This is a genomic window from Photobacterium angustum, assembly GCF_003026365.1.
GTDB lineage: Bacteria > Pseudomonadota > Gammaproteobacteria > Enterobacterales > Vibrionaceae > Photobacterium > Photobacterium angustum.
Genome location: NZ_PYOM01000004.1, coordinates 230,686 through 288,356, shown reverse-complemented (window position 1 = coordinate 288,356; position 57,671 = coordinate 230,686). Strand labels below are relative to the sequence as shown.

At 37.9% G+C, this 57,671-nt stretch carries 39 protein-coding genes, 15 tRNA genes and 1 pseudogene (1 of these 55 running past the window's edge); 18 read left to right on the top strand and 37 right to left on the bottom strand.

Annotated elements, in window-relative coordinates:
• A protein-coding gene (locus tag CTN01_RS06285) for an adhesion domain-containing protein (RefSeq protein ID WP_107342118.1) crosses the window boundary here: on the bottom strand, positions 1-942 show its 5' end (the start). Its footprint begins 1,689 nt before the window's first position; 942 of the gene's 2,631 nt are visible here — the first part of the coding sequence; its start codon is at positions 940-942; its stop codon lies beyond the left edge, outside the window.
• Between the two features lie 824 nt (positions 943-1,766).
• Between CTN01_RS06285 and CTN01_RS06280 the strand changes: the two genes are divergently transcribed.
• Together CTN01_RS06280 and CTN01_RS06275 are read left to right on the top strand one after the other, a co-directional pair.
• Positions 1,767-3,263 carry a BspA family leucine-rich repeat surface protein gene (locus CTN01_RS06280; RefSeq protein WP_052957952.1) on the top strand — a complete coding sequence of 499 codons (1,497 nt, stop codon included), beginning with the start codon at positions 1,767-1,769 and terminating at the stop codon, positions 3,261-3,263.
• Between the two features lie 971 nt (positions 3,264-4,234).
• Complete coding sequence (locus CTN01_RS06275; RefSeq protein WP_045085016.1) at positions 4,235-5,146, top strand: helix-turn-helix transcriptional regulator; 912 nt, start codon at positions 4,235-4,237, stop codon at positions 5,144-5,146.
• 254 nt (positions 5,147-5,400) lie between these two features.
• Here CTN01_RS06275 and CTN01_RS06270 read toward each other — a convergent pair whose 3' ends face one another.
• From CTN01_RS06270 to CTN01_RS06260, 3 genes are read right to left on the bottom strand one after another with little or no spacing between them, the layout of a single operon-like run.
• The gene (locus CTN01_RS06270; protein ID WP_107188442.1) at positions 5,401-5,724 is read right to left on the bottom strand and encodes a hypothetical protein; all 324 of its coding nucleotides are present in this window, start codon (positions 5,722-5,724) and stop codon (positions 5,401-5,403) included.
• Position 5,725: 1 nt separating this feature from the next.
• Positions 5,726-6,901 (bottom strand): Arm DNA-binding domain-containing protein, encoded by a 1,176-nt coding sequence (locus tag CTN01_RS06265; protein ID WP_045085014.1) that lies wholly within the window; start codon positions 6,899-6,901, stop codon positions 5,726-5,728.
• Between the two features lie 9 nt (positions 6,902-6,910).
• Positions 6,911-7,123, bottom strand: coding sequence for a hypothetical protein (locus CTN01_RS06260; protein WP_045085013.1), 213 nt, complete (start codon positions 7,121-7,123; stop codon positions 6,911-6,913).
• 195 nt (positions 7,124-7,318) lie between these two features.
• Here CTN01_RS06260 and CTN01_RS06255 point away from each other — a divergent pair, with 195 nt between their 5' ends.
• Complete coding sequence (locus CTN01_RS06255; RefSeq protein ID WP_045085012.1) at positions 7,319-7,543, top strand: helix-turn-helix domain-containing protein; 225 nt, start codon at positions 7,319-7,321, stop codon at positions 7,541-7,543.
• Between the two features lie 202 nt (positions 7,544-7,745).
• Here the strand turns inward: CTN01_RS06255 and CTN01_RS06250 are convergent.
• The 5 genes from CTN01_RS06250 to CTN01_RS06230 all read right to left on the bottom strand — a co-directional run bounded on the left by CTN01_RS06250 (position 7,746) and on the right by CTN01_RS06230 (position 8,227).
• A tRNA-Asn gene (locus CTN01_RS06250) sits at positions 7,746-7,821 on the bottom strand.
• Between the two features lie 6 nt (positions 7,822-7,827).
• Positions 7,828-7,902: transfer RNA gene (locus CTN01_RS06245), tRNA-Gly, on the bottom strand.
• Positions 7,903-7,921: 19 nt separating this feature from the next.
• A tRNA-Tyr gene (locus CTN01_RS06240) sits at positions 7,922-8,006 on the bottom strand.
• A gap of 9 nt (positions 8,007-8,015) precedes the next feature.
• Positions 8,016-8,091 (bottom strand) — tRNA-Thr (locus tag CTN01_RS06235).
• Positions 8,092-8,136: 45 nt separating this feature from the next.
• Positions 8,137-8,227, bottom strand: a tRNA-Ser gene (locus CTN01_RS06230).
• A 384-nt stretch (positions 8,228-8,611) separates the two neighbouring features.
• Here CTN01_RS06230 and CTN01_RS06225 point away from each other — a divergent pair.
• Both CTN01_RS06225 and CTN01_RS06220 read left to right on the top strand, forming a co-directional pair.
• A complete protein-coding gene (locus CTN01_RS06225) occupies positions 8,612-10,690 on the top strand; it encodes an LruC domain-containing protein (RefSeq protein ID WP_244156129.1) in 2,079 nt (692 codons plus the stop codon).
• Positions 10,691-10,695: 5 nt separating this feature from the next.
• Positions 10,696-11,250: a hypothetical protein gene (locus tag CTN01_RS06220; RefSeq protein WP_045150498.1), complete on the top strand. Its 555-nt coding sequence runs from the start codon at positions 10,696-10,698 to the stop codon at positions 11,248-11,250.
• Positions 11,251-11,308: 58 nt separating this feature from the next.
• On the opposite strand, the gene CTN01_RS06215 is transcribed toward CTN01_RS06220, so the two are convergent.
• Positions 11,309-13,006, bottom strand: coding sequence for a chitinase (locus tag CTN01_RS06215; RefSeq protein WP_045150499.1), 1,698 nt, complete (start codon positions 13,004-13,006; stop codon positions 11,309-11,311).
• Positions 13,007-13,921: 915 nt separating this feature from the next.
• Between CTN01_RS06215 and CTN01_RS06210 the strand changes: the two genes are divergently transcribed.
• Positions 13,922-14,164: a Rho-binding antiterminator gene (locus CTN01_RS06210; RefSeq protein WP_045150500.1), complete on the top strand. Its 243-nt coding sequence runs from the start codon at positions 13,922-13,924 to the stop codon at positions 14,162-14,164.
• A 127-nt stretch (positions 14,165-14,291) separates the two neighbouring features.
• Here CTN01_RS06210 and CTN01_RS06205 read toward each other — a convergent pair whose 3' ends face one another.
• The 4 genes from CTN01_RS06205 to CTN01_RS06190 all read right to left on the bottom strand — a co-directional run bounded on the left by CTN01_RS06205 (position 14,292) and on the right by CTN01_RS06190 (position 19,340).
• The gene (locus CTN01_RS06205; protein ID WP_045150501.1) at positions 14,292-14,477 is read right to left on the bottom strand and encodes a hypothetical protein; all 186 of its coding nucleotides are present in this window, start codon (positions 14,475-14,477) and stop codon (positions 14,292-14,294) included.
• Positions 14,478-14,928: 451 nt separating this feature from the next.
• A complete protein-coding gene (locus tag CTN01_RS06200; RefSeq protein ID WP_045150502.1) occupies positions 14,929-16,014 on the bottom strand; it encodes a linear amide C-N hydrolase in 1,086 nt (361 codons plus the stop codon).
• 142 nt (positions 16,015-16,156) lie between these two features.
• On the bottom strand, positions 16,157-17,524 hold the full coding sequence (locus tag CTN01_RS06195; RefSeq protein WP_107188441.1) for an NCS2 family permease: 1,368 nt from the start codon (positions 17,522-17,524) through the stop codon (positions 16,157-16,159).
• A 361-nt stretch (positions 17,525-17,885) separates the two neighbouring features.
• Positions 17,886-19,340 carry a peptide MFS transporter gene (locus CTN01_RS06190; protein WP_045150503.1) on the bottom strand — a complete coding sequence of 485 codons (1,455 nt, stop codon included), beginning with the start codon at positions 19,338-19,340 and terminating at the stop codon, positions 17,886-17,888.
• A 1,073-nt stretch (positions 19,341-20,413) separates the two neighbouring features.
• On the opposite strand from CTN01_RS06190, the gene CTN01_RS06185 reads away from it, so the two are divergent.
• Positions 20,414-21,673, top strand: coding sequence for an SLC5/6 family protein (locus tag CTN01_RS06185; protein WP_107342119.1), 1,260 nt, complete (start codon positions 20,414-20,416; stop codon positions 21,671-21,673).
• A gap of 107 nt (positions 21,674-21,780) precedes the next feature.
• Here CTN01_RS06185 and CTN01_RS06180 read toward each other — a convergent pair whose 3' ends face one another.
• From CTN01_RS06180 to CTN01_RS06160, 5 genes and pseudogenes are all read right to left on the bottom strand, one after another.
• On the bottom strand, positions 21,781-22,674 hold the full coding sequence (locus CTN01_RS06180) for a DMT family transporter (protein ID WP_045150505.1): 894 nt from the start codon (positions 22,672-22,674) through the stop codon (positions 21,781-21,783).
• Between the two features lie 267 nt (positions 22,675-22,941).
• The gene (locus tag CTN01_RS06175) at positions 22,942-23,271 is read right to left on the bottom strand and encodes an SMR family transporter (RefSeq protein ID WP_045129308.1); all 330 of its coding nucleotides are present in this window, start codon (positions 23,269-23,271) and stop codon (positions 22,942-22,944) included.
• A gap of 11 nt (positions 23,272-23,282) precedes the next feature.
• Positions 23,283-23,639: an SMR family transporter gene (locus tag CTN01_RS06170; protein ID WP_045150507.1), complete on the bottom strand. Its 357-nt coding sequence runs from the start codon at positions 23,637-23,639 to the stop codon at positions 23,283-23,285.
• 189 nt (positions 23,640-23,828) lie between these two features.
• Positions 23,829-24,743 carry a LysR family transcriptional regulator gene (locus tag CTN01_RS06165; protein WP_045186800.1) on the bottom strand — a complete coding sequence of 305 codons (915 nt, stop codon included), beginning with the start codon at positions 24,741-24,743 and terminating at the stop codon, positions 23,829-23,831.
• A 71-nt stretch (positions 24,744-24,814) separates the two neighbouring features.
• A pseudogene (locus CTN01_RS06160) lies at positions 24,815-25,054 on the bottom strand (hypothetical protein); the annotation flags it as partial.
• Between the two features lie 202 nt (positions 25,055-25,256).
• Between CTN01_RS06160 and CTN01_RS06155 the strand changes: the two are divergent.
• Positions 25,257-26,345 (top strand): DUF4056 domain-containing protein, encoded by a 1,089-nt coding sequence (locus CTN01_RS06155; RefSeq protein WP_052666733.1) that lies wholly within the window; start codon positions 25,257-25,259, stop codon positions 26,343-26,345.
• 106 nt (positions 26,346-26,451) lie between these two features.
• On the opposite strand, the gene CTN01_RS06150 is transcribed toward CTN01_RS06155, so the two are convergent.
• The 3 genes from CTN01_RS06150 to CTN01_RS06140 form a co-directional block, all read right to left on the bottom strand.
• Positions 26,452-27,891 (bottom strand): EAL domain-containing protein, encoded by a 1,440-nt coding sequence (locus tag CTN01_RS06150; RefSeq protein ID WP_107342117.1) that lies wholly within the window; start codon positions 27,889-27,891, stop codon positions 26,452-26,454.
• Positions 27,892-28,507: 616 nt separating this feature from the next.
• The gene (uvrB, locus tag CTN01_RS06145) at positions 28,508-30,478 is read right to left on the bottom strand and encodes an excinuclease ABC subunit UvrB (protein ID WP_045150508.1); all 1,971 of its coding nucleotides are present in this window, start codon (positions 30,476-30,478) and stop codon (positions 28,508-28,510) included.
• A 245-nt stretch (positions 30,479-30,723) separates the two neighbouring features.
• Entirely contained in the window at positions 30,724-31,284 is a 561-nt protein-coding gene (locus tag CTN01_RS06140) for a 3'-5' exonuclease (RefSeq protein WP_005366750.1), read from the bottom strand.
• A 196-nt stretch (positions 31,285-31,480) separates the two neighbouring features.
• On the opposite strand from CTN01_RS06140, the gene CTN01_RS22985 reads away from it, so the two are divergent.
• The 4 genes from CTN01_RS22985 (at position 31,481) to CTN01_RS06130 (ending at position 36,185) form a co-directional block, all read left to right on the top strand.
• Positions 31,481-31,948 carry a hypothetical protein gene (locus CTN01_RS22985; RefSeq protein WP_045150509.1) on the top strand — a complete coding sequence of 156 codons (468 nt, stop codon included), beginning with the start codon at positions 31,481-31,483 and terminating at the stop codon, positions 31,946-31,948.
• Entirely contained in the window at positions 31,918-32,307 is a 390-nt protein-coding gene (locus CTN01_RS23175; RefSeq protein WP_244156134.1) for a GNAT family N-acetyltransferase, read from the top strand. Before CTN01_RS22985 ends, CTN01_RS23175 begins: the two co-directional genes overlap by 31 nt.
• An 88-nt stretch (positions 32,308-32,395) precedes the next feature.
• Positions 32,396-34,246, top strand: coding sequence for a methyltransferase domain-containing protein (locus CTN01_RS06135; protein ID WP_244156133.1), 1,851 nt, complete (start codon positions 32,396-32,398; stop codon positions 34,244-34,246).
• 160 nt (positions 34,247-34,406) lie between these two features.
• A complete protein-coding gene (locus CTN01_RS06130; protein ID WP_045150510.1) occupies positions 34,407-36,185 on the top strand; it encodes a LamG-like jellyroll fold domain-containing protein in 1,779 nt (592 codons plus the stop codon).
• A 46-nt stretch (positions 36,186-36,231) separates the two neighbouring features.
• Here the strand turns inward: CTN01_RS06130 and CTN01_RS06125 are convergent.
• The 6 genes from CTN01_RS06125 to CTN01_RS06100 all read right to left on the bottom strand — a co-directional run bounded on the left by CTN01_RS06125 (position 36,232) and on the right by CTN01_RS06100 (position 38,360).
• Positions 36,232-36,307: transfer RNA gene (locus CTN01_RS06125), tRNA-Asn, on the bottom strand.
• Positions 36,308-36,314: 7 nt separating this feature from the next.
• Positions 36,315-36,399, bottom strand: a tRNA-Tyr gene (locus CTN01_RS06120).
• 9 nt (positions 36,400-36,408) lie between these two features.
• Positions 36,409-36,484, bottom strand: a tRNA-Thr gene (locus CTN01_RS06115).
• Between the two features lie 43 nt (positions 36,485-36,527).
• A tRNA-Asp gene (locus tag CTN01_RS06110) sits at positions 36,528-36,604 on the bottom strand.
• Between the two features lie 40 nt (positions 36,605-36,644).
• Positions 36,645-36,735, bottom strand: a tRNA-Ser gene (locus CTN01_RS06105).
• A gap of 152 nt (positions 36,736-36,887) precedes the next feature.
• Positions 36,888-38,360 carry an aminotransferase-like domain-containing protein gene (locus CTN01_RS06100; RefSeq protein WP_045129386.1) on the bottom strand — a complete coding sequence of 491 codons (1,473 nt, stop codon included), beginning with the start codon at positions 38,358-38,360 and terminating at the stop codon, positions 36,888-36,890.
• 92 nt (positions 38,361-38,452) lie between these two features.
• Here CTN01_RS06100 and CTN01_RS06095 point away from each other — a divergent pair, with 92 nt between their 5' ends.
• Positions 38,453-39,346: a DMT family transporter gene (locus tag CTN01_RS06095; RefSeq protein WP_107188439.1), complete on the top strand. Its 894-nt coding sequence runs from the start codon at positions 38,453-38,455 to the stop codon at positions 39,344-39,346.
• Between the two features lie 76 nt (positions 39,347-39,422).
• Here CTN01_RS06095 and CTN01_RS06090 read toward each other — a convergent pair.
• From CTN01_RS06090 to CTN01_RS06070, 5 genes are all read right to left on the bottom strand, one after another.
• A tRNA-Asn gene (locus CTN01_RS06090) sits at positions 39,423-39,498 on the bottom strand.
• 7 nt (positions 39,499-39,505) lie between these two features.
• Positions 39,506-39,590 (bottom strand) — tRNA-Tyr (locus CTN01_RS06085).
• Positions 39,591-39,599: 9 nt separating this feature from the next.
• Positions 39,600-39,675: transfer RNA gene (locus CTN01_RS06080), tRNA-Thr, on the bottom strand.
• Between the two features lie 43 nt (positions 39,676-39,718).
• Positions 39,719-39,795 (bottom strand) — tRNA-Asp (locus tag CTN01_RS06075).
• A gap of 40 nt (positions 39,796-39,835) precedes the next feature.
• Positions 39,836-39,926 (bottom strand) — tRNA-Ser (locus CTN01_RS06070).
• 269 nt (positions 39,927-40,195) lie between these two features.
• On the opposite strand from CTN01_RS06070, the gene CTN01_RS06065 reads away from it, so the two are divergent.
• Positions 40,196-40,819 (top strand): hypothetical protein, encoded by a 624-nt coding sequence (locus CTN01_RS06065; RefSeq protein WP_045150591.1) that lies wholly within the window; start codon positions 40,196-40,198, stop codon positions 40,817-40,819.
• A gap of 73 nt (positions 40,820-40,892) precedes the next feature.
• Positions 40,893-41,696 (top strand): AraC family transcriptional regulator, encoded by an 804-nt coding sequence (locus CTN01_RS06060; protein WP_045150589.1) that lies wholly within the window; start codon positions 40,893-40,895, stop codon positions 41,694-41,696.
• Between the two features lie 44 nt (positions 41,697-41,740).
• Here the strand turns inward: CTN01_RS06060 and CTN01_RS06055 are convergent, their stop codons facing one another.
• The 4 genes from CTN01_RS06055 to CTN01_RS06040 form a co-directional block, all read right to left on the bottom strand.
• A complete protein-coding gene (locus CTN01_RS06055) occupies positions 41,741-42,025 on the bottom strand; it encodes a hypothetical protein (protein ID WP_045150588.1) in 285 nt (94 codons plus the stop codon).
• A 244-nt stretch (positions 42,026-42,269) separates the two neighbouring features.
• Entirely contained in the window at positions 42,270-46,667 is a 4,398-nt protein-coding gene (locus CTN01_RS06050; RefSeq protein WP_045150587.1) for a M36 family metallopeptidase, read from the bottom strand.
• Between the two features lie 403 nt (positions 46,668-47,070).
• Positions 47,071-49,371: a patatin-like phospholipase family protein gene (locus CTN01_RS06045; RefSeq protein ID WP_045150586.1), complete on the bottom strand. Its 2,301-nt coding sequence runs from the start codon at positions 49,369-49,371 to the stop codon at positions 47,071-47,073.
• 168 nt (positions 49,372-49,539) lie between these two features.
• Positions 49,540-51,540, bottom strand: a complete 2,001-nt coding sequence (locus tag CTN01_RS06040) for a replication initiator protein RctB domain-containing protein (RefSeq protein ID WP_045150585.1) — start codon at positions 51,538-51,540, stop codon at positions 49,540-49,542.
• Between the two features lie 1,359 nt (positions 51,541-52,899).
• Here CTN01_RS06040 and CTN01_RS06035 point away from each other — a divergent pair.
• From CTN01_RS06035 to CTN01_RS06025, 3 genes are all read left to right on the top strand, one after another.
• The gene (locus tag CTN01_RS06035; RefSeq protein ID WP_045085008.1) at positions 52,900-54,114 is read left to right on the top strand and encodes an AAA family ATPase; all 1,215 of its coding nucleotides are present in this window, start codon (positions 52,900-52,902) and stop codon (positions 54,112-54,114) included.
• A 7-nt stretch (positions 54,115-54,121) separates the two neighbouring features.
• A complete protein-coding gene (locus CTN01_RS06030; protein WP_045085007.1) occupies positions 54,122-55,096 on the top strand; it encodes a ParB/RepB/Spo0J family partition protein in 975 nt (324 codons plus the stop codon).
• A gap of 100 nt (positions 55,097-55,196) precedes the next feature.
• Complete coding sequence (locus tag CTN01_RS06025) at positions 55,197-57,290, top strand: tRNA(Met) cytidine acetyltransferase TmcA (RefSeq protein WP_045150584.1); 2,094 nt, start codon at positions 55,197-55,199, stop codon at positions 57,288-57,290.
• Positions 57,291-57,671 lie beyond the last annotated feature (381 nt).

The following is a 57,671-nucleotide window of genomic DNA, read 5'->3' as shown; positions in this document are numbered from 1 at the left end:
ACCTGGCATGACGGCAGTAAACTCAAGAACTTTGTTAGTAATGTTATCTGGTTCTTTTGGAGTCACGCTAGCATTGTAACTTTGCACATCTACTAACTGCCAATTATCATCATCAGCGTCGACAAGTTGAGACAAATCAATATCAATACTATCTCGAGTATTCACAATTGCATTATTATTTGCGATGTTGTAATCGTATTTTTTATTTTTAATAGTTATCGAAGGTCGAACGGTATCTGATATTGTTATATAAATATCACCAACCTTTACTCTGGTTTTGTCTTCATTATTAATCAGTTTATAGTTAATGTGATTCCACCCAGTAGCTGAAGGTAAAGTATACTCAATAGTATTACCATCAGCATTTACCTGACCAATATTATTGTCATCCGGGCTCTGAACAACTAGCCCTTCAGAATCTAACGAATAACCATCTTCCCACTCGCCGAGCTCTTTTAGCATAGCCTCAACATTTAATTCCGCAGGAGAAGTTGTCGGCTCTAAGAGCAATGGCTGTGAAAGAGGTGGTAAAACAGGATTGATGTCTGTCGTTGTTAATACTGTCATTCGTGCAGAATCTGTCACCTGTGCATTACTTACCGTGAATTGATAATCACAAACTTCACCATTCTGGGGTGTAATGGTAAAGCCTATTCCATTAGGTATTGCTGGACTACATTTATGACTATTTTCACCCAAAAGATGAATAGACGTTAGCACTGCTTTCCCTCCGAGAACATGACCTGACAAATCAATAAAGCTTTTCATTCCAGGCGTAGCAACACTCAGTCCGTCGAGTGCAGTAATAGGAAGAACCTCAGTCGGTTTAGACGTGTTTACATCGTTTCTGTCGTCATTTTCATCGCCAGAACCACATCCAAACAATAAAATCAATGCAGTACCTACAGCGAGTCGAGTAAGAAAAATCGAGTTTTCAAGCATATTTAAATCCTAGCCTTAAAAACTTAGTTCAAATGTCCCTGATAATTTTCATTATTAAATACCACTGATTTTTATACTAAGCATTGAAATAGCATCACTTTATATTGTGACTGCATATAAAAACGTTTAAATAAAAAATGAGTTAGATTTTATATTTAGGGACCATCTAAGCTAAGAGTTCAATTAAAAATATTTATCAAACATTAAAATTAATAATGACTTTTATTATTTTCACAAGAGCCATTAAAAATTAGAATAATTTCAACATCGAAAACTATTATACAATTTCAACTCTCAATAGAAATGGGCAAAAAAAAAAAAAAAAAAAATAGAATGCCAAAAATTTATATTTTATTAAACAAAATGAAGCACCATAAAAACATTTCGTAAAAGTTTACACTACCACAATATAATTTATAATTTTATTGGGGAACTTTTCAGCATTCTTTTAAAATAAAAATCTTCTATAAACCCTACCAATATTCCGAATTATTCTTATTAAACTTAATTGACTAACAAGGGAGGCTTTAACTTTAAAACTTTAGGACAAACACCATTGATTAATGAAATTAAAACTTCACCGAACAACACCTGTCATTTCAGCAACTTTTTTTCGGTAACACTTAGATTAAAAAATATATAAAGAGAGATATTGCATATTAAAATTAATAGAAGTCAAAATTAGTACAATAAAATAGAACCCCTTACTCAATCACTCAGCACTTTAAAGCATTTTCTTGAGACACTTTACTATTATGCCAAGTTCTTTTTATTTCGCTTTCATATATGCTCCTTCGCACATTACTAACCAAGAGGTAATAAAAATGATCGCTAAAAAAGCAAATATTTATTTAATTACATTAATTCCAATTTTGATTTCTGTCATTGGAAGCAAATCTGTAGAATCAGGAGAATTATCCCCAGAAGTTGCAAAGGACTTAGCTAAATTAGAATTAATATCTTGTATTGAAGAACAAGATACCGCATGTATTGAGACCTTTGATTTAACCCGGTTTGATGACTTTTCGAACCTTTTTAAAAGTCAGATCGTGCCGGATGGCGTAAACCTTGAAGACTGGGACGTAAGCCACGTTACTAACATGAGCAACATGTTCAAAAACGCTACCTTGTTTAATCAGAACATCTCATACTGGAATACGTCAAACGTTACAGATATGAGTAATATGTTCGAAGGTGCTATTTCTTTTAATCAGAACATCTCAGGATGGAATGTAAAGAAGGTAACAAATATTAGAGGGATGTTTGCCAATGCCGTTGCATTTTCACAAGATTTAAGTAGTTGGGTGTTTGACGAATCTGTAGACGATAGCGGCTATCTATTTGGCTCCGCTATAAACGCCCCCCAACTAGCTGATACAAAACACAAGGAGTTGTACAAGATTCTTCTGGCCAAAGACTACGACCAGATTACCCCTGAAAATACAGCAGGACTAACATCAACTGCTTACATGTTTAAGGGAAAAAGAAGGTTTAACGCAGTTCTAAATATTGACACGTCAAACGTTACAGACATGAAAAACATGTTCGAAAATGCGGTTTCCTTTAATCAGGACATCTCAAGCTGGGACACGTCAAACGTTACAAATATGCATTCAATGTTCTACGGTGCTACTTATTTCGATGGCGACATATCAAACTGGAACGTAAGTAACGTTACAGATATGAGTTACATGTTCTACGAAGCTGAGGCGTTCAATCAGCCTCTCTCAGACTGGGACGTAGGCAACGTTACTAATATGCATTCCATGTTCAACGATGCTAAATCGTTTGATAAGCCTCTCTCAGGCTGGGACGTAAGCAACGTTACTGATATGCGTTACATGTTCAGCTATGCTGATGCGTTCAATCAGCCTCTCTCAGACTGGGACGTAAGCAACGTTATAGATATGCATTCCATGTTCGACAATGCTATTAATTTTAATGGAGACATCTCAAGTTGGGACGTAAGTAACGTTACAAGTATGGCTTCCATGTTCAACTTTGCAGATATGTTCAATCAGCCTCTTTCAGATTGGAACGTAAGCAACGTTACTGATATGCGTTACATGTTCCACGGTGCTTACTCGTTCGATAAGGATCTTTCAAGCTGGTGCGTCTCACATATCCGAAGAGAACCTTCTGGTTTTAAGTCCGGCGCTGGCTTTAGTTACAAAGTAAACTTTCAGCCAAAATGGGGGACTTGTCCTCCAAACGATAAAATATATGAATATGATAATTCATATAATCACGACACCGAATATTTTATACCATCAAATTTAGGTAGGGATGACCTCAATTATGGTGATTTTCCCTACAGATAAGTTCGATAATTATTATTAGAAATTCGTTAAAGAGATTAATTATTTATAGAGATAATCAATCTCTTTTCATCTGGACTTTTTGGGCTCGCAGGCGAATTATCATTTGCAAGCCTTTTCTAGGCTCTTTAAACTATAATCCCTAGAACACTCAGGAATCGATACTGTCTCCCGCACTCCTTTAGCATAGCTTTAGTATCCAGCATAACAGGAAAAGTTTTATCCTTTGAGCTCTATAATGTCGAAAGAGGCGATAAAATGGGAGCAGTGTCTTTAATTATTAATACTGTCATTCGAGCAGAATCCTTCATCATCTATACTTTACAAACCGTGAATTGATAATTATAGGAAGGTATACCCATCTGAGGTTTAGCAATAAAGTCTATTTCATGAGGTTTTATCGAACTACAATCACCACCATTTGCAATAAATGTATGAATGGGTGTTAACTCAGCTTGACTACTCTGAATAGAACATGACAAATCAATATAGCTAAAATTAGAGTTTTTATCTTATTAAAATAACACCTGAAAAACAAGCTCAAATAACCCATTAAATATCGTTCTTAATCTCTGATAATTTATTATCTTTTAAAGATAAAAGTAATCTCAATAAACGTTAAGTAATTACCACATAGATATCATGATATGTATTGGTAACTATTCCATACCTTCATATAGACACAGCAGCCCAATAAAAATAGGCACACAAACAAAATTTAAAAAAACAATGCCCATCAACTCAAGTTTTTATCTGCTTTCTAATTACTCCACATATAAATCCAATAAGCTTATTACTGGTAACTTATTATTGATATATAACACACAACCAAATTTAATTTATTAATTTTTTTAGACTAAAAATAATTAAAAAAATTTGCAGCTAATGTCGTTAAACATTATATTCCCATGAGGGATTTATATCATATCAAATATCACTTTATTAAATAAAATTAAAATAGATAAAGGTTTTTTATGGAAAAAAAATTTTCAGCCTTTTTAAAAGGTGCAAGAAAGAAGCGTCAAATAACACAACAGGAAATTATTAAAATACTTACTCGTTCAGATGATAAACTTTCGAAACTCGATTTAACAACCTATAGCCGCTGGGAACGTGGAACTACCAAACCAAAATTATCAAAGCAGCTGCTTGTTGCTCGGGCTTTAGGAGAAGATGTAGCATCCTTGATAGCTCTAGAAACAAAAGTATCATTAAAACAATTAAAAGATTTTGAATTATCTATTCAAAGAAACCATAACCCCTATAATTACCAAACAACTGAATTTACAACAAAGCACTATAATTCGCTGGCTAACCAACCAGATATTTGTCAAAACTTGATGGCATTCCATAATGGTTATTTAGGACTTGATACATGTTTATCTGATTTTCATAAAGCTAATCTAAAGCTGGATATTTTTCTTGATAATCATGGCGAAATAATTGGTCACCTTCTTTACGGTTTTTTAGATACGTCAACACTCACTTCAGGACATGCATCCAAAAAATTATCTAATTGTGAATTCATTCAACCTCAAACACATAATGATAAAAGTTTAACTTTATATGTTATCTCAGGGTTTAGTCTTTTATCTGCACCAAGGATGACTATTGTCTTAACGGTTTTAGACATTTTAAGACAAAGTAGAAATATAAAATTTCTAGAAACTAACTGCCACAATCAAGAAGCATTTTCTATTCATGAACGAAATCCAGACTGCGAATTCATATTTAAGGGTCCACCGATAGCTTTAGGTGGTATCAAAGTATTTGGAAAAAACTATCGCTATATCCGACTAAAAATAAGTGCAGAAAGTGTTTTAGCATATAAAATTGTTTCTGCTTATATTCCATTTACCCATAAAGATATAACATCTTTGCCTTGAACTTAAGAATTGGTGATCACACTGAGCTAGCCATAATAGCTGGCTCAGTGTTAGACACTCAGTATTTAGGGTAGTAGAAATTAAGAAAAGAAAGGATAAGGGTCAGCGTTTTTAGTCACTCTTAGGTGTCTTATTCTTGTGCACTCCTCACCCCTCTCTAAGTATCCCGTATTTTAATAACTCTATGCCATGATATAGATAAAAAGACTGTGCGCACACTGCAACTAACGTTATTACGCACTATATAAGGAAGATCAAAGAGCGTTGTTATTAATATAAAGATGAGTACTTAATGCTATTTTCCTCTGCATCTTTTCAAGAATCCAATGCGGCTCTCTTGCAAATAGATTTTCTTTGCTTAACATTAAAATAATTAACACTTCATCTCTTACAGAAGTAATAAACAAACGTTGCTTATCATCACTACACTTGACAATTTCCACTCGATTTTCAATGTACGAATATAGCTCGTCTTGCCAGCTCTGAATCTCCGCCATAGTGAGTTTTTCAAAACTCTCTCCATTGACAACATCTAAACATAAACTCGCACAATGAACGGTTAAAGATGAGATTTGCATATCAATGTCCCCCATTATTTAAGAAATGTTCAAAAGCACTACCATCACGTCGTGTAAGATTGGGAACAAAGCGAGAATAAACACGAAATAACATGGTGGTTGTACTGTGCCCCATCTGCTTTGCTATCCACTCTGGAGATTCACCTGATGCAAGCAATAGCGTCGCATAGGTGTGCCTGGTTTGATAAGGATTACGGTGACGGAGACCTGCAGCATCAAGCGTGGGATACCAAATAGTTCGAGACACGACAGGATAACAAAATGGTCTACCTTTGCTGTTTACAAACACAAAAGTAGAAGTTGTGTATTTACTCCCCTTATGCTCTTGTAGAACACTTACAACACGATCAATTAAATCAATATCTCGGTATGAACTTTCCGTTTTCAGTTCTTTTAGTTCATTACGAGAAAGTGCTTGTTTTACCTTGATCGTTTTATTTACGAAATCGATATCTTTCCACTGTAGTCCGTCAATTTCCCCTGTTCTCATCCCCGTAAAAAAACGGGTGATATAGTAAGCTTTATAAGCATCTGGAACGGCATTTAAAAAGCTCTCAACTTCATCAAGGTGAAAGGGATCAATGACTGTTCGACCAACTTTTAACGCCTTAATATTTTTCCATGGTGAATTAAAGTCATACCGATCTGCGGCTTCATTCAATAACTGACGCAATGGAGTCATAATGTGATTGATTCTTGAAGAGCTTAGATATTCCCCCTTTCGTCCTGGAACTTGAGATAAAATAGAGCGAAACTGCAGAATCTTCTGTTTGGTGATAGAGCTAATCTTCTGATTACCAAAGGCGGGTGTTAAGTATTTTTCAATAACCCCAGAGACATCAATATAATGCCCCTTTGACCATTCAATCTTTTTTTCCGCTAACCAGATATCCGCGAAAACACTGAGTAATGGTGAATTATGCGTATCTATTGCAGCAATAGATTGTCTCTTCCTCTCATCAATCAAGCTGAAGTGTGCTGCTTTTTTACTTTTAGGAAAATACTTCCCATAATCAAAAAGATCTAAGACAATTTCAGCTTCAATTTTTTCAAGTAGTTGATTTAAACGCCGACGATTAATCGTATTATCAGCCAAGAGAGTATATTCTCGACAACGTTCTCCTCGATATCGAAAATCTAAATAAAGTTTATTTTTACGTACATTGACACTTCCCATTTATTCCTCCTACTTCCCAGTAAGTAAAGAAAATGAAGTCACTCCATTTAGCATCTCTTCTTCAACTCTTTCCCAGATAAAGAGAATTTTTCTACCACCAAATGGACGTATGTAATGCACACCTTCAAAAAGCACCTGATCTTTCAACTGCTCTCTAATAAAGCGTGCATCATATTTGATTAATAAAGACAACTCTTCTGCTGTTAAATAAGTAAACCCCATATAACCTCCACAGTTACTTTATGCACCTCTTGAGACTCATTATTAACCTCAAAGGAAACCCTGTCAATACCAAAATGAACCTTTAGAGGTACATTTAAGGTCTTTTAAGAGATTAATTACTTCTTTTTAGGAGCTAGAATAAAGTCACCATTATGAGTTAGACTTTACACATCAGAGAGTTGTGGAATTAAGAAAATGATTAAGTGCCATTTATCAGCAATAATGGGTGCGAAAAGATTAAAAATTGCTGATGTTGTAAGAGATGCTGAAATAAATAGAAACACAGTGACGCGTCTCTACCATGAAACGAACAATAGAATTGATTTCGATACACTTGAAAAGCTATGCCGCTACCTAAACTGTGAGGTGGGCGATTTGCTAGAAATTACTGATGATGAAGATAACCATACATCCCTATAGGGAGAAGGATTTTTTTTTTAATCAGAATAGGATTAGAAAAATTAATATGTAGGAAAGTGATTCCTCAATATAGATGAGCACTTTCCCTAAATTTTCAGGGCGACATATGGTCCCCATTTGGTCTCAACCTATATTTTGACTTTTTTTGCATGACAAATTTCAGATGTAAAAAAGCCCGCAATTGCTTGCGGGCTTTTCTATTTGGCTCCTCCTGCTGGACTTGAACCAGCGACATACGGATTAACAGTCCGCCGTTCTACCAACTGAACTAAGGAGGAATTATTTGGAGCAGGCAGCGGGAATCGAACCCGCATCATCAGCTTGGAAGGCTGAGGTAATAGCCATTATACGATGCCTGCTAAGCATCTCTGCAAATTATGGTGGTGGGGGAAGGATTCGAACCTTCGAAGGCAGTGCCGGCAGATTTACAATCTGCTCCCTTTGGCCACTCGGGAACCCCACCGAAATTTAATGGTGCCGACTACCGGAGTCGAACTGGTGACCTACTGATTACAAGTCAGTTGCTCTACCTACTGAGCTAAGTCGGCACTAAAATTTCGTTTATCATCAAGCCAAAGCTTAACAATTAAATATGGCGGAGAGATAGGGATTTGAACCCTAGATACGCTATAAACGTATGCCGGTTTTCAAGACCGGTGCTTTCAACCACTCAGCCATCTCTCCGTAAGTGGGGTGAATAATATCGAGCTAACTTGCTGCTGTAAAGGGAAAATTTTGAAAAAAAATTCAATTAGTCAATTATCAATCAAATATGAGGTAGTAATTCAAAAAAACATCACTTGCCCTGCGATTTACTGCTTTTCAGTTTTATAAAAAGCTCATATCAAAAATAAGCACTTTCTTAAAATTCATAGCGTTTTGCAAAAATGAGAATAACAAAGATGTAAAGCGCCATAACCTATTGTTATGCGGACGCGTTTAACTGGCATTAAAGTTGATTACTTACTGAAGGTGTTTCAAACACTAACTGGGAGTGAGGTAATTATGGAACTTTATCGGTACATATTTTTTTCATTATTTTTGTTTGCCTCTTTCATCAGTAATAGTATGGCAAACCCCTTTGCATGTAGCCAAACAGGCTACTTTTTTCATGATACTGCGAATGTCTCATTCATTAATATTGATCGACAAACAAATAACTTAGGCTTGATACCTAACAGTTATGATGCTGTGGGTTTTAATACTCTCGATGGCTACCTATACGGAGTAATAGATAAAAAAGTAGTGCGCATTGATAATGGTTTCAACGCTGATGAGTTAGATATAGTTGATTTACCCGAACATGATTACACTGCAGGAGATGTTCATAACGATAACTTGTACCTCTATGCTAAACAGGAAGGCCTATGGCGCATTAATTTATCAACTAAACAAGCAACCCAAGTATTAAAAAAAGAACAAGCTTTTTATACGTTAGCAGATCTTGCTATTCATCCTGAAGGCGTCGTTTATGCGATTGATAACAGTCGAAATATTCACCGATTTGACCTTTCACAATCGTTAGAAAATAACAAAGCGGAACTATCACAATCGACAGGGCTTCAAGGGCTACGTAATTTTAGTGGTCAATTTTTCGATGCAAGTGGTTTGTTATACGTTATAGATTCTAAAACAGGAGAGTTATACCTTTTTGACGATATCACTCCCCTCAATGAGCAAGAAAGTTTCCGTTACATTTCCCTACCTTCTCTAACAAATGTGAGTAATACGATTGATATAGCTCGCTGTCGTGATATGACACTCGCCGTAAAAGGTTATGATTTTGGTGATGCGCCAAATTCTTATGGTACTTCCGTTTCTGTTAATGGTGCTCACCATCAAGTGTCTTCTCACCTCTACTTAGGAAATAAACCTGATGAAGATCTGATCGCGCAACTTTATCCTGCATTTGATGACAATAATAACAGTGATGATGAACAAGGAATAACTTTCGCTACTATGAGTTTAAACCAAGGCTCAACCTCTTTCTTCACTGCAAAAGTCGGCGGCTTTTTAACTGGGTATCTATCAGCGTGGGTTGACTGGAATAACAATGGTAACTTTAATGATCCGAATGAGAATGTGATCCAAAATGTCTCACTAATCGGTGGTACTCATCACCTTGCTATCGACGTTCCGAGCGATGCAAGTTTAACAGATCAAACATGGGCTCGCTTCAGGCTAAATGAAGAGCCAACCATCTCACATCTAGGACTTGGTGGACGAGGAGAGGTCGAAGATTATCCACTTTCAATTACTAGCTATGATAAGCAAGAAAGTTATTATTGGTTTCCTTCTCAAGGTAGTTATGCCACTCTCGCGTTTGAAGACCGCTGGCCTAATGAAGATGATTTTGATTTTAATGATGTCGTACTGAGATACCGTGTTAGACATGTACAAGAAGCCACTACGGGTAAGCTTTCACAACTGAGCATTGATATTGAATTACAGGCCTATGGTGGTAGTTATAATAACGGTTTCGCTATTAAATTAGATGGCGTTACCTCTTCAAGTATTGACACCGAAAATAGCTATGTTGTCATAAATAATGAATACAAAGCTGCCATTTTGGAAGAAACTGACAGCCCAGATGATGACGCAGTTTTGATTTTTACTGACTCATTAAAACAATACTTTTCTTCTGAATGTGACAATGGTTTTTTACGCGTAGATCCTAATTGTGAATTAGATAAAGATGTAACAGTAAAAGCTTCAATGAAAATAAAATTCAACGAACCTATTACTTTTCCTAAAGACTTGTCTCCATATTTAAATCCATTTATTTTTGCGGCACCTAATGATAATCATGGTTTTCCAGCCCCGCCTTCTCGAAGTCTAGAAATTCATTTGAAGGACTTTTCGCCAACAATCAAAGCTAATCCAAATTTATTCAAAAGTGGTAATGATGATTCAGGCGATGCCAGCATCAATTGTGGCATTCAAAAAAGCTGCGACAGTTATAAAAATAAAACAGGGCTCCCATTTGCGATTTTAATACCGTCTGATTGGATGAACCCAGTAGAAGGGAAAAGTATTTTATCTGCCTACCCTAATATAAAAAGCTATCTCAGCAATAATGAAAGTGAACATGATACATGGTTTATGCATCCAGCCCCTTCAAACGTTTATTCTCAGACTGCGGAGTAATACCGATGAAAAATTCTAAACTCCTATTAGTACTCATCACGTTTACCTTTTCTGGTTGTTTAAGCGAAAGTCCATCAGATCAAACCAATCAATCTATAGAAACACAAAGTGATACAAGTGATCAGGTGCAGCCCCCTATCTTTTTTCCAGTTAAAGATAGCGATGACGATAATATAGATAACGGTGAAAGTGACGATATTGATAATATTAGTAATGAGGATTTAGATGAACAAGATGAAGACAGTTTTTCAGAATTAGAGGCGAGTAATGTTAATTTTTCGGGAAATATCACAACGATCCCCTTAAAGATAACTAATCCAATACTTGAAGATGTCTATGTTAATATTTATCGAAATCATAGCATTGATGATGACGGTAATTTTGTTGTTAGTCATGATGATAGAGTCATGGCAACGGCTATTACTGAAGCTAATTATGAGGGTAACTTATTTTTAACGCCTGATATTAACAAGCTGCTCATTGAAATAATCTCGTTGAATGATAATCAAATTATTACACAACAAGAGATCACATTTCCTATTGAAAGTATTAATTTATAAAAAGCCCGAAAGACATTTTATGGTTATCTTTCGGGCTCTATCTAATCGCTAGTTTTTATTACAATTTTTGCCAAGGGCTTCCAGCATCAGGTTTATTACCTTGCGTCCACCACTTCGCTTTATATTCACTTCCTTGATAACTGACTTTGTCACCACCAACATATACAGCTCCTATATTCCACACAGGTGTATCTGTTGCTGGAGGATCAACAGGTTCTACGGGAATCACTGGCTCGACTGGCGTAACAGGATCTACCGGATCAACGGGTGGTTCGACTGGATCAACAGGCTCTGGTGTAACTGGTGTGCCGCTTTCTAGCGCCCAAGGCCCCCCACTTGTAGGGTTATCACCTTGTGTCCACCACTTCGCTTTATATACTGCGCCTTGGTAACTGACTTTATCGCCGCCAGTATAAACTTTATTGCTTTCCCATGCAGCCACACCATCTACTGGCGGGTCGACAGGATCTACAGGCTTACCTGTATCAGGTAATTTATCGACAACGCGAACATCAGGCCAGTTAGCATGTGAGCCATATGCATTAGCGACACATTTTTCGTAATCACCTTCAACTAGAGCTGAATACGCCGTTTGGAAACCTACCAATTCACATTCAAAAGAAACACCACCTGGACGATCAGAATAATATTTCCAATTTGCATCCCAGTTGGTGTAAAGCACATCAGTTGCGCCATTAAGATTTAAACTACCATAGGGTGTTTGCTGCCAGCAGGTGTTTTTCTCATCTTCTGCAATAGCAATTTCGTAATGCTCTGCAAGGCCTTCCCAATAACGAATACGGTTAACAGGTTGTCCTTTCTCTTTGTTTTGCTCACCACATTCGATACCGCCATTAATCACATTAATGGTGGTACCAAAGCCATAAGTAATCCCCGCATCAATTTCACGTTGTGATGGTTTCCATGTTCGATCAATTACATGAAGCATCGCAGGCTTAGGTGCTTGTGGAGTTAAGAAAAACCAGATCGCAGAAGCAAGGTTCAACCAAGAATCAGCAACACGCCCCGGATCATTTAATAATACCGTTGCGTCACCATCAAACATCACTTCAGAGAAAGCACCATAGTTAAAATGGTAAGAAAGCTGTTTAGCGCCTCGCCCAAAATAACCTTCACCGTCAGCACACGGCCAACGTTTATTTTGCCAATCATCTTGCCCACAGCCTGTGGTATAGCCCGCTTGACCTTCAGACCAGCCCATTTCACGCACGTGAACAAGGGCTTGTTGCCATTCTTCTAATGCCAATGGATTATCCGAATAATTATCGATACTGATATGGCCGCCCGTTTCTTGCGAGAAGTGAGCAAATGCCGTCACGATAGACGTTTTACAGATCTCATCAGCATTACGCCCATCGGTATAGTCGCCACAGAATGCAGGAAACTTACCAATTGCGCGAAGAAAACGGGTATAGGTGTATTCAGGAGCCGCCATTTGTGTCAAGAAATTCCATTCTGTTTCAGGAAAAACTCGCTCAACACGTTTTACGTTATCAGGATTGGTTGCTGCATCAGGGTAGATCGCTTCAACCTCTGTATTTGGCCGTGTTTCGAGTGCTTTAGCCCAGACGTCATACATAAGATCTAACGTCTTTGCATCTTCTGCAGCTGTTATTTCTGCTCGCTCAATTATGTAGCCACCTGGATTTTCGGGATCAGGCTGTGGATTCATCGCATAACTGCTTGTCGCGGATAAACCAGCAATCAGTAATGCTAATTGACTTATTTTCGCCATTATAAATTCCTTTTCAGTACGAATTATCTATCTTTCAGAGCTAAAATAAGTCGGCATACTCACCAAACAGTGCTATTTAATGTGATCCTAATAATTTTTAAAACTCATCTTAGCTATCATTATATTTACAAATAAATAATTAATAACGGCAACGTCCTAATGTTAGAACCGTGTTACATAACTTATTTTTATGTACGCTGTAATAAACTGAGTCAATTAATATCTTTAGCTGTCACACTGTACACAAATTTTGAAAACATAATAATGAAGGCTATCAAAGCCTATTCATGATTCTCTTTTTATTAAAAAGCTTACAATCACCATAAAAACATAAACCCTTGAAAAAATTCATTTTTTATATTTTTCAATTAATACGTAGATGGAAATAGACAAAGGTGAGTTTAGTTGCACATCATTATGATTAATATATTTAGAGTATGATAACGTTAATAATAAGGAATAAATATCGCACTAAAAATAAACCTAAATAACAAAAATATTAATAAACAGGGTTTTAAATTTAATCAGAGAAAAGTCTACTTTAATTAATCATTATTACGGAAAGTAATTTATAAGTAGAAGATTTAGCGTTGTAAATGATAAGAATCCGATAATGATAATATCAAATACCTTAAAAATAGAATTTCGAAATTTATTTTTAATCACGTTTACACATAGTCACACATTGTAAAGTGCGCTATAACAACGTTCCTTAACGCTAAAGTGAAGCCTGTAATATTCGCTAAAAGATTAAGTTAATTTTACTTCAGTTATAACAGTCAATATTTCTCATCGTTTATCACCAACCCTTTCTAAGTCATACATCTTAGTATAATTAAGGTATATATTATGAATTTTTAGAACGCTGGGAGTAATCTAAAATGGTAGTGAACTGTAATTTAAGGAGCAGTAATAATGATAAGTTGTCATCAACATGACTATATTGAGATAGCCTGCATGCTCCACCTTGATGTGAGTTTAACGTATAAAAATGGAGAGAAAATTTCAGGGATCGCCCAAGATACTTGTTATAACGCGCAGCGAGAAGAATGTATCGAGTTGAAAATGAATAATACCGTTTCAACAATAGTTCTCGATCAACTCGCCTCTATGCAGGCACTCACCGCAAATCCGCATTTTGAGACGGTTAATTTTTAAATTTACATTGTAAATAATGGTTGTTTTTTACTCACCTCTGCAAGTAAAAAACAAAAAAGGTGACTTGAATAGTAAGTCACCTTTTTATTAGCCAAAAAACTTAAATATACTATTTAACATATTTAAGTTATTTATAAGTAAACGCCATTTCACCATTAGCATCTGTGTATAACGACGCTTTAGATTGTTTGATCAACTGTGCTGCATATGAAGGTGTAACAGCGCGTAGCTCACCTTTTACTGATACAAATTGACCTTCCCAAGCAACATCTCGGTATTTACCTGCTTCTAAAATCTCTACTACAACTTTCATAATCACTGCACCTTATACGAATATTTTAAACAACCCTACCGAAACACTTTGCGGTTCCTCTGTTGGTCTTTTTAATTTACCTCGTTTTGATTAATTGTCATTACAACAAAAATGAAACGTTAGTTATTCATAAATGGTACATTCAAAAGTTTTTAACCTTTTTCTGGTTTTATCTTAGAGATAATAAATACGTGAACCAACACCCTCTTTAAAGAAAAAAAAATAACACATTAAAAACAATTATATATAACCTAAATAGATACTACAAAATGACACAACAATATATATAAGGTACATCATACGCAATAATAGTGGTGAATAAATAACAGTCATTTATGAATAAAATGCAAGATTGCAAAAATGATCGTTTCTATATTCATTTTTGACACAAAAAAAGAAAATAAAAAGGGCAACATGCTGTTGCCCTCATAAATATCTACTAAATTTATGCTTATTTAATTACAACATCTTGAGTAGTAAACTTACCATTATCAAGTGGTTGCTTGTGCTCTGTCTTCGCATTGAAATCTAATTTAGATAACTCTACACGACGAATAGTACTGTCATGCATAGTTTTGTAGAACAGTTCACCATTGCCTTGATCAATAACTGATGTCCACTGAGTCGCACTCGGTAAATCAGGGATATGTGATTTATCGTTAAACTCACTACCAATTGGAATGTCGAAGTTATTCAAAATATGAAAAGCTTGTGATATAGCCTCTTGCGATGTCTTCAATACAGGTGCGCTATTGACATAGAATGCTGCGCGAACAAAACGTGACGGCGGAGAAATATCACCTGGTAAACCCACAAAGTTAGAGCCAACACCAAACGATTGAGCTTCTACCCCATTAATCTTTTGTGGCGCACTGATACCTGGGTGAAGGTTAATATAGTTATTTAAGTTCGTTACCTGCCAATTGTAATCTGGCGAGTTAGTTAACACTTTAGCCGTGTTCTTATGAATATTGATCTTACCGTGATCCATTATCTCAATCACGATGCTATTACCTTGCTTATCTGACACACGCCAGTGCGCTGTTGGGGATGGATTACCTTCAGCATCAAAGTAAACAGTGACAATCTTGATTTTGCTTAACGCAGCTTCAACTTCCGCAACCGTTGAATATTGACTTAACATCCATCGTACAAAATCCATATCCGTGATGTTATTCGCGGTATTTTTTGGATCATATTTCGCAAGTGAGCCATAACCACGGAAATAAAATAAACCTGCCGTTAAGCCTTTTTCGTTAATACCTTCGGCAATAAAACGATCATCACTAACAGAGATTCCTGCAAAGCCATATTTACTCTTCCAAGTTAAACCTTGCTTTTGATCTGGCATTGTCGAGGTATAACTGTAATTACGAGGAGAAACAATTAACTTACTATTTAAATCGCTATAACCCCACTCGATAGTTCGAGCTTGAATATGATCATTACCTGTGGTGCCAAGTGTAATTCCAGTACAAGCACTTGCAGCGGTGCTAAAACATGACGCCAACAGCAATGTTAATAACGTTTTTTTCATAAATATGCCTGTAAGTGTAAATGCATATAGTTAGCCATTAATAATAATCCATTGTAGAAAATAAAAACAACGTTTTATATCTGGATATAAAAAAGCCCACATTTAGTGGGCCTTAAAATACATTTTATTATAGAGCTAGTCGTTAAATAGCCCAACCACCAGCATAAAAAACAACCAAGGCAATCGTGATAACGACTGTACCTATATTGAGCTTTTTCACTTCGCCAGAAACGATTCGACCGATAACTAATGCAGTAAAACCAAGCATGATACCAGTAACAATATTACTCGTTAGAACAATGAAAACAGCACACAGTAAGCCTGATAATGCATCAACAGAATCTTCCATATCTAACTTGTTAACATTACTTAGCATTAAAAGGCCAACATACATCAGTGCAGGCGCTGTCGCATAAGAAGGGACTAAATAGCTTAATGGTGCAAGAAATAACATGAAGATGAACAGTACACCTACGGTAGTTGCTGTTAAACCTGTTTTACCGCCCGCAGCTGTACCTGCAGCAGATTCAATATATACCGCAGCAGGGGAACCACCAACAAGACCTGCAAAAATGCTACTCACAGAATCTGACGTTAATGCCTTACCACCACTGATGATATGACCACGTTGGTTTATCAGGTTTGCTTGTCCAGCAACGGCACGAATAGTACCTGTTGCATCAAAAATTGCCGTCATTACAAGTGCTAATACAGTAGGCAAAATAAATGGATTTAGGGCTCCCATAATATCCATTGCGCCGAATAAAGATTCACCCTCATGGCCAAATGTCGGCATTGCGAAGAAGCCGTGGAACGTTACTTTTGGATCAAAGATAAGGCCTATAATAGAAATGGCAATAATCACTAATAAAATGCCACCCGGAACACGACGCTTTTCTAACCCTAAAATGGCAGCAAGCCCTAAAATAGACATGAAGACTGGAAACGCAGTGAAATCACCAAAAGCAACGGGTAAGCCTTCAGCTGGGTTTTTGATCACTAGCCCAACGCCATTCGCAGCAATCAAAAGTAAAAATAATCCGATACCAATACCTGTGCCATGAGCAATACCATTTGGCATATTTTTCATGATCCAAGTGCGTACACCTGTTACCGTGATTAATGTAAAGACAACACCCATTAAGAATACGGCACCTAAGGCAACAGGCACACTCACGTCTTGCCCAAGTACTAAGCTAAATGCAGTAAATGCGGTAAGTGAAATAGCACAACCAACCGCCATCGGTAAACGCGCCCACAATCCCATGAGTAATGAGCCAAATGCTGCTACTAAACAGGTCGCGATAAATACCGCACCTTGATTAAAGCCCGCGGCACCTAACATGCTAGGCACCACAATAACGGAATACACCATAGCTAAAAATGTGGTCAAACCCGCAATTATTTCCTGTTTGACATTACTGCCACGAGCCGTAATTTCAAAATAGCTATCTAGTTTACTCTTAGGCTCTAAATGAGAAGGGCGTTGATGTGTGCTATCAGCAGACATGGTAAATTCCTATTTGATCAATATTACTATGCTTTTTTACAGTTAAAATCACGTGTAACGAACACACGCAAACGTTTTCTTTTTTTTGAAAATAAAAGGCTGATGTTGGTATCAGCCTTTTATAATGCAACGATCATACCTACAAACAGGTATCTCGCGCTATAAATAAATGACAATTATTATTTAAAATTTCGTTTTATTACATTGATTGCAAGAAAAACGTGATATTTGCAGCCATTGGCATGTTTAAACGATGAGTCTAATTATGTGAAAGCCCAACATATAACCTACGATTAGAACGCCTAAATAAAGGTATGGGCGAATCAATCGCCCAGAATACTTTCTCTTAAACCAACACGCTTTATGGCAGCAATTTCTTAGTAAATATATTTAATATAATCAAACAAATGAAAGCTGATAGTGCAATCAAGAAAATGGTGTGGAATACATCATGGTAACTGCTCGCCGCCTGAGTCAGGCTCTGTACCTTACCGTCTTCTGTCGTCACCGCTGTTGCCGTTGCTATCCAAGCTGCTACAAAGTTAGCAATAGAGCCTGATACCAACATGTAAATACCCGCAAGCGTACCTGTGGAGTTTGCAGGGTTCAAACGAGTGATTGCCGCCAACGCAACGGGATCGATAAACATTTCCGCTAAACCAATCAAACCTAGACCAATTGTTACCCATAGCATTGAAGTGTGGCCCGAATGCATTGCAAGTTTAGACGCAATATTGATTAAGAGAAAACCCGAAGTCAGGAACAAGAAACCAATACCTAATTTCGACAATGTTTTGGGCTGTATATTGAAACGTGCCAATAATTTCCACGCCCAAGCAACCAATGCCCCACCAAAGATAACTGCAAATGGGTTTATTGATTGATAGAAGCTAGTAGGGATATTGAAGCCAAATAGATCTTTATTTACGTTGCGCTCAATAAACAAGGTAATAGAGCTACCACCTTGTTGGTCAAATGCCCAGAATAACGTACCAAACATCATAAACAATACAATTGCCCATATGTTTTTCTTACCTTGAACATCGCAACGAGTATAAATACGGCCCATTAAAAATAGCGAGACAATACCGATCACAATCAGAACAAAGCCAGCCCAAAGTTGCGCAAGGATGACGGCAAAGAATCCAACACTCAATATCACACCAGCAAATAACAGCATTGAGTTCGAAATGCCTGCGGTTTTGGCCGACAGTGCTTCTTTTTTAAGGCCAGCTACATCTTTAAAGGCATTGCGACCAGAAAGAAATACTAAAAGGCCAGCAAACATACCCAAGCCCGCAATACCAAACCCAATATGCCAACCATAAGTTTCAGCAAAATAGCCGGTAGCTATCGGAGCGAGAAAAGCACCAAGATTTGCCCCAACATAAGATAGCGAGAAACCGGAATCTCGGATAGATTCACGATCATGATAAAGCTCACCCAATAAACAGCTAGAATTAGTCTTGAAGAAACCATATCCAACAATAATTAGAGCAAGAGCTATATACAAAGTAGAGTGCCCTGAGGTTGGAAAGGATAATACGGTATGACCTGCAACCATAAGCAAAGCGCCTATTGCTACAGACCAAAAGTTCCCTAAGTATCGGTCTGCAATATATCCACCAATAATTGGCGTCACATAAACAAGTGATGTGTAAGCACCGTACAGTGCATAAGCGTGTGCATCAGAAAAAAGGAGCTGCTTTGTTAAATAAAGAATCAGTAAGGCACGCATTCCGTAATAACTGAAATACTCCCAAGCCTGTACACTGATTACATAAAATAGACCTCGTGGATGAGAAATATTGCTCATATTTTTACTTTCCTGAATTAATTATATTTTTCTGCCACGGCGAACTAACATAATGAAAAGAGGTAGATGACTTCTATCTTTCTTTTTAGCTAACTCACGAAAAACAAAAGAACAACAACGGCAGCTGTTCACTTTGAATATTTGGTGATAACCCCTAATAAATAGGGAATAAAAACAACAATAATGAATAAAAATTCAAACAAAGGATACTGCTTTTTTTATAAATGCCAAGAGGGAAACTATATTTATATATTCTAGAGTACGGCATAATTAGTCATTAGAAATCCAGCAATTAGCCAGATATCCATATATATCAATATTTAATAACGTGATAAAATGAATAAAAATCAATATAGGATCATTGTTGGGATATAACTTTTTATTTTAAACGTGTTTTTTGATGAATATGTATACTAATAAATATTCACATTTAATGTCTTTCTAATATTGAACCACATAAATAAAAGCACGATAGAGCAATCTTAAAAATATAATTGTCTTGCGAGAACGAAGAATAACTCGAATTCAGTACCACCTTGAAAATATACTGGGCTTAACTGACGCTGAAGATTCAATAAACAGCCACACAAGTACATGTCTCGTTTTCTTAACCCTACCTTCATTATGCTACCGATGTTAGTCAGCTCATAAAAGCTCAGTCATTTCGATAGAGCAAAACCAACTAATATATTGTATCGCTACCCATCCCGATTTTGATCCCATTGGTATCATGATTAATAAATAATCGATATCAGCAACATCAGATCTTTAACCTTTATAATGAGGTTTTTCTTCTCTTAAATGAATTTACTTTTTTCTAATTAAAAAGAGCATTCTGTCCTCTTCTGTCATCTCTAAAAGTAAAACAATCATTAAAAGCACCTAATTGCATTTTTTATGCTCCTTTGATTTATATGTTATAACTTTTAGTTATTTAGCAAATATACGACTAGATCCATAATCCAGCTATTCGCTGTCAGCATAACTATGATTATAAGCTGGAATATATAATGAAACCTGATATAGATACCGCCCTTTCAAACACCAGTGTCCCCCTATACCAACAAGCAAACATGACACCTCAGCAATGGAAGGCTGCAACAAAATTCGACAGTGTTGATGTCGGTTGGATTGTCATGAGTATTGGCATGGCCATTGGCGCGGGGATTGTTTTTCTCCCAGTACAAGTTGGCGTCATGGGATTATGGGTATTTTTACTCTCATCGGTCATTGGCTACCCTGCAATGTATTTGTTTCAGAAACTGTTTATCAATACCCTTGCTGAATCAAAGAAATGTACCGATTATCCAGGCGTGATCAGCGGTTATTTAGGTAAAAACTGGGGGATCGCGCTCGGTATTCTGTATTTTATTATGTTGGTCATTTGGGTATTGGTTTACTCCCTCGCCATCACTAATGACAGTGCTTCATACCTATATACTTTTGGCGTTACTAAATCACATTTAAACCATAATATTTTCTATGGCTTAGCGTTAATCTGCTTGCTGAGCTATATCGGCTCAAAAAGTGAAAAATTCCTGTTTAAGATCTCTGGTTTTATGGCGGTTACTGTGATCGCCTTAGTCGCTGTGATGGGCGTACTACTGATCCCACAATGGAATTTTAGCAATATAACTGCTGTTGGTGACTGGGGAGCAATGCTAAAAGATGCAATTATCACATTGCCTTTTACTCTGACATCAATCTTATTTATTCAATCGCTGAGTCCGATGGTGATCTCTTACCGCTCTCATGAAAAATCAATTGAAGTAGCTCGTTATAAAGCATCACGCGCGATGAAAATTGCCTTTAGCATTTTGTTTGTCGTGGTCTTTTTCTTTGCCGTCTCGTTTACCTTTGCGATCAGCCAGTCTGAAGCACAACATGCGATGAAAGAAAACATTTCAGCTCTAGCTATGATTGCGCATTACTTCCCTGGAAGTTGGGCAACAATAGTCGGTATTGTGATCAATATTTTCGCGGTTGTAACATCATTTTTTGGTGTGTTCTTAGCATTTAAAGAGGCGTGTAAAGGGCTGGCAATGAACATTCTTGAACGCAGATATGATCACCACGAAATCAATACTAACTTGGTGAATAAACTCACTACTGTCTTTATTATTCTGGTCGCATGGACGGCAGTAGCACTGAACCTACCGATCTTATCGTTCACTTCAATTTGTTCTCCAATCTTCGGTATTGTGGGTTGTTTAATCCCTGCCTATTTGGTTTACAAAGTACCGACATTAAACAAATATAAAGGTTCAGCCACCAACTTGATCATCATTACTGGTATTTTGTTGTGTATCTCACCACTGCTTGCTTTTATTTAATTCAATAATCACTCTTGGTTAAAACATAAAAAAACGCCGTTACTCCTTTATTCTTTCTGATTGAAAAAGAATGGGAGTAACGGCGTTTCAGTTATAAATAGCTCGAATTATGCCGTTGTCATCGCAGCAGCTTGTTTCTTCGCTTTTATACGTTTTTGTGCAAGAGCAACGCCTGTAAGAACCATGATACCACCAATGTAATGGTAAGCCTCTAAATGTTCATTAAGCATGACACTCGCGATACCTGCCGCCATGATTGGCAATAAATTCATAAACATTGCAGTGCGATCAGCACCTAAACGCTCAATCGATAACATCCACAGCCAAGGTGCAATCACAGAAGCTAACAATGCAGCATACGCAATTAGCGGTACAGCGGATGCAGTGATCGCCATACGATGACTCATTAACAACAATGGCGTTAGCATCACAACGGCAAAAAAGCATTGCACGTAAACCGATTTCCATGTTGAAAATGGCATTTTCCAGCGTTTTAACAACACGCAGTAAAGCGCATAAACCGCTGCTGCAATCAACATCAACATATCGCCTTGCTTGATACCCTGTGAGATCAAGCTTTTCACATCGCCATGGCTTAACATTAAGACCAAACCACTAAGCGATAACACTGCACCAATTAGTGCAAATGGCGATAAGCGCTGACCAAGGATCGGTACACTTAAAAACATACTGATCAACGGCACGAGTGAAATAATCAAAGCGATGTTAGTCGCCGTTGTGGTTGCCGCTGCAAAATAGCCTAATGATTGGTTTAAAACCATGCCAAGTAAGCCAAGAAAAGCCAACTTAGTAAGATAAGTTTTAATAATCGCACGATCACGCCAAACAGATTTAGCAACAAAAGGAGTTAGCACAACTAATGCGAAGAACCAGCGATAAAAAGATATCGCACCGGGATCAATGACACTGAATGCCATCTTGTTGACAATGGCATTCCCTGCCCATATTGCAACTGTAATTAAGGGAAATAGATAGAACATTGTCTGCCTTATTTGGAAAAAACTCGCTCAGATACCTACATCAGAGCTATTAACCAGGCTATTCTGTCACGTCTTTTAAGATATATATATTCCCAATCGGACATCCTAAATCTATTGTCGGACATATTGACTCACCGAACAATCCTCACAAAAACATCATAAAAATCGAACATATTGAATTCATACAATAATTATATTTTGCCGCTTCTTAATAACGAAAAGCCCAACAATATAAGTTGGGCTGGTTATATATTCTTTTAGGCTAACTTAAGCCGTTTTCATCACCACTACAGCAGCGATAACCACCGCAATGCCGAGCCAACCAATAGGCTTAAGCTTTTGCTTAAACAGCAGCGATCCACCAATCGCAGTACCTAAAATCCCAATTGCTCCCCATGATGCATAAGCTACGGCCAAATCAATCTCTTTAACCGCTTGAGCAAGTAAGGTAAAGGCCAGCATCACCAACAACAGTGATAACATTCCCCATCGTTTATGACTAAACCCATTAGATCGAGTCAGTGCCATATTTGCTAAAATATCAACAAAAGCCGCGAGGACAACAAAACCAAATGATATTGTGAAAAATTGACTCATTTTGCGCCTCCCTATGCCGATGCTTTACTTACTAAAGATGGCTTATGCTCTTCACCCAAGGTGACAAGTACAATCCCTATCGTTGCCATTGCTAAGCCAATCAACTGTTGTGTATTTAATTGAGCATCAAACACAAACACTGAAACGAGGGTAATTAACGCAATACCGAGCCCCTCCCACACCGCATATGCCACACCAATTGCGATCTTTTTTGCTGCCAACGATAAGAAAAAATACGAAATACAAATTAAGCCATACATCACCCAATATCCCCAGTGACTACCTTCACTGGAAATTAAACTCATGGTACTCGTACCCGCAACTTCTGCGGCAATGGCTAATAATAAAAATATTCGTGCTAACCACATGATTGACTCCGCTATGCTAATTTTAGGTAGATAGCATCAAATTTCACGCATTCATTGTCTTTAAATACAGAAAGTTAATGTATCTAACAACAAGATTACCCTAGCCCAAACATTGGCAATAGGTAATTGAGATATTCAATACTGAATATCTCTTTGGCAAAATTCATGTCACTTCATGACAGTCAAAACTTAGCGAAATGTAGCTTGGAGAACTTGGTGTAAATGCTTGTATAACGGGTAGTTACGATGAGTTTGAAGATAACCGCCAGAAACAACAAAATGGCTAAAGTTACGGTTAACATTCGGCATTGGGTAAGCATGAAGTTCTGGCATCAAATCGGCCGTACTTTCACTCGCAAACATTATCGCATTGGTTTCTAACAACATTTGACAGGCAACCCGCAAATTAAATGTCTTTAAGAGCACTTGTGGCTCATATCCCATTCGCTGATATTCAGATTCGACAGTACACAAAGGCTTATAAGCCGTTGGAGCTGGAAGCGAAACTAGAGGTAATGTCGCAACTTGTGGCCAATCATTTTGATCAATACGTAATGTAGGGTGATGCTGTTTTGCCAAAATGACCCGCTTTTCCCTAAATAACGGCTGCATATAAATATCTTTCGCAATAGCGGTTTCTTGATCAAGAATGCAATAATCAAATTTGCCGTCTAACATCTCTAATTGACTTGAACTATCCCAATTAGAAAAGACTAATGTGGCAAGAGGAAAAGCCCGATGGCAACACGATAATATATGCTGACCATGTTCATCCATCACGTACGGATCAATAACTATCGCAATAGAGCCTCGATATTCAGTTGGTTTAAAATCACTAAATTCAAGTAAGACCTTCTCGATAGGCGCTAAAATATTATCGAATTCATTGGCTAAACGAATCGCTAAGGGGGAAGGCTCTACACCGTGAGCTTTACGCACAAATAACGGATCATTAAAAAACTGCTTAAGCTTTACCACGCCTCGGCTTGCACTGGGTTGAGAGATCCCCAATTGCATCGCCGCTAACTTAATACTTTTATGCTCAACCACCGCTTTTAATAGTCGGATTAAGTTGAGATCTAATTCACTTAATGGATTGGACATAACCATTTATCACTAATAAAACCTATGGTGATAATACCCCTTAAAATAAAACAAGATAGCGTATTTAACGGCTATCTTATGTAGATATAAAACAAGCGATATTCTTTAATCCAGTAACACATACGCGCAACCATAAAGACTTCATCAGCGGAATAAAGCGATTTGATCGTCATTTCCACCTCTGCGCCTAATAGCTTCTTATAGATCTGTTGCGCATAGTTATCAGCACGAGTATTGATCAAAATGTGCTTTAATTGACTGTCTTGTTCCGCTAATCGCTTTTTCACTTCTGGCAATGAACGCGTGATCAATGGTATCAACGCCACGGTATAATAACTTGTAACAATGGAGATAAAACAACCATATTAGTAAGTAGTTACTTTCAATATAACCATTACCAAATATAGTATCGGCTATTGTTTTTCGTTTAAACTACGAATAAATGTTCGTATCGATGACGCTATTGGCAAAGACAGTTACGATTTTTATTTTCATCCTTAATGAAGCTTTTTAATGAAAATACACAAACCTTTCATTGTAGTACTCAGCTTATGTGCAGCATTAGTTAGCCCACACAGTAAAGCCTTAGATGCACCCGTTGGGGTACGTCCATGTTGTGCGTTTGGTCAAGATTTGAAAACCGAACTATTAGGTGTGCCGATCCCATTTTTTTCTGTAGAGAATATTGTTGATGCGTCTAGGCTTGGTAAACATATCTATAACGATGGCTCACAAAACGTTATTGCAAGTTTATTAGGGCTAGGCGATGAATCAAACGGCTTAATATATACGGTTAAAGGCGGGTTTATTGATACAGCCCATGTTCGAGATACCGCAGATTTTACTTACTATTTGTATCAGCAAATCTACCAACATCTAGGCTCCGATTATCGAATTACATTACCGACAGAGCTGCGTAAACGCTTTATAAAATTAAATAAAAGTAAGCAAACACTTACTTATCGCGAGAGACGAGCAATAAGTATCGAGCTTGCAGCTCTGTTAGCTTTTCGGTTAGCACAATGGCATGAAATTGCGCAGTGGTTTGGCTATGAATCCGTTGTTGGCTTTCCGGAATTAGTTTCTGCTTTTTCACCTGAAGATCTGTACTCCAATATGTTAGGCGCCATTACCGCAAAACAAGTACTAGAGCTGCAACCCAATCTTTCACCATCAGGTTTTTCTCAAGCCATGACTGATGCTTTTAACGATCAATTACAGCAATTAGGTAGTGTTTCAGCAGAAGAAACCAAGCGTAACATACAGCAGTTAAATGGTCAGTGGTGGGATCACAATACACGTTTGCCACAAAAGTGGGTGGTGTTAAAACGCGATTATCAACTGGGATTAACGCGCTACCCTAATGGGGTGAAAAACGGCATTCCTCTTTCTTTATCTACCCAATTGAGTAACGGTGATAATAATAGTGTGTGGGCTGAATTGTATCTACATAATGTAGGCAATGAAGAAACGTTTAACTCGCTCCCTCATGAGCTAAAAAATAACATGGTCTGGCAACCCGCTCAATTTCAACAACTCGCTAATTTTGCAAAGCAACAAGATCATAAAGAGCGTGGTAAAATTACACAGGTAGTTAAATAAAAAGTTAGCAAATACTCACTTACGACTAATTATCTATAACCAAAAAAGTAAAAACCCTTCTTGCACAGAGTGCTAGAAGGGTTCGGTATATCGACAACACGCTATATTAATGAGAACGATATATATCCATAAAGCTTTCTACTGACATCGGTTTATAAAAGTAATAACCTTGATATTGCTTTATTCCCCATTGATCTAACATCTGTTTTTGTTTTTCTGTTTCAACACCTTCAGAGATGACAGAAAGTTGCAGTTTTTGAGCTAATCGCACTACAGATTCAACGACATGAATAGATTTAGGGTTATGTTCAATTTGCTCTATAAAACAACGATCTATTTTTAAATAATCAAAGTCATAATCAGTCAAATAATACGGTGCAGAGTACCCAGTACCATAATCATCAAGCGCAAAGAACATCCCATTTTGATGAAACTTTTCCATACGCGCTTTCACATGAGCATTCGAAAACGGTGCTGATTCAGTAAACTCAAGCACCAATTCAAACTTAGGCGCTAATAATAAACTCGCTTTATAAATACTTTCGTCAAACAAACAACGTTCCGTCAAGTTAAAGCTCAATTTTAGGTGTTTACTCACTAACATTAACTGACTTTGATAAACCTGTGTCATCAAAGAGCAGGTTAACAAGGATGTTAAGTGTTTACTCTCTATATAGGGTATAAATACATGAGGTGGTAAAACCTGACCTTTTTTAGTAATCCAACGCGCTAAAACTTCAGCTCCAATAATATTTCCTTCATTGTTAACAATGGGTTGAAGGTATGGACGAATAATATTACGTTTGATACAAATCCGTACCCATATTTTCTTGCTGTAAGCTGCCGATATATAACTACTTACCACGCATGCCAATAAAAGCATTAACAAGTAAACATATTTAGTTTCAACAAACTGTTTTAGAGCGAGTGCAGGATCAACAACTACAAAAAAATCAGCGTCGTCGAGATGAAAATGGTACTCATCATGATGCTCTATCAGGTCATGCTTAACTAACTGATTACCTTCACCAATTTCAATGTTATCAAAAACGGTAATATAGCCTCGACCAATACTATCGATAACATTAAAACGAAGCGGTTTAAAATATATTTTTAAGTAAGTATTCGCTCCAACCTGCAACGTATAAGACAAGGTTGGCTTATGTGTTAGTAAGCTTTTTACCTTAATGCTAAAACCTTTTACTGCCTTCATTTCCATTGAATACAGGCGATTACCAAATGTACTGTATACATAATAATCCTTATAAATCACAGATACGCTGCTAACATCTTTATGATCGGAGACATAACGTTTTAACTCCCTCTGCTCTGCTAAGGTCGGTATCGTCATCTTCGAAAACATAGAGGCCAGTGTCTCTTTGCTATTAACGACTGAATTAAAGGTTTTTAGTTGTATTTCATGCTCATTGTGAATTTTTTTATCGATATCATATTGATAAAGTAGATAAGTACAGCATGCAAAAATAATGAGAAAGAACGTAGAGCACACTATCAGTGTATAAAGCTTCATGTATTTAATGTTCATAAAAGAACAATCCCATTTAAAGCCATATTTATTGCTTTGTATAACGCCATGACAACTCTTTATAACAAGCTAAGTGAAGCAATTTACACCCAGATCCATTTTTATAAAATGAATACACTTAAATTCTATTTTCTATCGTAACACATGATTTTCCAGCACTATGACTGATAAAACTAAGATCTTTTATGTTAAGAATGGACATACGATCTTTCTTACCATATGAAATACACATCGCTGTTATTCGCACGCTACGTTGTAAAAAGGCCAATATACTTGGAGGGATATTCATCAAATGATGACTGTTTTTATCTATTAAAATTGCGGGCGGATTATATCAGCACTTAATGTGATTTCAATCACAATCCAAAAATACAAAAAGCTCAAAAACAAACACAAAGCCCATATATATCAAACATATAAAATCACGATAAAATTAACTTATCTTTGTAATAAAAAATATAGTAATACATTCAGCATTGTTTATTACTTTTTATTAAAATACATACTATATTAATATTACTCGATAAGAACATGATCGGTGAATATAAGTAGATTAATTGTTAATAATTAAGGTCGAATAATAACGACCTTAATTAGATATCAATTAGTATCCTTTTTACATAAAGATGAACTGACGATATAACTTATTGAGCTTTTCTCTAAAAATACCAATTTGTATTTCATCATTCTTATCACAAGCTACCAATAGTTCTTTTTCTGTTGCCGTAATTTGCTGGCATAACTCTGATAGATTAGAGCAGAACTCAACACTATGTTGTGCAGGCTCATTATTATTTATCTCTACTTTTTTACGTTGAGAAGAGGCTGGCGTAATATTATGTGTTTTATTATATTCCAGCTGTCGCTCTCGGCGTTGTTGTGATTCCGTCATCGCTTGCTGCATTGCTGGCGTTATTTTATCAGCATATAAAATCGCTTTACCGTTTGCGTTACGAGCAGCACGACCAATGATTTGAATCAGCGCCTGTGTTGAACGCAAAAATCCCGCGTGATCGGCATTTAACACTGCGACCAATGAGGCCTCTGGAATATCTAACCCTTCTCGCAACAGGTTTATCCCAATAAGTACATCAAATTTACCTGCACGTAAATCATCTATAATTTCAACCCGTTGCTCGGTTTTCACTTCTGAGTGAATATAGCTGACCTTAATGCCTTGCTCTACCATTAACTCATACAATGCCTCTGCACTTTTTTTCGTTAATGTCGTCACCAATACGCGTTCATCTTTTTGCGTACGTTCTGATATTTCTTTTAATAGATCGTCGGTTTGAGTCGCTAAAGGACGCACTTCAACAATAGGATCAAGCAAGCCTGTAGGGCGAATGATTTGTTCTATAACATGCTGCTGAGATTTTTTGAGTTCGTACTCACCAGGGGTAGCTGATACAAATACGGTTTGTGGTTTTATTTGCTCAAATTCTTTAAACATTAAAGGGCGATTGTTCTTCGCTGATGGCAATCGAAAGCCATAATCAATTAATGTCTCTTTACGACTCACATCACTGCGATACATTGCAGAAATCTGCGGGATCATCACATGGGATTCATCAATAAACAGTAAGCCATCTTCAGGTAAATAATCTAATAAGGTCGTCGGTGGCAAGGTAGGTTCGCGATCGTTTAAATAACATGAGTAGTTTTCTAATCCAGAGCAATATCCAAGCTGCTGCATCATTTCTATATCATGTGTCGTGCGCTCATACAGCCTTGCCGCTTCCACAATACGATTTTCATTATTTAATTCAGTGACACGCATTTCTAATTCTTTTTGAATTTCAATGCTGGCTTTCATTAACTTGTCTTTTGAAGCGGCATACAAGGTTTTTGGAGAGACAAAATAATGATCAATGTCGCCCAACACTTTCCCTGTAATAGGGTCAAGCCATTGTAGTTGCTCAATGGTGTCATCAAACATCACCACACGTATTGCTTTTGATTCTGAATCAGCTGGATAGATATCAAATATTTCACCGTGGACACGGAAAGTTGCTCGTTCAATCGTTCGCTCACAACGGCTATATTGAAGCGCGACAAGACGTTGAATAAAATCTTCTCTGTCGATTGTCATACCCACAGATAAGGGAATTTGTACTGCGCGATATTGGGCTGGATCGCCTAAGCCATAAATAGCAGATACCGATGCCACGACAATAACGTCTTTACGTTCTATCAACGATTTAGTGGTCGACAAACGTAATCGTTCCAATTGTTGATTCACCGCAGAATCTTTACGAATAAAGCGATCGCTACCAGGAATATACACTTCAGGTTGGTAGTAATCGTAATAAGAGACAAAATACTCGACAGCATTTTCAGGAAAGAAACGTTTCATTTCACTATAAAGTTGTGCAGCAAGCGTCTTGTTATGAGCCAATATTAAGGTAGGACGCTGAAGACGATGGATCATATTTGCCATCGTGAAGGTTTTCCCAGAACCGGTTACCCCTTGCAGGGTTTGATGTGTAACACCATCTTGAATATTACCGAGTAATCGAGCTAAAGCTTCTGGTTGATCGCCTGATGGAGGATAAGTGGAATGTAAAATAAACGTATTCTGTGACATAAAAGTGACCTTTTAATTGGCGGCTTTTGTCAGTATACATAACGCATTATATTTTGCTGTTTAAACACTTAATTCCTTGTCGCAATCTAAAGTTATCATTTTAATGTGCCACTTCACCGAACGATTGCTATTGCCTAAATCGAAAGTATAAACAACGGCATTTTCATCGCACGAATGACATCATACACATAAAAAAGCCGACTCTATCAGTCGGCTTTACTCAAACAAATCGATTGAAAGTAACACTATTCTTGTGTTGAATCTGTGTCTTTTTCGCAGAACATGGTTGCTGCTAAACGCGCAAGATTATACGCATCCACATAACCCGAATGCTGACGCCCTTCCCATTCAACACCGGCAATTTCCATCGCGGCACGTTGACCTAATCGTTTGTTGGTCACATGACGCTGTAATTTAAATAAAGTGGCAAGATTTAAATACTCACGAAAAGGGACTTTTAGCTCTTTCGCTAAACATTCCTTTTTCAAAATACGATCGTCATGTCCCCACGCTGCATAGATCTTATGTCGACCACCAAACTTTTGTTCGATCGATTTTAAAATCACAGAAAGCGGCTTGCCATTTTTTTCAACAACCTCGGGTTTGATGCCCGTGAGTTCAGTACAAAACGGAGAGATCTCATCTTTTGCAGGACGCACATAATGTTGTGCCCGACGAACAATTTTTCCGGTGTTGAGATCAAGCTCTGCCACACCAATTTCGATGATTTCACCGGTTCTAGATGTGCGGCCATCATTCCAACAACACATTTCGAGATCGAAACACACAATACGGTCAAAATTCATTAGTTATCCAAGTGTCACAGGCAAAACAGCCACTAATAATACCATTTTGTGTTAGCTGGTTCATCCGTTAAGAGACGAGAGAAACATATTCTATGGTGTTAATAAAGAAAAACATACAGCGAAATAGTTAAGCTCACACTATCTTTATTTATAGTGCCAAGTGGATTGATTTTGCTTATACAGGAATAATAATTCTATGAATCCGCCACAAAAAACTCAGACAACACTGAAACATGCACAACAAGCCGATATGGAAACAATGGTTAATTGTATCTATGATAGTTCGCATGAATTAATGAATTTTATCTTTGTTGATAAACAAACAGCACTGAGTGTATTGCATAAACTGGTTGCACAACCCAAAGGGCTATTTAGTTATCGTTTTGGGTGGCTTTATAATCATAATGATATTACCCAAGGTGCGGTCCTTGGATACTCTCGTCAACAGTTGCAACAACAAGAGTTAACAGGCGCAATACAACTGCTTTTTACCTCACCGCTTCATTTAAAATGGCATATATTAACGACGGTCCGAAAAGCATTAGCAAACTATGTTCCCCTACCCTCTAACGATGCGTTTTACATAATCAATGTCGCTGTTTTTTCAAATGCTCGAGGACAAAGCCTTGGCACATCTTACTCGATGATCTTTGCCATAAGTTAAAACAGCAAGGTTATCGCTGCGTTGAATTAGACGTCACCTTTTGTAATATAGGTGCCATCCGTTTTTATCAGCGTTATGGTTTTTACCAAGTATCACTATCTGGTTCAGAAGCATTGAGCCAGCAATATGGCTTACCTTTATTATTAAGACTCCGCTATGTGTTACCAACAAGCACATCATCACAAACGACCAATACCAATATTATATTCCTAGCACGATTGAACAATTACAAACAATGCTCCAATCGACATCCAAGCCTATTTCAATTGGTGGTGGACGCTATAGCATGGGAGGACAAACCGCGCATCCAGATACGTTACATAATGATATGCGTGGCCTCAACCGTATCCTTGAACTAGATATAAACAAACTATTCGTGTGCAAACAGGGACTCGTTGGCGTGATATTCAAGTCAAGATTAAAGACTACAGCCTCGCGGTAAAAATCATGCAGACATATGCCAATTTCACCATAGGTGGCTCATTGAGTGTAAATTGTCACGGACGTTATGTTAGCCTTAGTCCGCTCATTCTTTCTGTTAATGAAATTAAATTATTATTAGATGACGGTACCGCTGTCATTGCTTCTCCCACGCAACATAGCGAACTATTTTATGGCGCCATTGGTGGTTATGGCGCATTGGGGATCATTGTTGAAGCAGAGTTATCACTCACTAATGATAGTCATATAAAACGTTTACATAAGAAAATACCGTTAACAGAGTATCCTGCGTTTTTTGCCGAGAATATCAAAGGTGACCCAGATGCTGTATTCCATAATGCTGATATGCTGCCACCAGAGCCAGAGTTTAATCGGGTACAAGTCATCACTTGGTTCAGTACAGATCAAGCGGTAAATGTTGCCCCAAGGCAATCACGTAAACTTTATTTAGCTGAAAAATATATGCTTTGGACCATCACTGAAGCACCATTTGGTAACTGGCTACGGGAATATATTTACGAGCCGATCTCACGGAAGGAAACCACTTACGTACTGCAGGAGTATTTTATTCCTGTTGGGAACATTGAACAATTCACACCAAGAATGACAGAGATACTAACCCGTTATGCGGTTAATACTGTGAATATTTCTATTCGTCACTCTCATCCAGATCCAGGCTCTATTCTCGCGTGGGCAAGAGAAGAAGTTTTTGCGTTCGTGCTCTATTACAAACAAGGAGCAAGCAAGGCAGAGCAAGAAAAAGTGGCGATTTGGACAAGAGAATTAATTGAAGCAGCGATAAATGCGGGTGGCTGTTATTACTTACCGTATCAACCCCATGCTCGTTTCGATCAATTCCATCGCGCCTACCCTAATGCCACAAAGTTGTTTGAACTCAAAGCGAAGTGGGATTCTGATTATCGTTTTCGTCACTGCTTATGGGATAAATATTATCGCCAAAACAATGATCCGGCGTTATTTAGTCCAGAAGAAATAAATAACTCCGAATTTCGACAAATCTATAATACCGTTCAACAACGGGATGCCTTCTATTTATTTTTACAAAATATTTATCACCTCTACCCCGAGCATTTATTCCACCAGCTTATAATGGACACTTGTCAGTACATAAACTCTGATGAAGCCATCTATCATGAGATCCAGTATTCACTACCAGATATCAAACCAGCACTTGCTGATATTCGATTTGCGCTTCCTGCGCTAGCAAAACAAAAAAAAGAAATGACAGAGCAAACCCAAACCATTCTGCCAACAGACAGGCATCTTAATGGTTATTTAGAAATAGGCTCAACAGGACGTTATGTTAATGAGTTAAAAAAAGCGTTGAAGCTATCAGGAAAAGTTTTTATTTCTAATGAAAGTGCCCCAAATAACTCACCTGCAGAGATTGTCGAACGCGGTAGTATAAAATTAGTTGGTGAGTTTTTTGCGCTGAATGATTATGAGCCTATCCCTGAGAATATCATTGAAGATAATAGCTTAGATTTGATCACCTGTTATATAGGGCTACATCACTGTCCGCCCGAAAAGCTCGATGCCTATATTGATTCGATTTATCGCGTGTTAAAGCCTGAAGGGTATTTTATCTTACGGGATCACGATGCAGGTACCGATCAACAACGTATATTTTGCTCTTTAGTCCATACCGTTTTTAATGCTGGATTACATATTAGTTGGCAAGAAAATCAAGCCGAGTTGAGAAACTTCCAAGGCATTGATTATTGGATATCTGCGCTAGAAAAAAAAGGATTAAAAGACAGCGAACAGTATTTGTTACAGGCACATGATCCATCACTTAATACCTTAATGTGTTTTAAAAAAGTGCAATATCCTTAGGTTAAAGAGCACGACATTAATATTGATAAGTTTAATTTCAGTTAGATTTTGTAAATAAAAATGCAACATAACCCTGCCAGTATTGTGCCTTTAAAAATTACAGATAGCACTAAAAAGCATGATCAGCAGAAGAATATTCCTAAAAGGCGTTGCCGCAACTATGGTTGCAACATATTTAACAGGATGTAAATCAGACAATAGTTCAGGCAATGATAAAAAGAAATCTCATCAAAACTGGAAATTAGCCGTTTTACCGGACACTCAAAAGTATTCTGAAAATAGTCCTGAACGTTATTACTCTCAAACTCAATGGATCGCAGATAATTGGAAAAAAGAGAATATTCCATTCACTATTCACCTTGGTGATTTAGTCGAGCATTGTAATGAACCAGCAGAATGGGATGTGGCCTGTCAGGCAATGGATATCTTAGGTGCATCAGAAAATACGCCTTATTCTCTCTTATGTGGTAACCACGATCTTGAAAACGGTAAAAATTTTGATATTAACCGCCAAAGCAGCGAACCATTTTTAAATCACTTTCCAGAGAATAAGATCTTTGAAGTCAATACATGTATCGCAGTCAGTGACTGTGGCTTCAATAGTTGTCATCTTTTCAAAGAGCCGCACAATAACACCGAGTTTTTAGTTTTTGCGATCGATTGGAACCCTTCAGAAGCGACGTTTGATTGGGCCCAAAACTTACTTGATCAATACCCTAACACCCCAGCTATTTTATCAACCCACCAACTTTTGAATATTGATAGTGATGGAAAGAGCCCATTAATCACCTCAAAAGGCTTTGAGTTCTGGATCGATTTTATTCATAAAAATGACCAGATCTTCCTAACCATGAATGGTCACCATCATGGTGCGGCTAATATGGTCGCCAAAAATGCTTATGGTCGTGATGTACTAATGATGGTGGTCGATTACCAAGCCGACTTTTGGGGAGGCAATGGTATGCTCCGTACTGTCGGTTTTGATTACAGTAATAATCAACTGGTCATTCGCTCATTCTCCCCTTGGGTTCAAGCGATTCCAGACGATGAACGAACACCGTTTGATATACCTGAGTTAACCAATGAGACCAACCACTTCGAGTTCGACATGAATTTTGAAGAGCGTTTTAGTAACTTAAATCAAGGAGAATTATCACCCATGCCAGCCCTTATTGACGGCACAGTGGGTTACTGGAAGTTCGATCAAGAAAACATGATGAAAGTCGATGACGAAGGCAGTGTCACATCTATTTTTCAGGATCTTTCAGGAAACGGTAGTCATTTCAAAATGATGCCAAGAGAAGCCAACACTGGTGCTCTGAAAGAGTATTTTGAATACTCAGAATCTGCACCAGAAAACGGTCACACAACAGGCTCTGTTCTACTAAAAGGTAATAAAGCAGAAGATACTGGCGCATACTTATCAACGCTGGGAACAGCAATCAGTACTAATAACTGGGATCAAGGTTATACCATTGAAACCTTCCTGCAGTTACCGGATGATTGGGAAAGTGATTTATCACGTTGGGGTGGAATTTTATGTCAGCAAGCCAGCCTCAATAATTTTGTTAAAGATGCTGGCGAAGATCCTGCCGTTGTCATGGCGATTTCTTCTCTTCATGAAGTTCAATGGGAAACCATGGACAATCAACAGCAAGATACCACCACTGCGTGGTCTTGGAGTCTCGATTTGATGAAGTGGTACCATATCGCCATTATAAATGATGCCGAACATACCACGATGTACATTGATGGATACAAAGTAATGCGTAATCCAACGGAGAAAAGTCACGGTCTTTCAATCAAAGAAGATGCCGCTTGGATTGTGGGATCATCGTGTTCTAACAGTGAATTACATAATCCTTTGTATGGTTACGTCAGTGAGTTAAGAATAGTTAATAGACCTTTATCACCCAATGAGCTGTTAACAAAAGTCTAGATTTCAAATGTAAAAAAGCCCGCAATTGCTTGCGGGCTTTTCTATTTGGCTCCTCCTGCTGGACTTGAACCAGCGACATACGGATTAACAGTCCGCCGTTCTACCGACTGAACTAAGGAGGAATTGTAATGGTGGTGGGGGAAGGATTCGAACCTTCGAAGGCAGTGCCGGCAGATTTACAATCTGCTCCCTTTGGCCACTCGGGAACCCCACCGAAATTTAATGGTGCCGACTACCGGAGTCGAACTGGTGACCTACTGATTACAAGTCAGTTGCTCTACCTACTGAGCTAAGTCGGCACTAAAATTTCGTGTATTTAACACTAGCGTTAAATCAAAATGTTGGCGGAGCGGACGGGACTCGAACCCGCGACCCCCGGCGTGACAGGCCGGTATTCTAACCAACTGAACTACCGCTCCAATTCTTTAACGAAACCCGATAAATCGAATCTCTAGAATATGGCGGAGAGATAGGGATTTGAACCCTAGATACGCTACAAACGTATGCCGGTTTTCAAGACCGGTGCTTTCAACCACTCAGCCATCTCTCCTTAAGTGCGGCGTATGATATAGTGCTGTTTTTTATCTGTAAAGTAATAAAACTAAATAATCTTTCAACTGTTTATCAATCAACCAAAAAGTTATTCAACTCACTCAATTTGATGTTTTATCGAACAGAAAGAATGACTATCTCTAACGTTTGTTAATTCACATGTTGAGAAATTAAGCGTCCAAAAACTTCCATCGCAGGTAACCAGTCGTTATCACAATCAAAATTCGCCACACTAACTCGAAAGCAGTGTTTGTATTGATTATGTGAGCCAAACACAGTACCAGGTAAGATACTAATTTTATGTTGATTACACTCTCGATACAGTTCGTAGCTATCAGTACCTTTAGGCAATCGAATCCAGAGTAAGAAGGATCCTTGTGTTTTGTGGATCTGATAACGATTTTTCACATTTTCGTATTTACTTAACACTTTATTTAATAGCAAGCAGAAATACTGAACTTGGCTTTGGTAATTACGGATCATCTTTGAAGTATGAGTACGGTATTTACCGGATGTTAAAAATGTTGCCACCCCCGAATGCAACAAATTCAAGCACCCCATATTGTCACATAATAGGTATTTTTCTATTTTTTCACGGTACTTCCCCGCTAATATCCAGCCGATACGTAACCGAGAATCCAAGGTTTTTGACAATGAATTCACATAAATAACCCGTTTCTGTATGTCGAGGCTATATAAGCTCGGTAACGGCGTTCCGTGTGCCAATGCGCCAAAAACATCATCTTCAATAATTGGAATATTACTAGAAATAGAAAGAAGTTTTTGCCGACGCTTTAATGGCATTACTGCCCCTGTCGGATTGGTAAAGTTAGGAGTAACAATAATGACTTTAATATCCCAAGTTTTCATTGCTTGCTCAAGGGCTTCAGGACTGATCCCTTCTCGGGAACAACTTGGGATCTCTATAACTTTTAAGCCTAACGATTCCAGTAACAACAAATTGCCAAAGTAGCAGGGGGACTCGACCGCAACGATATCACCGCTTCGAGTCATAGCTCTAAGGGCTAAACTAATAGACTGCTGAGCACCATGCGTAACGAGCAGATCATCGGTACTTGCAGAGATACCTAAATCTTGAGTAATTTTAGCCAGTTGTTTGACTAATAATTTATTACCAGGAGGAAGTTGATAGTGGCTTGATGTATAGACTTGCTGGCGGCTATGGCGACCAATTTCAGCATACAAACTCTTAATAGCTGGTGCATTAATATTCGGATGGGCAGAGCCTAATGGCAAGCACTCTTTGTATTCAGGATAACTCAAAATATCTTTGCATAAAGAAAGTAAATCCACGCATGTAGGCTCCATCAACATCGTATCTAATTTCGTTCGAACCGACACTCGATAACCTGATTTTGGTAAAGCGTACACATAACCTTGTGCTTCCAATTCTTGGTAAGCTCGAATAACGGTATTTTTACTTACACACAAATCAGCACTCAACTTTCGTATTGAAGGCAATTTATCATTATCTTGAAAAGCACCACTCTGAATGATCTTTAGAAGGTAGCTTTCAACCAAAATATATTTACTACTCCGCTCCCACTTTTCTTGGTCAATAAGATTAGTGAGTTTAACTAAATTACCAACATCTGTACCCATAGAAACACTGAACTCTGTAACTTTTTAAATATCTGCACCAAAGTATATTAATTGTATTCAAAGTAACATGAGTTATATCACAAGGATTAATTATGCTAACTAAGGCTATCCCCTTTGTATTTGTTGTTCTCTGGGCATCTGGATTCATCGGAGCAAGATTAGGATTAAACTATGCAGAACCGGCCACACTTCTCTCTATCCGTATGGCTTTAAACATATTGTTATTTCTAATTATCTCAGTAGTACTTAATAAGCGTATTCCTAAAGGTATGAACTTTTTTCACAGCTTTATTTCTGGGCTGTTAATCCATGGTTTTTATCTTGGTGGGAGCTATTACGCGATCAGTCAAGGAATGCCAGCAGGGTTAAGCTCATTACTTGTAGGGTTTCAGCCGATATTAACAGCGATTATTCTCTTATTTTCTACTCAAGAAAAATTTAGGCTATCTCAATGGGTTGGTCTGATCATAGGTTTCATTGGTATCGCTATGGTGTTGATGGGGAAAATTGAATGGCAATCAGAATTGCATAAAACGAGTGCATTTTTTTTCAGTTTTTGTGCATTAATTGGTATTACTGTGGGCACACTTTACCAAAAGAAATATTGTCAGAAGATAGATATGATTGGAGGAGCAAGCGTTCAATACTTAGCAGCCTTAATGTTATTTTTTCCTGTAGCATTCAACTTTGAAACGATGGAAGTTCAATGGACAACTGAGTTTATTTTAACATTAGCTTGGTTAGTAGTTTGTCTCTCATGTATCGCACTACTTTTACTTCTTTATATGGTAAATAAAAGTGCCTCATCCTCGGTCGCTTCTCTATTCTATTTAGTTCCTCCTGTAACGGCTATTCAAGCTTGGCTAATGTTTGGTGAATCTTTGGATTGGAAAGGAGTCATAGGTTTTCTTCTAGCTGCCTGTGCAGTCTACTTAGTGACCAAAAAGCCAGATTTCCAATTAAGGCAATACAAACAACTAACTTAGAAAATCAAAATAAATATTTCATAAACAATATCTTATAACGTAAAAAAGCCCGCAATTGCTTGCGGGCTTTTTTATTTGGCTCCTCCTGCTGGACTTGAACCAGCGACATACGGATTAACAGTCCGCCGTTCTACCGACTGAACTAAGGAGGAATTGTAATGGTGGTGGGGGAAGGATTCGAACCTTCGAAGGCAGTGCCGGCAGATTTACAATCTGCTCCCTTTGGCCACTCGGGAACCCCACCGAAATTTAATGGTGCCGACTACCGGAGTCGAACTGGTGACCTACTGATTACAAGTCAGTTGCTCTACCTACTGAGCTAAGTCGGCACTAAAATTTCGTGTATTTAACGCTAGCGTTAAATCAAAATGTTGGCGGAGCGGACGGGACTCGAACCCGCGACCCCCGGCGTGACAGGCCGGTATTCTAACCAACTGAACTACCGCTCCAATTCTTTAAAGAAACCCGATAAATCGAATCTCTAGAATATGGCGGAGAGATAGGGATTTGAACCCTAGATACGCTATAAACGTATGCCGGTTTTCAAGACCGGTGCTTTCAACCACTCAGCCATCTCTCCGTAAGTGCGGCGAATACTACCGATAGATTTAAAAACTGTAAAGCCTAATTTTTAAGAAAAAATGTCACACGATTAACAAATAATCAGAGTGTTACTAAAGGTAACAATATCGTTATTTCTTGTCCATTCCGACGTTCATTTTTCAAGCAAAACCGCGCGTTACATACCTTCTCTTATCGGAAGGTATTAAACACAATGTGTAAAGGTTGCTTATACTGAAATCAGTAATCACACGTTTTAAGCGTTATCAAGATGCACAAGGATGTTATATGCCATTCTATATAATACTTATTACTCTTATCTTCTTTTGTTCGGGCTGTGTTGCGCTCTATCCAGCTCAATGGCACGCCATCACAGTAGTTGACGAACTCACAGGCGAACCTGTGTGTCGTGTTCGTGCAATCTCTCCAATGCAAACGGATAGCAGTTATTATCCTATTGTCGATATAGTGCACGATCAGTTAAGAGTTGGTATGCATAGCCCAGACCAAAATCCCTTACCCGTTGGCGATATTCAGTTACAAGTAGATAGTCATTATCGTTGGCTAATCAAGCAGCGTGATATGCCTTATTACCTTCAACAACAAATGGATATTACACCTCATATTCTAATAGGATACGATCATTACTTAAGTCATATGAACATGCATCAGCGTGATGAATTACAATACAGTTTTAGCACTGTAACGGCAAAAGCGTTGGCTTCAAGGTCTCCCTATACTGTAGCAACAGGTGACGTAGCTAAATCTTTATTTAACCAAATGCTAACGGGTGAATCTTTAGAATATCGAATATTTCAAACTCCATTGCAGGGATCAACAGTAGGCCGTTATCCTTTAACCCGTGACTACCTTAAAGCATTACAAACTTGCGGGATCGACTGGTACCCATAACTTATCAACCTAGATCAATAACCTAAAACCTGCGTATACTATTCTCATCACATCATATGACAGCTAAAGTTCAATGAAAAACGTATACCAACCTTTATTTGATGATAATAATCCACCCAGTGATATCTTTTTTGGTCATACGATTTTTCTGCCAAATACAGGTACGATGAAACATGCTCACCCGTGGGGGCAATTGCAACTGATCAGTGGAGGGATCATTGAATTAAAAGCAGAAAGTAAACACTTTCTTGCCCCTCCACAGTTTGCCTTATGGGTACCACCAGCAATGGAGCATCAAAGTTATATCCGTCGTAGTTTAAATTATTGCTCAATGAACATCACTAAGCCACTTGCTAATGCATTACCGAATTATGCCTGTTTATTGGAAGTCAGCCCTTTAATGCAAGCCATGGTGAGTGATTTACGCGAGCGTCGTATTGTCAGTCCTGAAACTCCGCAAGATAAACGCTTAGTGAAAGTACTTTTTGATCAAGTCTTAATGAGTAAAGAGCATCATCAATACTTACCAACAAGCGATGATAAGCTCCTACAAACAATATTGATTGAACTTGAAAAAAACCCAACCAATAATCGCAGCTTAGCTGAATGGGCAAAAATGCTTCATACAACTGAGCGTACTCTTGCCCGACATTTCAAAGATAAACTTGGCTTGAACTTTACCGAGTGGCGACAAAGACGAAAGTTTATCTACTCACTGCATTTACTACGCAGTGGTTTATCAGTAAAAGAGATTGCATTAACACTGGGCTATCACCAAGCATCTCCCTTTATTACTGCGTTTAAAAAGCAATCAGGCAGCACACCCGATCAATATCGTCAGCGCTTAGGTGATGAAGCAATGCCCCCGAAAATATAATTGTCTATATTGTTACTGCTAGCATCCGTATTACTGATATTAAATTACTTACGACTCCAACGAGCAAATAGAATTTTACAACTTAAAAGAGTAAATACACTGCATTTACCATTGTGGATATAATCAGATTGAAATTCAGCTGTGGCATTATTCGCTAAATTTTTCACATATTGCTTGTTATCAACGATTACGATTTTAGTAAAACCACGCGAATACGGTGAGACATCGTACTTTAAAAATTGTAGTGCGCGATGTGGATCTCGCGTTGTGGTTATAATATCGGGGTAATGAGAAAGTCCATGCGTTATTTTCAATTTAAAAAATGCCATCACACGTTGTCCATAACTTGAATTTTCGCGATGGTATTAAGATACGATTGACACAGCAAGCATTCCCCTTTCGCTATTTATTCACTGTTACAGTTAATTACTATCTGCTCGTCATTAGACATGTTTTGATACAGCTATTTGGATAATGTAAGAGGAACGATAGATGCTAATAGTAAACATACGGTTTAACCAATAAAAAAAGCCCCGCTAAATCGCGAGGCTTAAATGTATCACTTAATAATAATTAATGACGTGATTGATCAAGTGGATAAGCATCATTAACATCAAGAACTTGATCATCATCATCATCATCATCTTGGATATCAGGTTTCTGATCGTTATCCGTATCTGTTAAGTAAGTTCGCGTAATAATTTCATACGATACACCACCAATTTCTTCATTACTCCCCGTCGCTGTTGTACCTAACTGCATCACATCAAGATGGTAAAGTGCACTTTCTTTATCTGTGATAGGCATAGGATCTGCGCTAAAGCGTAATTGAACATTCGCTTCATTGGTATTACCTGTTGGAGTTTGTAAATCACGAATAATCAATGGTAATTGCGTGATCTCTTGCCATTCATCTTTTCCTGTAAACTCTAATAGATTAATCGCTAATCTACCGCCATCATTAAGGAAGCGTTGCTGCTCATCATGACCTATTTGTAAAACAATCTGTTGGTTATTAGTCTCGATCGCTCTAGCAATAAACGATATTTTTTGCTGCTGATTAATCAATAAATCAACCACATTCATGTTTCGCCATGCAATATTATTGTTTTGACGAGTATTATAATTAATGCTTGAAGTTTCAGGGAAACTCATTGGATCTTGTGGATTAATTAAACGCGCGACTAAGCAATAATGGCCTGTTGATGGTGGCTCCCATGCTACTGTCGCTTCTACATCAGCACCAACAGGTAGACTACTAATAGTATCTGTACCGAGTAATGTCCAATCCGCAGGCCACGTTAATCCAGTAGAAGCATGTGCCCAATAGACTTCAACAGTTGTATTAAAGGCTGTTGCTGCACCACGATTTTTTACATTTACGTAAATTTCATTTTTCTGGCCAAATTCAGGATTTTGGTGGGGGCCTGGGCTACCTGTAACGACGCGATTCCAAATTGCTTTACTACGCCACATTGATTTTCCAACCATATTGGCATCAGGCTCATCTCCTGTATCAGGTGCTGGACCAAAATAATCAAAGTGGGTATCTTCAACCCAAACATCAGCGGTTTCATCACATGAACTTGGAATACCAAAACCATTGGTGACGTTTAAGCTATTACTGCTTGGCGATATTGCATCAACACCCAAGCCAAAATCGGCAAAAGTACGCCAGATTAAACACACATCTTCGCCTGAATAGTTATCGATAGCAGCTTGGATAATACCGTCACGTGTATCAATAAAGCTTGGTGAACAAATGGTATTTTTCAGTCCTTCAGTAAAATACAACATGGCACGTTGGTTACCACTCCCTCCTAATGAGTTATACAAGTTAATATCAAAGCCATGTTCATCAACTAATGCCCAGTACACTTCCCATGCTGCTTGTGCCCATACAGAACCGACGCCATGAGGCACTGACATACCTGAGGTTATACTTTCATAAGTATAATTATTAATCGTTGAATCAGTACTGTAACGTTGTGGACGAATACCAGCCCCCGAGGTTGGCTGACCTAATACATAGGTCCCCATCGCACGAGGATCGGCTCCCGTGAGTCCTGCAGGTTGAGTCAACATTAAGGCATAAAGATCACTGATCCCTTCTGATGGTCGTTGGTAATTACTTAAACAATTTACATTGGCAGGACCACCAACTAAACGATTAGAAATACCGTGAGCATACTCATGGACAATAATCGCATTATCAAAATCACCGTCACGCTGTGGAGTGGTATATGACCATAGGTACATTTGCATTCTAGGGCGTGTACCATCAGCAGGCGTCCAAAAGTTAGCATTATTCATTCCCCCGCCATCTTGCGCTTCGGCTTTAACATCATCGCCACCAGCACCGGGGGCTCCATATTGATTGACTTGGAAATTCCCTGATGCTTGATCAAAGCCATATAGATAGGTGATATCGTGAATAATGTTATTCCAATGAAATAAGTTGGCTACAGCCGCATCGCTGTTATCTTGTGGTGGTAGAGTAAAATCAAGTGGGAAGACACAACTTATGCCCGCCAAACAATCTGGCTCGACTCCTGTTGGTGAACCTGAATTATTTGAATCGTTATACGCATGAACATTGTTACCTCGCATGATGGTATATTCATTGCCAATGGTGGCATTTATATCATGCCATCCCCATGGTGAACCGGGACTTGCCGCCGGATTAACTTCAATTTGGCGAGCGTTAACAGGTGTTGCATGATTAGGTGATTCGACTGGGTATTGGAACACTTCATAGCTGTGCTCATCAACCTGATCAAAGTAAGCGAGAAGTTCGCCACTATTGGCATCAACCAACATTTGATAGACATGACGTTGATCATGAGTAAAGAGTAAGAAAGACCATGCCAAACGTAGTTCATCATTTTTAACCGGTATGTAAACTAATTTAGCGTCAATAGGCTCTCTTGAAGCACTGGATGCATTAACTTTTGTTGCTTGATCATCTGCACTAAGATCTTCATTTTCAATGGTTGGCTGGTGGCGAACCTTGATCCCTACTTTTTCAGCTGCATTAATGATCGCTTGCTTAATCGTAATGGTGGGTGCTTGCTTACTTAAGATCACTTGATCAATATGTGGTGAGAACGTGTTATTCACACTTAAGATACGGCCATCACGATTCACATTAACTTGTAGCAAAGCGTTGAATACTTCACGCCCATGAATCTTTTGTTGTAAGTAAAAACGCTTCGCACCTGTCGCTGCTGTTTCGTAAACTTGTTGCTCTACATTAGCAATATCAGTAGGTGATAAATGTAATAATCGTCGATTATCTTCAAGAAAATCCATCACCACTTGCTCTGTGGTTTTACTTGGATCTGCATCAGTCAAATAGCCTGTCTGATTATAAAGAACTCGCGCTACACCTGTACGTTTCTCATAATCAATTTTAACTGGTGGTATTCTAACCATCATGTCATTAGCAAGGTTTATTTGCTCAGTACTGGGTGGAATATTGACACTTTCTGTCAAAGATACTCGCGTATCATAATTTCTTGGCTCAACCGCATCAGCTGGTGGTGATTCAGGCAGCATCAAATATAAGTCAACATTATTGATACTCAAAGGCGTGGCATTAACAACTTTTTCAGCGACATAACCAATCGCTTTAGCCTTGATATCATGCTCCCCTACTGATGTATTGAATACAACCGCCCCTTCACTGGTAAACGGATCTTCTCCGGTTACTCCAATAGGGCTAGTTGCATCATTTACAAACACTTGAGCATCTTTCACTGGATTACCGTTGACATCGTAAACATTCACTACAAAATGCGCATTAAGCGCTGTTACAACGTCTACCGTCGTATCATTGAATGTAACTTGGCAACCTAATGTTTTATCATTATGTTCTAAATGGAAGCTTTCAGATGTGCAACTCGCAAATGCGATAGTCGGATTATCCGCGATATCGAAAAATTTTAATGTTAAAAATAACCCATGGGTCTGTGTTTGAGCAAAATTCAAATTCACCGGCAGCGTTGCAATGTAACTATCAGGCGCGTTGGGATCTTGGGTAAATATCACTTGATCATCAAACACTATCATATTATTAGGATCTAACAACTTAAGCTCAGTATTAAGATCTGATAATTGCTGAACATGAGTAATGATCGAGTTAGGAATTTTAACCGTTATATCAGTGGTGTCTCCTTGCTCATTAAATGTAATAACAGTGACCCCCATCAATGGAACCACATCATAATTAACAACAGCAGTATTTTGATCAATATTTAATACTTGGTTAGGTATATCTAAATGCCCCACTTTTTCGGTGTCATTATAGAAATTAATATCAACTGAATAGCTACCATATTGGATATTAAAAAAAAGATCAGATTGCGCTGAGTTTTTATTGATTAAAAACTTCATTTCTTGATTATTATCAAGCCCAATACCGACAATGGGGGTTCCTAAACCTAATAAATTTAATTCGTTAGGATCGACTTTGAAAAAGAGCTTAGCCATTTCAGGATTAATAGAGACGTCAAAATCAAGTTTTCCTAAAACAGGGGTTAAATTCATCGCAACAGGAGAGTTACCATCGATAATATCGATGTTCGCTTCACCATGATATTTTTGTCCATCATGCTCAATATCAAGCACAAAATCATAATTCCCCGGTGTTAAACCTATCGTGGTTTCCGAGGTCACAGAGAAAGTACCAAGATCTAAATAAGCTTTCCAATCAAACTGCTCTACTGTATTTGTTGCTGTATTGGTTGCCTGTAAAAGACCTTCTAACAAAATAGGCGTCGTGGTATTTTTTCCGACACTACCACCGTTTGCGACAGGTAATGCCATCCGAAATGCACTAAATTCAGGCGTAAAATCTACCGATACCGTATCACTAGGCTGCTCCGTTGTTTGTGGATCACCGCCGCCTCCACCACAGCTAACAATGCTCATAAGCATTGCTAACCAGATAAATATTCGAACTACTTTCATGGTTAGCCTCTATTTCATCTCAATTACTTTGCTGAATACAAATTAACTTTGTGATTATAGAAACGGTTTAATTTTTATTTGTCTTGTTTAAAAGAAAGAAAATATTTAATAAATAAATGCTATTTAATATTTTTAAATAGGATAAATTTCACAAGTAATTAAAAATAATCTTAGTTAAAAAAAAAGCGAGCAAAATGCTCGCAAAAGTAATATTCAATACAAAAATGATTATTATTCAAGATCCTTCCTAAATAAATAATCCTCAGTATGATAAGACAAAGGTTATATCAGTAACTATTTTGCCATATACTTAGATACATTTGTCATAGCTATGTAAATACACAACATATTCATAAGTAAAATAAGCAAAGTTAGGTAAATTTACCTAACCTTACTTTATTAGTTACCACGAAGAGCCAAGAGAAAGGTAGAATGAATCATTGCCATCTTCTGCGAGACCATAACTCAAGTAAACAGGGCCAATAATAGAGTCAACAGCAACATAAACACTGCCAGCAGTTATTGCACTCCCCCAAGACATATCAGAAGATTTATTCCAGACACCGCCATACTCTATGGATCCCCCTAAATAGACAGGGAGCTTAAACGCGCCAAAGTTGTTATCAAGGACACGATAACGGTAAATAATACTACCAAAGGCACTATAACGGCCGTTTAACTCATAACGGTGATAACCAGATAAATTAAATAATCCCCCTAAATCCTGGGCGAAAACCGGTAGCATTTCGTCTGAATCAGATCCTGCCGTTTTAGCGTTTAACACCAAGGTATGTCGATCATATGTAAACGGTTTTTTGATTGAGAAATTATAAGAAATGGTTTCGCCATTTACTTCGTCATAATTTTTAAATTCACTGGTCGTTTGGTTATAACCCAATCTTGCATTAGCGTATATACCTTTTGAAGGAAAATAAAAACTATCGAGATCATCATAAGTTAAGTTGATATAGGGACCATGTAATAAATAATCCTCTTTATAGCGATTGGAAAGTATCGTGATAGACCCTTTTTGAACATTGTAACCAAGAGTCACTTCTGCCGATGATTTTAAATTCCAACCAACAGCCGCATAACCATTCACATGTCGGTATTCAGTTTCAATATTGTACAGTTCTTCAGTTTTGTCAGAATCGAGGATTGCACTTTCACGCTTGAATTTCCTCACCTCATTGCTTGCAGCAGCACCAACTTCGGTAAAAAACTGTTGTTTATAATCTAATGGGAAATAAAGTTCAGTGTTGATATTTTTCCAACTACCTAACGAGAACTCTGTTAACCACTCTCCCCCTTTATCTGTGAGATCGGTATATAAATATTGAGCGCCAAAAGAGAAGTTTGAACGATTGACGAAATCATCTTCGAACGCCAAGGTAAAGTTTAAATACCCCGGTCCCCATGATTTTTCATTTATGTCCATATCAAGCACGTTCTCGCCGTTTTCTTGCCTAATTTGGTAAGTAATTCGACCATAAACATCTTCACTTTGCAGGCGTTTAACTGCTTGCTCTAATTCTTCATTAGAAATCACTCGACCTGTTTTTAAATCCAACTGAGACAATAAAGTTTTTTCAGGTAAGCGGGTATTATTCTTTATTTTTATCTTATCAATATAATAAGCTGAGGCTACGGTTAATTGGCTTCGACGACTTTGTTTTTCCTTAATATAAGCTCGATAGTCATGCTCTGATAATTGATAACGAAGTAATTTTGGTAGCGAAGCCGTTGCCACTTTTCTTCCCGCTAAATATGCTTTTTTCATTTGATCAAAATCAGCGGCAGTCATAAATGAAACATCAGGCTGAAGATATACATCATCTTCTTCCATTAGACTTTTTTGCAGATCGGTACTTGCATTGGTCATATAAGTCGTTAATTGAGCAACGATATTTAACGCACTATCAAGATCTTTACTTGGCATTAAATTATCACGTAAGTCAACCGCAATAATGGCATCAGCACCAAGCACTTTGGCCACATTGACAGGCATATTATTAACCACACCGCCATCAACCAGCAGTTTCCCCTTTAAGTGAACCGGTTTTAACGCTCCAGGGACGGTCATTGATGCTTGCATTGCTGTCGCTAAATGACCTGAACTTATTATAACCGGTTTCACTTTAGCAATATCGGTAGCCACACTTCGATACGGGATTGCAAGCTGATCAAAAGATTTTAAAGATGGGAGGTTATCAGTAACATCACGTAGAATTTTAGCAAATCCTTGTCCTTGAAATGCTCCTGATCGAGATTTAAATTCGCCATTTATATCGAGACCAATATCAGTATGTAATTGGTACCTATCATTTTGCTGCTTTCTACGTAACGTAAGATCGTTACGACTAGCACGATCGAGATAACCTTCTTCCCATTTAACACCAAAGGTACGACGTTTCACTTCTTTAGCACTTAATCCCATGGCGTACATACCGCCAACATAAGCGCCCATACTGGTGCCTGTTACGATATCAACAGGAATTCGATTTTCTTCTAATACTTCCAATACGCCTATATGGGCTGCCCCTTTTGCACCACCACCGCTAAGAACAAGTCCAATCCGTTCTCGATTAAGTTTGGGACGATCATCTGCACTCGCATACACAGCAAGAGACTGTACACTGAGTGCCATAAATAATACGGTTTTGATTATTCTATGCTTTTTCAACACAATGAAGTTCCCAATCATTTAGCGCCATCACTATGAAAATATTTAAACCAACGAGTTCCTCTCATGATTTAAATATTCACTAAAACTATTCATAACTACATAAAATACACTAAATATTAATTATTCCGTTAATAATATGAAAAAAGAGCGCACAAAAACGCTCTTTTTCTCTCTGACGCAACAGTTTTAAATACCTTTAGCGACATCATCAAGTGCTTTTAAAACTTGCTCATTAATATGGCCTTCATGAACAAGTTGACACACTTTTCGTCTAACAGCTAAACCTGAAATTAAACGTTCAATCGATAAATGACGCTCGTCTTGACGGCTGTTATATAACTCAACGGTACGACTTAAGGTTTCATAACTGACTTTTTCACCAGAAACATATAACCAATCGAGCTTATCTAAGTATCCGTGGCACTCTTCAGTAATAACTGATGATGAATGACCAGTCATTGCAGATAACGCCGTTATGCTTCGCTGGAGCGCTTCTGGTGAGGTATATTTAGATAACACTATAGTTAATTCATCTGCATTAATCTCAACAAGATGCTTACGCAACTTAATACGACGCCCTAACCGACCTTTCGGACGCGGTGCTTTTCGCTGAATCGGTTCAAACTCACCATCAATAATTGCGGATAATTGTTCCAGTTCTTGCTTTGGCATGATCTCATTACGTAGCGGGTTTGGCATTGTTGGTGCCATCGTACGCTTACCTTCATTGGTCGTTTTAGCACGTGAATAACGGATCACTTCATCGGCATCACATTTAATATCAATACGATAATCTGTGTAACGTTTATCAGGTTCTTCAGCACTGATCGTTAAATGGTATCCCCATAAATTCACGGCAAAGATCGTTTCCGTTACTTTTCCTTCAGCTAACTTTTTCAATTCTCGAATAAGATCAGAAGAAAAACGTCGCCATTCAATATTTCTAGCAAGCTTTTGATTTAAATCACTTAAAAGCATGGAATCATTGACACGACGAGACATGCGACTACGGAAAAAAGTATACAACTGAAACACAAGCGTATGCTGGCGTAAAATTTCAGGAGGAAACAAGAAAAAGTAATCACGTGTTAATAGTTCATCAAAAAATGAAGGTTCCCACACCAAAATATACAAATTAGGCTTGATCCTGATCTCACCATCTTGCCCTTCTTGAGGCGCTTCTTCTGAAGCCGTGATCGTTCTAGCAATGAAACGAAAACGATCACTCTTAAACCCTTCAGGCATATTTTCGCTCAACCAACGACCTGTGAGTTCATGTAATTGAAAGTCTGTAAATTCAATACGATCAATACTTTCTCGAATAGAATCACGTGCTGGACCACTGTCTTTTTTGCCTCGTAAAGCCAAAATATCAGTGATATAGACAGGCGTCTTATTTGCCATAGATCGCGCTTGAATTTCATAGTCAGCGATATGATGATCGTGATATTGGACCGTTAAGGTAAACAACGCAAACAATGTCATGAGATCATCTACCGTCATGATCGACTTTGATGATCGTGTTTCAATGATCGCTTTCGTACCACTGATCGCAACCATTGATTTTTGATAACTTTTTTTAGTTCTCGGTGGCGCTAACGCCTGATCAATGATCCCTGCCCAGCTGGTTGGGGAAACTACAATTTGATCAGCTTCATCAGGCATACTTGGTGGGGTACCTAAACCGTGTTCAGTCAGTAAACGTCGATTAACATGATTTTGTGCTAATGCTTTTGAACGTTTTTGCTTTTCTTTTTCTTTAAATTGGTCTGACTGTAAACTACCCGTGCCTAATTGAGAGATCAGCAAAGATGGATTGATGAAGTGATGCAACATGGTTTTACCCGCTAAGCCTTCTTCAAATCTTACAGGCTGCTGATTAAATAAACCGACACTCACTGCTGCACGTAAGCGTTGCTGAATTGCTGCTCGCGTTAATTGCCCTTCCGTTGCTTCAACAAGTTCAGTTGTTGATACATAACCATCTTTGCTTGATAAACCACGTAGCGAAATAATATTGAGCAGTTCAATAATACTTTTGGTGACCCCTTTAAAATGTTGATACTGGGGAAGCCAATCCACAAGATTTGAATGGATCAAAAATAAATGACCATCTTTGTGCGATCTAGGGGCTTCGATCAATATTTTTTCAATTGGGGCATTTTCACTATTACGAGGTTGTTTCATTTATCATTGACCGTAGATCCATCATCTTTCCGCAAAGATTAATAGAAAAAGATCAATAAATAAAGTTTTTTATTTAAAGATTTTTAATACTGATCTTTATGATTAATTCTGATCTATTTGATTAACTGATCTAATGATCTGGTTTTATTTTACAGCGTAACATTTTGTTTTAAAAGAAAATAAAATAGTAGTATTACGGAACAATGATCATAGTTTTATCGGAAGTGTGATCAACAGTCAATCGAAAACATGATCATCATAACATTGGAAGCATGATCATTTGCATTCTGAAACGATGATCAACACTCAATTGAAAGCATGATCATAATAGATTCAATGTTTGTTAACAGAGTTATCCACAGCAATCCTTTCTTTGTATTGATTGATCCTTAATTCCACGGTGCAAAGGTCATTTATTTAGGTATTTTTACTAGGAACAATGATCATGTGAGTGTCATTCGAGTCTTTTTGTTTAAATTATATTCACTTTTTAAATTATGATACACAGTGATTACCGTAACCATAGCGATTAATCCATATTACTTTGATTCGGAATGTTACCAAAGAAGTGCTTATTTTATCGTTTTATATTCGGAAAAATGATCAAGTAAACGAATCTGCATTTCAAGTATTTGGCCATTTCATTCAATATTGGCCTTTTAGCCTTGTTCTAAGGTGAATATTGTTAGCTAAAGCCTTATTGAATCTACACTCACAGTAATTTATCTCCTTTCTATCATGCTTCCGTAATTATGGTTGTAAATCGCTATTCTCCCCCCTTTTTACCTTGATCATTTTTCCTGACAATATGATCTAATATCGTCTAGAAGTCCTGATTTAATTGTTTGTTAGAACGCTTGATCATCGTTTCATGATCGACGTTATTTTCTCGGAACGATGATCAAGATTTTGTTCATTCATTTTAGCCTTTTTGGTTATGCGATCAGCCTTTATCTGCTATTTATTAATTATTTTAATGAAATGGCTATGAAATTGATTGATTTCATCATACTGTTAGATCTTATGGTTATTTGTTCAATTTTAAGATGATCTGAAATTGAAATAACATCTCCCGTAACTTAGCTTGTCTTTATCATGCTTCTGTAAATACCCTGCTAAAATCAATTTACATTGTAAAGTTGTGACGCTGTAACACTTTAAATCTGTATCTTATTTCGGGTAGTAAATCACATTGTGAACGTAAAATAATGTTCAAATAATGGTCTTATATCTGCTTTTATCAAAAATAAAGCTTTTTGACTTTAGATTGATGTCACACTGATTGTTCAGCCTTTTATTGTTATCTTTTGTGTTTGCTGTACAATATTGCTCAGTCTATCATCATGGCGAAGAGTGATAATGAATAGGGAACAGACGATCCAAAACTTGCTCAACATTGCAGAGCAAACAAAACAAGTACAAGCGGACCGAATTGAGATTGTTTTAGAAGAGCGTCGTGAGGAGTTATTCCCTCCGATGTCTAAAGCTTTAATGGAAACACGCTCAGGGTTAACAAGACGTAAACTTGATGATGCTATTTCTCGTATGGAGGCTGATGGCCATCAATTTACAAAAAATAATGCTAATCACTACTCTATTACTTTAGAGGAAGCCCATAAGTTGATGAAAGCGGCAAAAAAGCCGGCTTTTCATGAAAGAGAAGGTGCTGGCCGTAAACCTTGGGTTGTTAATGTTCAGAACCAGAAAGGTGGTACGGGTAAATCAATGACAGCGGTACATATTGCTGCTTGTTTAGCATTAGATTTAGATAAACGTTATCGTATATGTCTTATCGACCTTGATCCACAGGGGTCATTACGTCTATTTTTAAACCCTCTTATTAGTGTGGGTAAACAAGAAACGATTTATTCTGCTGTTGACGTTATGCTTGATAACGTACCTGATGGCGTTGAAATGGATAAAGATTTCTTAAAAGATAATGTGGTTATGCCAACCCAGTATCCTAACCTTAAAACCATAGCGGCCTTCCCTGAAGATGCGATGTTTAACGCTGATGCATGGCAAGATCTTGCTGTAAATCAAGACCTTGATATTGTTCGTTTACTCAAAGAAAAAGTAATTGATCCAATTGCAGATGAGTTCGACATTATTATGATTGATACGGGTCCACACATCGACCCGCTGGTATGGAATGCAATGTATGCATCTAATGCGTTAATCATTCCTTGTGCTGCAAAACGTCTTGACTGGGCATCTACCGTTAACTTTTTCCAGCATTTACCGACTGTTTACGAGATGTTCCCTGAAGATTGGCATGGCTTAGAGTTTATTCGTTTAATGCCGACAATGTTTGAAGACGATAATAAGAAGCAAGTTTCTGTGTTAACTGAAATGAATTACTTGCTTCGTGATCAAGTTATGATGGCTACTGTGCCACGTAGCCGTGCATTTGAAACTTGTGCTGATACCTATAGTACGGTATTTGACTTAACGGCAGCAGAGTTTGAAGGGGGTAAAAAGACCCTTTCAACCGCTCAAGAGGCTATTCAGCGTGTTGGTTTAGAACTAGAACGCGTTATGCATAGCCACTGGGCAAATCTTAACGAGGAGTAACTAACAGATGGCTATTAAAACAACTGATCTTAATGCTCGTCTGTTTGGTAAAGCGGATAAGCGCCGCGCGACCAATGTAACAGAAGCACAAACAGCTGCACGTGATAAAGCAGCTGTAATAGAATTAGCTGTAGCAGGTGAAGAAACGGTTGCGTTTGAATTAATCAAAATTAATGCCGACGATGTCAGTACTAAAACCACTGTTTTTGCTGAGAATGCACGTGAACAAGCATTTTTAAATGAGCACGCACTTGCTGATATATTATCGACATTGAAAGATCGCGGACAGCAATATCCAGCTGTTGGTCGTTGGTTAGATGATGGTCGTATTGAGGTTTTAGACGGTAGCCGCCGTCGTATGTCTTGTATTTTAGCCCATAAAGATTTCTTAATTTATGTTGCTAAAGGCATTAATACTGAACACGCTAAATTTTTATCTGATGTCGCTAATGCTCATAAACCGCTAAGTTTATTTGAGCGTGGTAAAGAGATGCAACACCTACTTGATAGTGGAAAAGTTGCGGATCAAAAAGAGTTAGCACGTTATTTACAATGCAGTGAAGCCCTAGTAAGTGGTGCTTTAAAAGCGGCAAGTTTACCGATGGAATTGCTGATGGCTTACCCGAGCGTTGGCGAGCTTGGCCGTCCTACTATTGTTAAACTTCACCGTGTGTTTTTTGGCTTAGACGCTGAACAACAGAAAAAAATGATTGAAGAGTTAAGTGCAGAAAATACGGCGCTTTGGAAAACAATCAAAGCACAAGGGATCAGCCGTATTACTCGCGAAGTGACGGTTAAACTTGAAGAAATGGGTGATGCACTTCAGCCAAAAGCTGTAGTTGAAAAACCAAGTTCTCAAGAACTCATTAAAGGTAAAGTAAGTTATACCCGCGATGGTGATAAGCTACAGTTACGTTTGAAAAAAATGAGTGATCGACAAGTTAGTGACATCCTTGATTATTTAAATGATTATTTGAAATAATCAAACCTTATTAAAGCCACGCACTCTAGCGTGGTTTTTTTTCATCTCAATTTTGCTTCACATGTTATGATCTCAACAATCATGTTGTTCAGGTTATTGTATGTTATCACTTCTTCCTACGTTTATTTCTCAGCTTCATACGGACTCACTTGCTGCTAATTGCCGTCGACTTGTTATTGTTGAAGGTGATCTTCGCTGGGCGACTCAGATCTCGCAATTATTTTCTGAACACTATTCAGCGATGCTTTGGGCGGGTGAAGATGCGCCTGAATCAATGCTTCAATGCCTTTTTAAAACAGCGAAAAAGTGGTTGGGACAAGAGACTGAATGTATTGCTATTAACGCTCATCACGGTATTGATGCGAATGTTATTGGTGCGTTGTCTGGCACAATAAAAGGGGGCGGTGTAATGTTATTACTCTTACCTCTTGGTTGGAAAAGTGATGCAAATATTTCTCCATTTATGAAGCGGCTATCATTACTGTGTTCTGATCCGGATGTGATTACTTTATCCCAAGATACTAGTATTCCTGTATTTATACCTTGGATTCATCAGTCACATAATAGTATTGAGTTTACCTCAAGTGCTCCTCGGTTTTGTTTAACACAACAGCAAGAGCATGCAGTAGATGCCATTATTAAGGTCGCTGTTGGTCATAGGAAGCGCCCTTTAGTTTTATCGGCCGATAGAGGGCGAGGTAAATCATCTGCGTTAGGTATTGCTGCAGCAGAGTTAATGCTAACGCGAAAAATGAAAATTGCGGTGACATCTCCTTCTTTTGCTTGTGCATCTACCGTTTTTTCGCATGCACAACAACGCTTGGTTGACGCTGATACCACTAATCCTCATCGATTATTATGCCAAGGAAGTGAGCTGCATTTTATTGCACAAGACGTTATTTGTGATGTTGCTGATAAATATGATTTTATCCTTGTTGATGAAGCAGCAGCTATTCCTGGTGATACTTTGATAGCGTTATTGAATCGACATAATCGTTTAGTTTTTGCCACGACGATTCATGGCTATGAAGGAACTGGGCGTGGTTTTGAAATTAAATTTAAGCAATCTCTCAATAGAAAAATGCCGCAGTGGAAAGCGCTTCATATTGATCAACCCATTCGCTGGCAAGTGAACGATCCATTAGAGCTGTGGGTTTTCAATGCATTACTGCTTAATGCCGAGTACTCAACAATAGAGACATTACCTGCTGCGACAATTTCTTATGAACTCGTAACCAAGTCAGAGCTTGTTGCAAACAAAAATTTATTGTCTCAAATTGTTGGTCTATTAATTCATGCCCACTACCAAACATCTCCCAATGACGTTCAACAACTTCTAGATGATACTACCCAACAGGTACTAATTGCCCGAACGGAACAGCACGTGATTGGTTGCTGCTTGTTAGTCAAAGAGGGTGGGTTTGATGATGATTTAGCGCAAGCGGTTATGCTTGGGCAGCGAAGAATTAAAGGGCATTTATTAGCACAATCTATCGCAGCACATCTCGGTTTAAAAGCGGCAGCGAAACAGTCTTGTTATCGAATATTACGTATTGCTGTTTTACCTACACTTCATCGTCAGAGGATCGGTCAGCAGTTATTATCTTGTGCTGAGAAGTACGCTTTGTCGTGCGGCGTTGACTATATTGGTACAAGTTTTGGCGCTTCTGATGAGCTAGTAAATTTTTGGCATAACGCAGGTTTTACTCCTATTCGTTTAGGTATAAATAAAGATGCGGCGAGTGGTTTGCATTCTTTACTCTGCGTAAAGGTCTTCAATCCTAATTGCTATGACTCCTGGTTCAATGATGCTTCGCTTTTATTTTCTGCGAGTTTTAGTGCTCAAAGAGTTGAACAGTTTCAACAACTAGCGCCTGACTTATTTCTTCGTTTATATAGAAATAAGAAGAGTCATTCAATTGATTATCAACTTCCTGAACCCTTTATTCAGTCTCAACTTAAAGGCTTTTGTTTGGGGGCGTTAGGCTATGATTATGTAGTTGCAAGTATTGAAACAAAGTTATCATCTTATTTACTTAGTGATGATTGTACTAGAAATGAGGAATTGTTTTTTGTCATCGCAAAAGTGATGCAGCGCCAAGCTTGGACTGATGTTATCTCTACTTTCAAATTTACTGGACGAAAACAAGCTGAAAACATTCTTCGTCAATTTGTCAGCGAGAATCTTATCTAGTGTTGGCTTAGATTTGGGAGTACTGTTTACAGTGTAAATTGGATATTAACTTTACACTGTAAATTACCCGTTTATTATTTTCTTACTTCTTACTTCTTACTTCTTACTTCTTACTTCTTACTTCTTACTTCTTACTTCTTACTTCTTACTTCTTACTTCTTGGTGCCTCTACATAACTTTCTCTGGAATTTTTTATTGTCATCGTAGGATGGTGCTTGTTATTTATCAGCGATAAAATTGATTTTATATTTAGTCGCGACTTTATGAATAGATAGCTGATACTTACTTTTTTAATTGAAAGGTTGGATAATAATGTAAGTACTAAACTGTATAATTAGATTTAAACTAATTATCCTTCGTAATTCCATATGCAAGTAGGTG

Coding starts and splice junctions, on each gene's coding strand:
- CTN01_RS06255 (WP_045085012.1), top strand. CDS start 7,319: ATGATTAAGTGCCATTTATCAGCAATAATGGGTGCGAAAAGATTAAAA.
- CTN01_RS06050 (WP_045150587.1), bottom strand. CDS start 46,667: ATGAAAGTAGTTCGAATATTTATCTGGTTAGCAATGCTTATGAGCATT.
- CTN01_RS06150 (WP_107342117.1), bottom strand. CDS start 27,891: ATGAACATTAAATACATGAAGCTTTATACACTGATAGTGTGCTCTACG.
- CTN01_RS06270 (WP_107188442.1), bottom strand. CDS start 5,724: ATGCAAATCTCATCTTTAACCGTTCATTGTGCGAGTTTATGTTTAGAT.
- CTN01_RS06205 (WP_045150501.1), bottom strand. CDS start 14,477: ATGAAAGTTGTAGTAGAGATTTTAGAAGCAGGTAAATACCGAGATGTT.
- CTN01_RS06045 (WP_045150586.1), bottom strand. CDS start 49,371: ATGATTGGGAACTTCATTGTGTTGAAAAAGCATAGAATAATCAAAACC.
- uvrB (WP_045150508.1), bottom strand. CDS start 30,478: ATGTCACAGAATACGTTTATTTTACATTCCACTTATCCTCCATCAGGC.
- CTN01_RS06215 (WP_045150499.1), bottom strand. CDS start 13,006: ATGGCGAAAATAAGTCAATTAGCATTACTGATTGCTGGTTTATCCGCG.
- CTN01_RS06065 (WP_045150591.1), top strand. CDS start 40,196: ATGCCATTCTATATAATACTTATTACTCTTATCTTCTTTTGTTCGGGC.
- CTN01_RS06260 (WP_045085013.1), bottom strand. CDS start 7,123: ATGGGGTTTACTTATTTAACAGCAGAAGAGTTGTCTTTATTAATCAAA.
- CTN01_RS06225 (WP_244156129.1), top strand. CDS start 8,612: ATGGCAAACCCCTTTGCATGTAGCCAAACAGGCTACTTTTTTCATGAT.
- CTN01_RS06035 (WP_045085008.1), top strand. CDS start 52,900: ATGAATAGGGAACAGACGATCCAAAACTTGCTCAACATTGCAGAGCAA.
- CTN01_RS06040 (WP_045150585.1), bottom strand. CDS start 51,540: ATGAAACAACCTCGTAATAGTGAAAATGCCCCAATTGAAAAAATATTG.
- CTN01_RS06095 (WP_107188439.1), top strand. CDS start 38,453: ATGCTAACTAAGGCTATCCCCTTTGTATTTGTTGTTCTCTGGGCATCT.
- CTN01_RS06220 (WP_045150498.1), top strand. CDS start 10,696: ATGAAAAATTCTAAACTCCTATTAGTACTCATCACGTTTACCTTTTCT.
- CTN01_RS06180 (WP_045150505.1), bottom strand. CDS start 22,674: ATGTTCTATCTATTTCCCTTAATTACAGTTGCAATATGGGCAGGGAAT.
- CTN01_RS06155 (WP_052666733.1), top strand. CDS start 25,257: ATGAAAATACACAAACCTTTCATTGTAGTACTCAGCTTATGTGCAGCA.
- CTN01_RS06025 (WP_045150584.1), top strand. CDS start 55,197: ATGTTATCACTTCTTCCTACGTTTATTTCTCAGCTTCATACGGACTCA.
- CTN01_RS06100 (WP_045129386.1), bottom strand. CDS start 38,360: ATGGGTACAGATGTTGGTAATTTAGTTAAACTCACTAATCTTATTGAC.
- CTN01_RS06175 (WP_045129308.1), bottom strand. CDS start 23,271: ATGAGTCAATTTTTCACAATATCATTTGGTTTTGTTGTCCTCGCGGCT.
- CTN01_RS06200 (WP_045150502.1), bottom strand. CDS start 16,014: ATGAAAAAAACGTTATTAACATTGCTGTTGGCGTCATGTTTTAGCACC.
- CTN01_RS06185 (WP_107342119.1), top strand. CDS start 20,414: ATGACACCTCAGCAATGGAAGGCTGCAACAAAATTCGACAGTGTTGAT.
- CTN01_RS06265 (WP_045085014.1), bottom strand. CDS start 6,901: ATGGGAAGTGTCAATGTACGTAAAAATAAACTTTATTTAGATTTTCGA.
- CTN01_RS06135 (WP_244156133.1), top strand. CDS start 32,396: ATGCAGACATATGCCAATTTCACCATAGGTGGCTCATTGAGTGTAAAT.
- CTN01_RS06130 (WP_045150510.1), top strand. CDS start 34,407: ATGGTTGCAACATATTTAACAGGATGTAAATCAGACAATAGTTCAGGC.
- CTN01_RS22985 (WP_045150509.1), top strand. CDS start 31,481: ATGAATCCGCCACAAAAAACTCAGACAACACTGAAACATGCACAACAA.
- CTN01_RS06170 (WP_045150507.1), bottom strand. CDS start 23,639: ATGTGGTTAGCACGAATATTTTTATTATTAGCCATTGCCGCAGAAGTT.
- CTN01_RS06210 (WP_045150500.1), top strand. CDS start 13,922: ATGATAAGTTGTCATCAACATGACTATATTGAGATAGCCTGCATGCTC.
- CTN01_RS06140 (WP_005366750.1), bottom strand. CDS start 31,284: ATGAATTTTGACCGTATTGTGTGTTTCGATCTCGAAATGTGTTGTTGG.
- CTN01_RS06275 (WP_045085016.1), top strand. CDS start 4,235: ATGGAAAAAAAATTTTCAGCCTTTTTAAAAGGTGCAAGAAAGAAGCGT.
- CTN01_RS06280 (WP_052957952.1), top strand. CDS start 1,767: ATGATCGCTAAAAAAGCAAATATTTATTTAATTACATTAATTCCAATT.
- CTN01_RS06060 (WP_045150589.1), top strand. CDS start 40,893: ATGAAAAACGTATACCAACCTTTATTTGATGATAATAATCCACCCAGT.
- CTN01_RS06190 (WP_045150503.1), bottom strand. CDS start 19,340: ATGAGCAATATTTCTCATCCACGAGGTCTATTTTATGTAATCAGTGTA.
- CTN01_RS06165 (WP_045186800.1), bottom strand. CDS start 24,743: ATGTCCAATCCATTAAGTGAATTAGATCTCAACTTAATCCGACTATTA.
- CTN01_RS06055 (WP_045150588.1), bottom strand. CDS start 42,025: ATGGCATTTTTTAAATTGAAAATAACGCATGGACTTTCTCATTACCCC.
- CTN01_RS06030 (WP_045085007.1), top strand. CDS start 54,122: ATGGCTATTAAAACAACTGATCTTAATGCTCGTCTGTTTGGTAAAGCG.
- CTN01_RS06195 (WP_107188441.1), bottom strand. CDS start 17,524: ATGTCTGCTGATAGCACACATCAACGCCCTTCTCATTTAGAGCCTAAG.